Annotated in this window: 46 protein-coding genes (1 of these 46 running past the window's edge); 24 read left to right on the top strand and 22 right to left on the bottom strand. The window is 62.8% G+C overall.

The genetic code is table 11. The features are described from left to right. The 4 genes from VIM95_RS15115 to gluQRS all read right to left on the bottom strand — a co-directional run. On the bottom strand, positions 1–613 hold the 5' portion of the coding sequence (locus VIM95_RS15115) for a phosphoribosylanthranilate isomerase (RefSeq protein WP_331987252.1). 8 nt of this gene lie to the left of the window's left edge; the window shows 613 of its 621 coding nt (coding positions 1–613); it begins with the start codon at positions 611–613; its stop codon lies beyond the left edge, outside the window. A gap of 133 nt (positions 614–746) precedes the next feature. After that, positions 747–1529, bottom strand: a complete 783-nt coding sequence (truA, locus tag VIM95_RS15110) for a tRNA pseudouridine(38-40) synthase TruA (protein WP_331987249.1) — start codon at positions 1527–1529, stop codon at positions 747–749. Positions 1530–1599: 70 nt separating this feature from the next. Then, positions 1600–4395 carry a FimV/HubP family polar landmark protein gene (locus tag VIM95_RS15105; RefSeq protein WP_331987245.1) on the bottom strand — a complete coding sequence of 932 codons (2796 nt, stop codon included), beginning with the start codon at positions 4393–4395 and terminating at the stop codon, positions 1600–1602. A 176-nt stretch (positions 4396–4571) separates the two neighbouring features. After that, positions 4572–5498, bottom strand: coding sequence for a tRNA glutamyl-Q(34) synthetase GluQRS (gene gluQRS / locus VIM95_RS15100; RefSeq protein WP_331987241.1), 927 nt, complete (start codon positions 5496–5498; stop codon positions 4572–4574). A 164-nt stretch (positions 5499–5662) separates the two neighbouring features. Here gluQRS and fdxA point away from each other — a divergent pair, with 164 nt between their 5' ends. Both fdxA and VIM95_RS15090 read left to right on the top strand, forming a co-directional pair. Continuing rightward, positions 5663–5989: a ferredoxin FdxA gene (gene fdxA, locus VIM95_RS15095; protein WP_331987239.1), complete on the top strand. Its 327-nt coding sequence runs from the start codon at positions 5663–5665 to the stop codon at positions 5987–5989. Between the two features lie 152 nt (positions 5990–6141). Continuing rightward, on the top strand, positions 6142–8970 hold the full coding sequence (locus VIM95_RS15090; protein ID WP_331987236.1) for a pitrilysin family protein: 2829 nt from the start codon (positions 6142–6144) through the stop codon (positions 8968–8970). Positions 8971–9083: 113 nt separating this feature from the next. Here the strand turns inward: VIM95_RS15090 and prpR are convergent, their stop codons facing one another. After that, entirely contained in the window at positions 9084–11027 is a 1944-nt protein-coding gene (prpR, locus tag VIM95_RS15085) for a propionate catabolism operon regulatory protein PrpR (protein WP_331987233.1), read from the bottom strand. Between the two features lie 188 nt (positions 11028–11215). Between prpR and prpB the strand changes: the two genes are divergently transcribed. From prpB to VIM95_RS15055, 7 genes are all read left to right on the top strand, one after another. Next, entirely contained in the window at positions 11216–12103 is an 888-nt protein-coding gene (gene prpB, locus VIM95_RS15080) for a methylisocitrate lyase (RefSeq protein WP_331987230.1), read from the top strand. A 2-nt stretch (positions 12104–12105) separates the two neighbouring features. Further along, positions 12106–12669: a GNAT family N-acetyltransferase gene (locus VIM95_RS15075; RefSeq protein WP_331987227.1), complete on the top strand. Its 564-nt coding sequence runs from the start codon at positions 12106–12108 to the stop codon at positions 12667–12669. A gap of 56 nt (positions 12670–12725) precedes the next feature. Beyond that, positions 12726–13880, top strand: a complete 1155-nt coding sequence (gene prpC / locus VIM95_RS15070) for a bifunctional 2-methylcitrate synthase/citrate synthase (RefSeq protein ID WP_331987224.1) — start codon at positions 12726–12728, stop codon at positions 13878–13880. Between the two features lie 64 nt (positions 13881–13944). Continuing rightward, positions 13945–15396 carry a bifunctional 2-methylcitrate dehydratase/aconitate hydratase gene (locus VIM95_RS15065; RefSeq protein WP_331987220.1) on the top strand — a complete coding sequence of 484 codons (1452 nt, stop codon included), beginning with the start codon at positions 13945–13947 and terminating at the stop codon, positions 15394–15396. Between the two features lie 175 nt (positions 15397–15571). Next, positions 15572–16126, top strand: coding sequence for a cysteine hydrolase family protein (locus VIM95_RS15060; RefSeq protein WP_331987218.1), 555 nt, complete (start codon positions 15572–15574; stop codon positions 16124–16126). 3 nt (positions 16127–16129) lie between these two features. Then, positions 16130–16378 (top strand): DUF1272 domain-containing protein, encoded by a 249-nt coding sequence (locus VIM95_RS23415; RefSeq protein WP_414648533.1) that lies wholly within the window; start codon positions 16130–16132, stop codon positions 16376–16378. Next, the gene (locus tag VIM95_RS15055) at positions 16341–17342 is read left to right on the top strand and encodes a GlxA family transcriptional regulator (protein WP_331987215.1); all 1002 of its coding nucleotides are present in this window, start codon (positions 16341–16343) and stop codon (positions 17340–17342) included. The genes VIM95_RS23415 and VIM95_RS15055 overlap by 38 nt, the downstream gene beginning before the upstream one ends. Positions 17343–17347: 5 nt before the next feature. On the opposite strand, the gene VIM95_RS15050 is transcribed toward VIM95_RS15055, so the two are convergent. Both VIM95_RS15050 and VIM95_RS15045 read right to left on the bottom strand, forming a co-directional pair. Then, positions 17348–18529, bottom strand: a complete 1182-nt coding sequence (locus tag VIM95_RS15050) for a glycosyltransferase (protein ID WP_331987212.1) — start codon at positions 18527–18529, stop codon at positions 17348–17350. A gap of 75 nt (positions 18530–18604) precedes the next feature. Then, on the bottom strand, positions 18605–22606 hold the full coding sequence (locus tag VIM95_RS15045) for a PAS domain S-box protein (RefSeq protein ID WP_331987208.1): 4002 nt from the start codon (positions 22604–22606) through the stop codon (positions 18605–18607). Between the two features lie 167 nt (positions 22607–22773). Between VIM95_RS15045 and VIM95_RS15040 the strand changes: the two genes are divergently transcribed. The 8 genes from VIM95_RS15040 to VIM95_RS15005 all read left to right on the top strand — a co-directional run bounded on the left by VIM95_RS15040 (position 22774) and on the right by VIM95_RS15005 (position 34213). After that, positions 22774–23601, top strand: a complete 828-nt coding sequence (locus VIM95_RS15040; protein WP_331987205.1) for a TetR/AcrR family transcriptional regulator — start codon at positions 22774–22776, stop codon at positions 23599–23601. 4 nt (positions 23602–23605) lie between these two features. Then, positions 23606–24763, top strand: a complete 1158-nt coding sequence (locus tag VIM95_RS15035) for an efflux RND transporter periplasmic adaptor subunit (protein ID WP_331987202.1) — start codon at positions 23606–23608, stop codon at positions 24761–24763. Between the two features lie 127 nt (positions 24764–24890). Next, complete coding sequence (locus VIM95_RS15030) at positions 24891–28196, top strand: efflux RND transporter permease subunit (RefSeq protein WP_331987199.1); 3306 nt, start codon at positions 24891–24893, stop codon at positions 28194–28196. A 138-nt stretch (positions 28197–28334) separates the two neighbouring features. After that, positions 28335–29006 (top strand): YIP1 family protein, encoded by a 672-nt coding sequence (locus VIM95_RS15025; protein ID WP_331987196.1) that lies wholly within the window; start codon positions 28335–28337, stop codon positions 29004–29006. Between the two features lie 59 nt (positions 29007–29065). Next, the gene (locus tag VIM95_RS15020; protein ID WP_331987193.1) at positions 29066–30274 is read left to right on the top strand and encodes an efflux RND transporter periplasmic adaptor subunit; all 1209 of its coding nucleotides are present in this window, start codon (positions 29066–29068) and stop codon (positions 30272–30274) included. Next, positions 30271–30966, top strand: a complete 696-nt coding sequence (locus tag VIM95_RS15015) for an ABC transporter ATP-binding protein (RefSeq protein ID WP_331987190.1) — start codon at positions 30271–30273, stop codon at positions 30964–30966. The genes VIM95_RS15020 and VIM95_RS15015 overlap by 4 nt, the downstream gene beginning before the upstream one ends. Beyond that, positions 30954–32177, top strand: a complete 1224-nt coding sequence (locus VIM95_RS15010; RefSeq protein WP_331987186.1) for an ABC transporter permease — start codon at positions 30954–30956, stop codon at positions 32175–32177. Before VIM95_RS15015 ends, VIM95_RS15010 begins: the two co-directional genes overlap by 13 nt. A 92-nt stretch (positions 32178–32269) precedes the next feature. Continuing rightward, positions 32270–34213, top strand: coding sequence for a S9 family peptidase (locus tag VIM95_RS15005; RefSeq protein WP_331987183.1), 1944 nt, complete (start codon positions 32270–32272; stop codon positions 34211–34213). A 63-nt stretch (positions 34214–34276) separates the two neighbouring features. On the opposite strand, the gene VIM95_RS15000 is transcribed toward VIM95_RS15005, so the two are convergent. Then, on the bottom strand, positions 34277–35437 hold the full coding sequence (locus tag VIM95_RS15000; RefSeq protein WP_331987180.1) for an MFS transporter: 1161 nt from the start codon (positions 35435–35437) through the stop codon (positions 34277–34279). Then, the gene (locus VIM95_RS14995; RefSeq protein ID WP_331987176.1) at positions 35424–37352 is read right to left on the bottom strand and encodes an ATP-binding cassette domain-containing protein; all 1929 of its coding nucleotides are present in this window, start codon (positions 37350–37352) and stop codon (positions 35424–35426) included. Before VIM95_RS14995 ends, VIM95_RS15000 begins: the two co-directional genes overlap by 14 nt. A gap of 84 nt (positions 37353–37436) precedes the next feature. Here VIM95_RS14995 and VIM95_RS14990 point away from each other — a divergent pair, with 84 nt between their 5' ends. Further along, the gene (locus tag VIM95_RS14990; RefSeq protein ID WP_331987174.1) at positions 37437–38114 is read left to right on the top strand and encodes a hypothetical protein; all 678 of its coding nucleotides are present in this window, start codon (positions 37437–37439) and stop codon (positions 38112–38114) included. 18 nt (positions 38115–38132) lie between these two features. Then, entirely contained in the window at positions 38133–38873 is a 741-nt protein-coding gene (locus VIM95_RS14985; RefSeq protein WP_331987170.1) for a hypothetical protein, read from the top strand. 77 nt (positions 38874–38950) lie between these two features. Here VIM95_RS14985 and VIM95_RS14980 read toward each other — a convergent pair whose 3' ends face one another. The 4 genes from VIM95_RS14980 to VIM95_RS14965 are packed head-to-tail and all read right to left on the bottom strand — an operon-like array spanning position 38951 to position 41737. After that, positions 38951–39448 carry a disulfide bond formation protein B gene (locus VIM95_RS14980; protein ID WP_331987168.1) on the bottom strand — a complete coding sequence of 166 codons (498 nt, stop codon included), beginning with the start codon at positions 39446–39448 and terminating at the stop codon, positions 38951–38953. 27 nt (positions 39449–39475) lie between these two features. Further along, on the bottom strand, positions 39476–39997 hold the full coding sequence (locus tag VIM95_RS14975; protein ID WP_331987164.1) for a FlgO family outer membrane protein: 522 nt from the start codon (positions 39995–39997) through the stop codon (positions 39476–39478). Then, complete coding sequence (locus VIM95_RS14970) at positions 39997–40557, bottom strand: hypothetical protein (protein WP_331987161.1); 561 nt, start codon at positions 40555–40557, stop codon at positions 39997–39999. The genes VIM95_RS14975 and VIM95_RS14970 overlap by 1 nt, the downstream gene beginning before the upstream one ends. 4 nt (positions 40558–40561) lie before the next feature. Beyond that, entirely contained in the window at positions 40562–41737 is a 1176-nt protein-coding gene (locus VIM95_RS14965; RefSeq protein WP_331987157.1) for a patatin-like phospholipase family protein, read from the bottom strand. Between the two features lie 199 nt (positions 41738–41936). On the opposite strand from VIM95_RS14965, the gene guaB reads away from it, so the two are divergent. Then, complete coding sequence (gene guaB / locus VIM95_RS14960; RefSeq protein WP_331987153.1) at positions 41937–43400, top strand: IMP dehydrogenase; 1464 nt, start codon at positions 41937–41939, stop codon at positions 43398–43400. 111 nt (positions 43401–43511) lie between these two features. Continuing rightward, entirely contained in the window at positions 43512–45497 is a 1986-nt protein-coding gene (locus tag VIM95_RS14955; RefSeq protein WP_331987150.1) for a tetratricopeptide repeat protein, read from the top strand. On the opposite strand, the gene VIM95_RS14950 is transcribed toward VIM95_RS14955, so the two are convergent. Together VIM95_RS14950 and VIM95_RS14945 are read right to left on the bottom strand one after the other, a co-directional pair. Next, positions 45494–45829, bottom strand: coding sequence for a hypothetical protein (locus VIM95_RS14950; RefSeq protein ID WP_331987147.1), 336 nt, complete (start codon positions 45827–45829; stop codon positions 45494–45496). The genes VIM95_RS14955 and VIM95_RS14950 overlap by 4 nt on opposite strands. 30 nt (positions 45830–45859) lie before the next feature. Next, positions 45860–46366 carry a thioredoxin family protein gene (locus VIM95_RS14945; protein WP_331987143.1) on the bottom strand — a complete coding sequence of 169 codons (507 nt, stop codon included), beginning with the start codon at positions 46364–46366 and terminating at the stop codon, positions 45860–45862. A 174-nt stretch (positions 46367–46540) separates the two neighbouring features. On the opposite strand from VIM95_RS14945, the gene hpnC reads away from it, so the two are divergent. Further along, on the top strand, positions 46541–47380 hold the full coding sequence (hpnC, locus tag VIM95_RS14940; protein WP_331987141.1) for a squalene synthase HpnC: 840 nt from the start codon (positions 46541–46543) through the stop codon (positions 47378–47380). Here the strand turns inward: hpnC and VIM95_RS14935 are convergent, their stop codons facing one another. From VIM95_RS14935 to VIM95_RS14925, 3 genes are all read right to left on the bottom strand, one after another. Continuing rightward, positions 47381–48235 carry a DMT family transporter gene (locus tag VIM95_RS14935; RefSeq protein WP_331987139.1) on the bottom strand — a complete coding sequence of 285 codons (855 nt, stop codon included), beginning with the start codon at positions 48233–48235 and terminating at the stop codon, positions 47381–47383. A 63-nt stretch (positions 48236–48298) separates the two neighbouring features. Next, a complete protein-coding gene (locus tag VIM95_RS14930; protein ID WP_331987137.1) occupies positions 48299–49381 on the bottom strand; it encodes a hypothetical protein in 1083 nt (360 codons plus the stop codon). Positions 49382–49768: 387 nt separating this feature from the next. After that, positions 49769–51619 carry an ATP-binding protein gene (locus VIM95_RS14925; protein ID WP_331987135.1) on the bottom strand — a complete coding sequence of 617 codons (1851 nt, stop codon included), beginning with the start codon at positions 51617–51619 and terminating at the stop codon, positions 49769–49771. A 134-nt stretch (positions 51620–51753) separates the two neighbouring features. Between VIM95_RS14925 and VIM95_RS14920 the strand changes: the two genes are divergently transcribed. Beyond that, the gene (locus VIM95_RS14920) at positions 51754–53010 is read left to right on the top strand and encodes a D-amino acid dehydrogenase (protein ID WP_331987133.1); all 1257 of its coding nucleotides are present in this window, start codon (positions 51754–51756) and stop codon (positions 53008–53010) included. A 185-nt stretch (positions 53011–53195) separates the two neighbouring features. On the opposite strand, the gene VIM95_RS14915 is transcribed toward VIM95_RS14920, so the two are convergent. Then, a complete protein-coding gene (locus VIM95_RS14915; protein ID WP_331987131.1) occupies positions 53196–55016 on the bottom strand; it encodes a M61 family metallopeptidase in 1821 nt (606 codons plus the stop codon). A gap of 87 nt (positions 55017–55103) precedes the next feature. Continuing rightward, on the bottom strand, positions 55104–55583 hold the full coding sequence (locus VIM95_RS14910; protein WP_331987129.1) for an Lrp/AsnC family transcriptional regulator: 480 nt from the start codon (positions 55581–55583) through the stop codon (positions 55104–55106). Positions 55584–55889: 306 nt separating this feature from the next. On the opposite strand from VIM95_RS14910, the gene VIM95_RS14905 reads away from it, so the two are divergent. After that, entirely contained in the window at positions 55890–56501 is a 612-nt protein-coding gene (locus VIM95_RS14905; protein WP_331987127.1) for a LysE family translocator, read from the top strand. On the opposite strand, the gene VIM95_RS14900 is transcribed toward VIM95_RS14905, so the two are convergent. Next, positions 56498–57025 (bottom strand): GNAT family N-acetyltransferase, encoded by a 528-nt coding sequence (locus VIM95_RS14900; RefSeq protein ID WP_331987125.1) that lies wholly within the window; start codon positions 57023–57025, stop codon positions 56498–56500. The two genes, VIM95_RS14905 and VIM95_RS14900, sit on opposite strands and share 4 nt — an antisense overlap. Positions 57026–57033: 8 nt before the next feature. Then, on the bottom strand, positions 57034–57671 hold a 638-nt coding region (locus VIM95_RS14895; protein ID WP_331987123.1), incomplete at its 5' end, for a hypothetical protein.

Below are 57671 nucleotides of genomic sequence, written 5' to 3'. Positions count from 1 at the left end.
CACTGCGTGCTGCGGCAATGAATTGGGCGATCCGGCTCGGGTCCTTGATCCCTCGGCTGGATTCTACGCCGCTGGATACATCCACCGCCCAGGGCTTTACCGAGCTGATGGCGGAACCGACATTCTCCGGCGTCAGGCCGCCCGAGAGTATCAGGGGCAGCGGCAATGTCGCCGGCAGCAGACCCCAGTCAAAGCGCTCGCCGGTGCCGCCAGGGGCCGCTGGCGAGTAGGCATCGCACAACAAACCACGTGCGTCGGCATAGCGGTCCGCCAATTCTACCAAATCGAGCCCCGGTTTCATCCTGACGGCCTTGATATAGGGACGGCCAAAGGCCCGGCAGTACTCCGGCGGTTCGTCGCCATGAAATTGCAGCAGATCCAGCGGCAGGGTGCGCAGCACCCCCTCGACCCAGGCAGGCTCCGCGTCGACGAACAGGCCGACGGTGCTGACAAACGGCGGTAGCGCTGCCACGATCTCGTGCGCAGTGTTAATCGAAACATGACGCGGGCTGGCTTCATAGAAGACCAGGCCGATGGCGTCGGCACCAAGTGCTGCGGTGGCCTTGGCGGTCGCGACGTCGCGCAGTCCGCAGATCTTGATGCGTGGGGTCATGGGTACGATGCGAGTATCCGGTAACGTGGCAGGTAGTGCTTGGAGGGAGCAGTGGGCGGCAATAGGATGCAACAACGCCGATCCAGCCGGCATTGGCAGTCAAATCCGGCCTAAGGGCTCGCCTTTGCGCAATTCAGACCAGATAGTGGCGGAACGAGGGCTCGCTGGCAATGCCAAATACCCCCGGGTAGCTCACGCCGGCGAAGTAGAGACCATCCGGCATGAAAGTTGGCGGGGCAATGGTACGGTCTCGTGCCGCCAGCAATTCCGCCATCCAGTCAGGCTCTGCGCCACCTTTGCCGATATGGACCAGGGCGCCCATCAGGTTGCGCACCATGTGGTGCAGAAAGCCGCCAGCTGATGCATCGACGCAAATCAGGCCGCCTTCGCGATGAATGTCGAGTCGGGTCAGCGTTTTGATCGGACTCTTGGCTTGGCACTCCGAGGAGCGGAAGCTGGAAAAGTCATGTTCGCCGAGGAGGTGCCCGGCCGCGGCCTGCATGCGTGCCAGATCGAGTGGAGCGTGATGCCACCCTACTCTGCCGGCCAGCAAGGCTGGCCTCACGGGGTGGTTAAGCAGCAGATAGCGGTAGTGCCGGGCGGTGGCGACAAAGCGGGCGTGAAAATCATCGCTGACTTGCTGTGCCCACAATACGGCTACACCTTGCGGTAGAAAACTGTTTACGCCTCGCACCCAGGCGGTGATGGGGCGGTCTGCTACGGTGTCGAAGTGGGCAATCTGCAAGCTGGCGTGAACGCCGGCGTCGGTGCGTCCCGCGGCATGCAGCCGTACCGGGTGCCCCGCCATGCGGCTGATGGCCTGTTCCAGTGCATCCTGTACGCTCTGCCCGTTCGGTTGGGCTTGCCAGCCACAGAAGGCACGGCCGTCGTATTCAAGTCCAACCGCAATCCGCATCAAGGGTCCTCAGTCAAAAAAACATGGGCCGCTTAACGCGGCCCATGTCATTTTACCGTCAGATTCGTACTTACAGCTGGGCAAGCAGCGATTCTGCGGTGGACTTCTGATCCGGACTGCCTTCGGTCAGTGCCTCTTGCAGGATCTCCCGAGCACCTTCCTTGTCACCCATGTCGATATAGGCGCGAGCCAAGTCGATCTTGGTGGTGACTGGGTCGTCCAGCTCGGCGCCGAAGTCGACCACGTCGGCGCCACTGGCCGCTTCCGGCGCAATGTCGAGGTCCAGGCTGACGCCGTCGAGGTTCAGCGGTGCTTCAGCGGCTGCAGCCGGAGCTGGCGTGTCGTCGAAGTTGAAGTCCAGCCCGCTGGCGAGGTCAGGCGTGTCCAGTTCGGCCAAGGTGGCGTCCGAAGCCGGCAGGCTCAGGTCGGGCACCTTGAAGTCGTCGCTATCGAGGTCCAGCGGGGAGACTGCGGCGGATGCCGGAGCGGGTTCGCTCGGCAGGTCCAGCGGGATGTCCAGCGAGAGAATGCCGTCATCCTGCGCTGCCGGAGTTTCCGCCTTGGGCTCGTCGGCTGCCGGCAGGTCCAGGTTGAAGTCACCCAGGTCGAAATCCATCTCCTGTGCAGCGGCAGGCGCCTCTGTCGGGGTGTCGTCTGCCAGCGTGGCGATCTCGGCCGGGACTTCGTGCGCCGCTTCCGGCGCAGTATCAAAGCCCAGGTCAAAGTCGAGATCGCTGGCTGGTGCGGCGGGAGCCGGTTCGGCGCTGTCCAGTTGGAAATCCAGGTCAGCAGCGGCGGCTTGCTCTTCCGGTGCCAGCAAGGGGCTGTCGAAGCGGGCGGTGTCGCCCAGTTCGCCCAGCGTGCCGGCGGCCATCACCATGGTCTTGTCGAGCGAGCCGGTGTCGACCGGAGCCTGTTGCTGATACAGCGTATTCTGCGGATCGAGCGCACGGCCCATTTCTGCAGCTTGCGTCCACAATGGGCCTTGGCCCTGGGTGCCAGAGTACAGCTCCTGAGCGGTTTGCTCGAAAGCCGAAGCATTCTTGCGACCGCTGTAGATTTCCAGCAGTTTCAGGCGGACTTCCTGGCGAGCTCCATCGCGGGTCAGCGCATCCTTGAGGATTTCCTCGGCCTGTGTATCACGACCGTAGGCCATGTAGACCTCGGCTTCGGCGATCGGGTCGACCTCATCGGTATCGATGGTGCCAAGTCCGGCGCGGCTGAAGTCGGTCAGGAAGGAGTTTTCGGTCACGCCCGTGCTGATCACGGCACCGCCGGTATTGCCGACCATGGTGTTGGACTTGAGGTCCGAACCCGTGATCACGCTGTCTTCGAAGTTGCCCTTCTTGCGACGGCGGCTCAGGAAGAAGGCACCACCACCCAGCAGTACCATGGCTGCACCACCGCCCAGTACCAGCGGGTTCTCGAGCAAGGACGGCTCGGGTTCCGGCTCCGGCATGATGACGGGGGGCTTCTTCTTGGGCTTAGGCTTGGGCTGCTCGGCAGCTGCCTCGGGAGCCTTGGTCTCGGCGGGCGCTGTGGCAGCCGGTGCTTCAACCTTGGTCTCGGGCTTGGCTTCGGGCTTGCTTTCCGGCTTGGCTTCGGCGACAGGGGCCGGTTTCACTTCCGGCTTGGTCTCGTGCTTTGCTTCCGGCTTGGCTTCTGCCTTGGGCGGCTCTGCTGCCTTGGCGGGAGCCTTGGCAGCTGCGTCGGCCTGTTTTTGCAGTTCCGCGCCTTGCTTGTTCTTCAAGGCAAGCAGGTCTTCGAGCTTCTTGTTGGTCTTTTCCAGATCCGCGACGCGCTGGTTGGATTCGGCCAATGCCTTCTTGCGGGCGGCGGCTTCCTCTTCGAGCGATTGCACGCGCTCCTTGAGTTTGCCGTCGTCGCCCTTGGAAAGCTTGAGGGTGTCCTTGCTGGTGGGCTCTGGTGTCTTGACCTTGTCTTCGACCTTGGCCGTGATCTTACCGCTGCCGGACTTGGTCTCGCCCGACGAGGCGGGGGCGCTGTCGGCAACCTTGCTGCGGTAGTTGCGCCAGTCTTCCGCCTGGACCTTGATTTCCTGAGCTGCGGCAGCGCGATCGACGCTGGTCAGGGTGTCCTTGTTCGGAATGGTCAGCACCTGACCCTGCTTCAGCCGGTTCATATTGCCAGCGAAGGCGCCTTGGTTGGCACGGTAAAGGCCAACCAGCATCTGATCGAGACTGACACCTTCGACCATGTTCAGATGTGCCACGCCTGCCAGGGTGTCACCGGACTTGACGGTATAGGTCTGGTCGCCGCTGGCGGGCTTGGCCTCAGGCTTTTTTGCCGGGCTGGCCTCCGGGGCCTTGACCGGCTCGGGCTTGGCCTGGGCAACCGGTTTGCTGGCCGGCGCCGTGGCGGGCTGCGTTGCTGCGGCAGTAGCAGGTTGCGCGGGGCTGGGGCGGCTTGCGACCGGCGCTGCAGTGTTGCTGCCGGGGTTGTAGCCAACCGGGTCGAGCAGCGCAGTGTATTCACGCAGTACGCGGCCACCGTCCCATTTCAGCTCGACCAGGAAGTCGAGGAAGGGCTCGTTGACTGCCTGCGAAGAATTCACGGCAATAAAGTATTGGCCGTTGGCACGCTTGTCGAGGTTGAAGCGCAGGCCCAGCGATACCGGCGGGTAATCGATCTGTGCTTCGCGGAATGCAGCGGCTGGTGCCAGCGCGGCCTTCAGTGACTCGACTTCCGCCGCCTGAACGGCAACCAGGTCGATCTCCGCGCGAAGGGGTTGCCCCAGGCCGGAGAGGATATTTAAACGGCCCAAGCCAGCCGAATGGGCGACAAGCGGCATCGCGGCCATGGCCACAGCCATCACGGTGGCTTTGAGTTTTGAATTGATTCGCACGGCTCCCACCTTTTTGCGGAGTCAAATTTCCGACAAATAAATTAACATCATGGGGTTAGGCACGCAAGCTAACGTGTCATCTGAGTTTAGATGGCAATATCGCCGAATAAAAAGGGGAAAATTTTGCCGCTTTAATTTCAATGGGATACATGACATTGGCGTGAAGCTGGCTTCGGTCAGCCTTGGGCCGTTGGTACAACAACCGGCGCTGTCGGTACCCGCTGAAGCTGCCAATTCGGCAGTGCCCAGTCCCATAAATCGGCAATCGAGGCCTTCAATAATCCCTTCGGCGGCATTTGCCCGAGCATGTCGAGTACCTGCCAGAGTTCACTCGTAGCTGTCTCCGTGATTAGTGCCGGCGCCCGAGTCTGCTTACTCAGCTTTTCTCCGGCCGTATTCACCAAAACCGGCAGGTGCGCGTATTTAGGCTGAGGATAAGCGAGACAGGATTGCAAATAGATTTGCCGCGGGGTCGAATCAAGCAGATCTGCGCCGCGGACTATATGGCTAATGCCCTGCTCGGCATCATCGACCACGACCGCCAGTTGATAGGCAAAGAAACCATCTGCCCGCAGCAACACAAAGTCGCCTAATTGCTGCTCCAGGTCTTGCTGCTGCGGTCCCTGGATTGCGTCGTCAAAGTGTATATATGCACCGGGCGTCACTCTGAGCCGCCAGGCGCGGGCTTCCCGACCTGCCGGCAGACCGGTCCTGCAGGTGCCGGGATAGACAGGTCCGTCGATGCCGCGCACGCTGGAGTCGGCAATCTCCTTGCGGGTACAGGCGCAACCGTAGGCCTGCCCTGCCCGCTTCAGCTTCTCCAGTGCAGTCCGGTAACGATCCAGGCGACGACTCTGGTATTCGACCGGGCCGTCCCATTCAAAACCAAAGGCTTCGAGCGTGCGCAATATACCGTCGGCTGCGCCAGCCATTTCCCGCGGTGGATCCAGGTCCTCGATGCGCAGCAGCCATTCTCCGCCGTGGCTGCGCGCTTCCAGATAGCTGCCGACGGCGGCTAGCAGCGAGCCCAGATGCAATGGGCCGGTAGGGCTTGGGGCGAAGCGGCCGCGGTAGCGGACAGTGGATTCGACAGGTTGCGTCATGGCAAGAGGAAGCGGCGAGATGGCGAGGAGCGGCGGGTCCCGGTACGGCAGGCTCAGAACCGGGCTGTATTATGAAATAACCAAGCCTATGCAAGGGGAGGCGGACGCTTCTGCTACAATTGCAGCCGGATTTCCGTGCTGCATATGAAGAAGGATTCAGCGTTATGACTTACGTGGTGACCGATGCCTGCGTGAAGTGCAAATATACCGACTGCGTGGACGTCTGTCCGGTCGATTGCTTCCACGAAGGCCCCAATTTCCTGGTGATCGATCCGGATGAGTGTATCGACTGCACGCTGTGTGTGGCCGAGTGCCCGGTCGAGGCCATCTATGCCGAGGACGATGTACCTGCGGACCAGCAGGCTTATATCCAGCTCAATGCCGAGCTTTCCAAGGGCTGGCCGGTCATCGTCGAGAAGAAGGACCCGCTGCCGGACCACGATCAGTGGGCCAGCGTCAAGGGCAAGCTGCAGCACCTGGACAAGGGCTGAGCGTCTTTCGCCCGTTTGTGGTGGAATTTGCCAGGACGGCGCCTGTCGAGAGCATCGACAGGCGCCGTTTGTATTTACGGAGTCAGCCCCTATACAGAACCGCCTCACGCGGCTTTAGAATCGTTGCAGCCTTCCTGGAGGAATACCGCGTCATGCAATCCCCCCGCTTCACCGTCTGCGCATTGGCCGTCTCACTGGCACTGTCCTGGGTTGGCCAGGCTGCTACGACCGGCAAATCGGCCAGTCGCCCCGTCAAAGCCGTGCCGGTTGCGATCACCGCCCCGGTGATCAGTCTGCAGGCTGGCCCCAGTGCGGCCGGCATCAGCGAGTTCCGCCTGCCCAATGGTCTGCGTATCCTGCTGGCGCCGGACCAGACCGAACCGGCGACCAGTGTGCTGGTGGCCTATGGCGTGGGCAGTCGGGACGAATCTCCCGGGGAATACGGTATGGCACACGTGCTTGAACACATGATGTTCAAGGGCAGCAAGCGCTTCGGTGATGAGCGGGCGGAATACCAGCGCCGTGGCATAGGCTGGAACGCCTATACCACGGTCGACAATACGGTCTATAGCAACGGTTTTGTCAGCAACGACGAGACCCTGGCCTGGTTGCTGGCACATGAAGCGGACCGTATGACCGGGGCATTGCTGCAGCCCGAGGCGCTGGCGACCGAGATGACCGTGGTCCGCAACGAATGGGAACGCGGCGAGAACAACAATAGCCAGGTGCTCAACCAGCGCATGCTGGCGGCGGCCTATATTGCCCATCCTTATCACCACAGCACCATTGGTTATCGTAGTGACATCGAGCATGTGGATATAGACCGGCTGCGCCAGTTCTATCAACGCTTCTATCGGCCGGACAATGCCACCCTCACCATCGCCGGCAAGTTTGATGTTGACGCGGCCAAGCAGGCGATCGTGCGCGAATTCGGTACTCTGCAGAACCCTCCCCTGCCGCTGGTCCGTGCGGTGCGCGTGGAGCCGGTGCAGGATGGCCAGCGTATCGTAGAGTTGCGCCGGCCCGGTGATGCCGAGCACGTGCGGGTGGCTTACCGGATCCCGGGTTGCGACCACCCCGATACACTGGCGCTACGCAATCTGGCAGCACTTTTGAGCAATACCCGCAACGGTCGCCTGCAGAGTGCCCTGGTGGAGACCAAGCAGGCGGTAAGCCAGTCTGCTTCGGTGCAATGCATGGAGCAAGATGGTCTCTTCGTGGCGGCGGCGACGGTGCCCAAGGGCGGTGACATGGCCAAGCTGGAGCGTGCCCTGATCGACCAGCTGGAGGGTTTGGACAAGGCGCCCTTTCAGGCCAGTGCCTTCGAGATGGTGCAACTGGGCACAGCCAATGCGGTCAAGCAGATGCGCAACAAGATCGGCACCCTTGCCAATCTGGCAACCCAACTGGCCAACCATACCGATTGGCGCTACGCGCTCTACAACCTTGATCGGGCGGAGACGATCAGCCTGGCCGAGGTCAACCAGGTCGGTCCGCGCTACTTCAAGGCGTCAGCGCGTATCGTCGGTCGCTTCCTGCCGACTGCCGAGGCTGATCGAGCCGAAATTCCGGTGGTGCCCGATACGGCGGCCTTGGTGCGTGACTACCAGCGCACCGCCATGGAGAGCGGCGAGGTGATCGAGCCGACCGCCGCTGCGGTCGAGGCGCGTACGGTGCGTGGCCAACTGGCCAATGGGCTGAAGTATGCCCTGCTGGCCAAGAAGACCAAGGGCAACGAGATACAAGGCCTGTTCCGGGTGCGCTTTGGCAGCCCCGAAGAGCGACGGCTGAACCGCATGCCGGGCGACTTTGCCGGCGACCTCCTCAACAAGGGGACCGAAAAGCTCGACAAGCTGGCGCTGGAGAATGCCTTCAACCGCTTGGATGCCGCCGCGAACTTTAACTCCAGCTCTGGCGGGGTACAGATCAACTTCAAGGCCCGGCACGACCAGATTGCCGATGCCGTGGCACTGTTCAGCGAAGTGGTGCGGCACCCGCGTTTCGACGGCGTGGAGTTCGATCTGCTCAAGCGCCGCTGGCTGGACTCGCTTGGCCGCGACAAGGCGCCAGAGCCGGAGCTGTTCGCCAATTCGCGGCTGACCCAGCATTTCGATATGGGGCTGCCTGCAGACAGCGTCTTGCGCAGCCTGACACGGCGTGAGCGCTTTGCCTTGGTTTCCGCCACCACGTTGGACATGGCGCGACGTTTCCACGGTGAGTACTACGGCGGCAGCGAGGGCGAGATCGTGCTGGTGGGCGACTTCGATGTGGCGGCGGTACAAAAGGCGCTGGAGCAGGGCTTTGGCAATTGGCCAGCCAAGAAGCCCTACGTCAAGGCGCAAGACCCCTACCGTGAGATTGCGCCGGTGCGTTTCGTCACCGAGACGCCGGATACCAAGAATGCCATCTATCAGGCGCAGGCCTATCTGCCGCTCGCCTACAGCTTCCATGACGACATGGTGCTGACCATGGCCAACCAGCTGCTGGGCCGTGGCCCGCAGTCCAGGCTCTGGCAACGGGTACGAGAGAAGGATGGTCTGACCTATGGCATAGGCAGCTCGCTGTCCTTTGATCGTGATGACGAATACGCCACCTGGTCGATCTCTGCCACTTTTGCCCCAGAGAATCGGGCCAAGATCGAAGCCGCCATCCTCGAAGAAATCAACCGGGCCCGCCGCGATGGCTTTACTGCCGAGGAGTTCGCGCGGGAGAAGGAAGGCGTATTACGTGGCTATCGCCAGACCCTGGCCTTCGATACCGCCCGCATGCGGCTACTGGCCGACTCGCTACGCTATGGGGAGCCCCTGAGCCTGACCGAAGCGCATATCCGCGACCTGGAGCAGTTGACCTTGGAGGAAGTGAACGCCGCCTTCAAGCGACACTTCGATCCGGCCAAGCTCAGCTACTCGCTCGCCGGCGACTTTGCCAAGGCGGAAGGCAAGCCTGCGGGTGACGATCCGCGCAAGATCGAGTTGTACTGAGTGCCGCCGCGCTGACGCGCAATGATTGATGGATGAAGAGGGGCCAGGCGCCCGGGGTTCCGGGCGCTTCTCATTTGGAGATATTTGGATGCCCTCTGCTGGCGCACAGGCATTCAATCCGCCTTCAGCAGGCGCCAGAGCGTGGTTCTGCTGATTCCCAATTGCCGTGCGGCTGCCTGGCGGTCACCGCCGCAGGCGGCCAGCGCGGCAGCGGCCTCTGCGCTGCGTGAGGCAGCCGGCAACGGTATTGCCGCTGGCTGGTCGCCGATGTCGGAGAGTTCCGGCGCCATGGTGGCCAGCGCATTTCTGTCGAGCGGCGTGCCACTGGCAGCCAGGGTGGCGCAGCGCTCGACCAGGTTTTGCAGCTCCCGCACATTGCCCGGCCAGTGATAGTGCCGGCTATATGCCAGCAGCGCGGCTACCAGGGCCGCTGGCGTGAGGCTCGCCGGCATGCGCCGCAGGGCATCCGTCGCAAGCGATTCCGCGATCAGCCGGATATCGTCGCCACGATCTGCCAACCGCGGCAGCTCAAGGGTCAGGATGGCCAGCCGGTAGTAAAGGTCCATGCGGAAGGTTCGCGCGGCCACCCCTTGGCGTAGTGCTGCGTGGGTGGCGGCGACAATACGTACATCCACCGGGATCGGCTCGGAACCCGCTAGCCGGATCACTTCACGCTCCTGCAGCACGCGTAGCAAGCGGGTCTGCAGCGGCAGGGGCATGTCGCCGATCTCATCCAGGAACAAGGTGCCTCGGTCTGCCAGCTCGATCAGCCCAGGCTTGCCACCTCGGCGGGAGCCGGTAAAGGCGCCCTCTTCGTAGCCAAACAGTTCCGATTCCAGCAGCTGCTCGGGAAAGGCGGCGCAGTTCAGGGCGACGAAAGGCCCGTCCGCCCTGCGCGACGCCAGATGTATGCCCTGTGCGAACAGCTCCTTGCCGGTGCCGGATTCTCCCAGTATCAGTACCGAAGCTTCGCTGCCTGCATAGCGCAGGGCGAGTTGTCGCGCCGTCGAGATGGCGGGAGAAACGCCGAGCACGTCCTCCAGCCGATAGCGTGCCCGGAATTGGCTGCGCTGGCTGGCAGCCCTCAGCTTACGGTCGGCCCGCTCGATCGCGGCTGATTCCTGCAAGGTCAACACCGCGCCGACCTGCTCACCACCTTCCAGCAGGGGTAGCTGCTGCGTGACCAGGGTGCGCCCGCCCACCACCACGACCTCATCGCGGCGGGCTTCGCCACTCTTGAGGACGATGTCCAGGCTCAGTGCGGGGGCCAGCTCGGCCCAGCGCCGTCCTTGCGCCCAGCTCTGCGCCACACCGATCAGCCGTGCCAGTGCCGGATTGATGCTCTCTACCCGGCCATCCCGCCCCACAGCCACCACGCCCTCGCTGAGACTTTCAACCAGTACATCCAGGCGCTCCCGCTTGGCCTCCTCCAACCGCGCGATGCGGACCAGTTCCAGTGCGCCGTCCAAAGCGTGGGATACCGCTTCGGGCGAATACAGCAATACCGCGGCGAGCCCGGCATCGCGTGCCCATTGCACCACCTGGCTGGAGCCGATCACCACGGTACCGGTCTGGCCCGTGAGACCGCTTAGAAAGGCCTGTGCTTCGTGATCCCCTTGATAGAGCTGGTGGCGGACTTCGACTTTCAACAGGGGCGCGAGGTGGGCAAAGGTATCACTCAGTTCCGTTCGGCTGAGCAGCGTGACCCGGCTACCCAGGGCCTGCGCATCGGCCAGCGCATGCAGGATGTCGTAGCCGCTGACTGCAATGCCGGCGACCGGCAGTGGCAGGTTATCGCGCAGCAAGGCCGCGCCACGGCCGGCTGCGACCACGGCGTCGATCTCGCCGCGCTTGACCATGGCCTGCAGCCCTTCCAGGGCCTGCTCTGCCGTCTTCTCAATCAGGCCGATCGCGCACTGGTCCGCATAGCGCGGCAGCAGTGCACGTATACGCTCGGCCAGGGCGCGGGTGGCAACAACGGCGATCTGTGGCAAAGGGGTGCGGGGCATGGCGTAGGGCTTGGTGGGTATCAGCGCGCGATCGCGGGTGCGTTGCATTGTTTCATCATTGGAACGAAGTTGAAACAAAATGAAACGCTGGTGGGGCCGGCTCGTAAGGGCGATATTCGGGCCAATCTCTTTGCAGCTTATTGATCTGGCGGGGAAAACAGTGCTGCCCCCGGCTTGGATTGGTCGGGTGGCAAGGGTTTTGCAATGGCAGAGCCCATCTTTCCCGGAGATCGCCCATGAAGACCCCATCCGTAGGTCAACGCTTCCGTCAGCTGGCTGTTACCGAAAAGCCTTTGCAGATCGTCGGCGCGATCAATGCCTATGCCGCCCTGCTGGCGGAGCATGCCGGCCACAAGGCCCTGTACGTGTCTGGTGGTGGGGTGGCGGCCAGCTCCTGTGGTCTACCCGATCTGGGTATCACCACCCTGGAGGACGTGCTGATCGACGTGCGTCGCATTACCGACCGTACCGATCTGCCAGTGCTGGTGGATATCGACACCGGTTGGGGTGGGACCTTCAACATCGCCCGCACCGTGCGCGAGATGATCCGCGCCGGCGCGGCGGCCGTGCATATCGAGGACCAGGTGCTGGCCAAGCGCTGCGGTCACCGGCCCGGTAAGGCCATCGTCTCGGCCGATGAGATGGTCGACCGTGTCAAAGCTGCCGTAGATGCCCGTACCGATAGCGACTTCGTGATCATGGCCCGCACCGACGCACTGGCGGTGGAAGGCCTGCAAGCCGCCATCGACCGTGCTAGCCGCTGCGTCGAAGCGGGGGCCGACATGATCTTCCCTGAGGCCATGGAAAGCCTGGAGATGTACAAGGCCTTTGTCGACGCGGTGAAGGTGCCGGTGCTGGCCAATATCACTGAATTCGGCAAGACCCCGCTGTTCACCCGCGATGAGCTGGCGAGCGTGGGTGTAAGCATGATGCTCTATCCGCTTTCTGCCTTCCGTGCCATGAGCAAAGCGGCACTGAACGTCTATGGCCATATCGCGGCCGAGGGCAGCCAGAAGAGTGTGCTCGATACCATGCAGACCCGTATGGAACTGTACGACCACCTGGGCTACCACGCCTACGAGCAGAAGCTTGACGCCCTGTTCGCCGCCGAAGGCAAGGTCTGACCATGACCTTTGCACTGCGTGGCGAGCGTGTGTTGTTGCGCGATTGGCGGGATGAGGATATCCCCGCCTGGGCGGCCATGAACGCGGATCCGGAGGTACGTCGTTACTTTCCTGGCGTACTGACGGCCGAGCAGGCGAGTGGCGAGGCCGAGCGCATCCGTGCCCACGGTGCGCGCGAAGGTTTCACCTTCTGGGCGCTGGAAATCCCCGGCGTGACGGACTTTGCCGGCTTTGTCGGCCTTTTGCGTACCAGCTTTGAAGCCCATTTCACGCCTTGTGTGGAAATAGGCTGGCGTTTGGCTACCCCTTGCTGGGGTAAGGGTTATGCGACCGAGGCTGCCCGCCTGGCCCTGGATCATGGCTTCAAGACGCTGGGGCTGGAAGAGATCGTTGCCCTGACTACCCTGACCAACCTCCCTTCGCAAGCGGTCATGCAGCGTTTGGGCATGAGCCGGCGTGAAGAAGACGATTTCGATCACCCACGGCTCGCCGTGGATCATCCGCTGCGCCGCCACCTGCTGTACCGCCTGCCTCGAGCCGATTGGCTGGCCGGGCAGAAGGCCTGAACCGACAACGCTGTTGCGGTCCCGCTGCCGCTTCATTCCAACAAGGAGACAAAGACATGACCGAAGCCCAATCCGTGTTGCCCAAGCCGAAGAAATCGGTGGCGCTCTCCGGCGTTGCCGCCGGCAATACCGCCCTGTGCACCGTGGGTCGTACTGGCAACGATCTGCACTACCGTGGCTACGATATCCTCGATGTGGCCAAGGCTTGTGAATTCGAAGAGATCGCCTTCCTCTTGGTGCACGGCAAGCTGCCCAACCGGGCAGAGCTGCAGGGCTACAAGCAAAAACTCAAGGCACTGCGCGGCTTGCCGCAGTCGGTCAAGGCTGTACTGGAAAATCTGCCGGCCAGCGCCCACCCCATGGACGTGATGCGCAGTGCTGTATCGGCGCTGGGTTGCACCCTGCCGGAAAAGGACGACCACAATGTCGCAGGAGCACGTGATATTGCGGACCGCCTGATGGCCAGCCTCGGTTCCATGCTGCTCTACTGGTACCACTACAGCCACAACGGCAAGCGCATCGAGGTCGAGACCGACGACGACAGCATCGGCGGTCACTTCCTGCACCTCTTGCATGGCGAAAAGCCGTCCGCGAGCTGGGTACGTGCCATGCATACCTCGCTGGTGCTGTATGCCGAGCATGAGTTCAACGCCTCGACCTTTACCGCCCGCGTGATCGCCGGCACGGGTTCCGACATGCATTCGGCCATCACCGGTGCCATTGGCGCACTGCGCGGTCCCAAGCATGGTGGCGCCAACGAGGTCGCCTTCGAGATCCAGAAGCGCTACGACTCGCCGGACGAAGCCGAGGCCGATATCCGCGCCCGGGTAGAACGCAAGGAAGTGGTGATCGGCTTTGGCCACCCGGTGTACACCATCAGTGACCCACGCAATGTGGTGATCAAGGATGTAGCCCGCTCCCTGTCGCTGGAGGCCGGCAACACCAAGATGTTCGATATCGCCGAGCGGCTGGAGAGCGTGATGTGGGAGATCAAGAAGATGTTCCCCAACCTCGACTGGTTCTCGGCCGTCAGCTACCACATGATGGGTGTGCCCACCGCGATGTTCACGCCGCTGTTCGTCATTGCCCGCACCAGCGGCTGGGCGGCACACGTGATCGAGCAACGGATCGACGGCAAGATCATTCGCCCCAGCGCCAACTATACCGGTCCTGAGGACCTGGCCTTCGTGCCCTTGGCCGAGCGCCCCTGACCCCGCGGGCGGGCCCTGCCCGCCCCGTTCTGACCTTCCCTTACAGCAAAACTAAGGACACACCATGTCTGCACATATCTCCAACGTCCGCCCGGCCCCGGATCAGGTGCTGGTCGACATCGCCGACTACGTCTGGAACTATGAGATCAAGTCCGACGAGGCCTACAACACCGCCCGCCTGTGCCTGATGGATACCCTCGGTTGTGGCTTCGAAGCGCTGGAATACCCGGCCTGTACCAAGCTGCTCGGGCCGGTCGTCCCTGGCACCGTGGTGCCCAATGGCGCCAAGGTACCCGGCACCTCCTTCCAGCTCGACCCCATCCAGGCGGCCTTCAACCTGGGCGCCATGATCCGCTGGCTGGACTTCAACGATACCTGGCTGGCTGCCGAGTGGGGGCACCCTTCGGACAACCTGGGCGGCATCCTGATGGCAGCCGACTGGCTCAGCCGTACCCGGGTGGCTGCCGGCAAAGCGCCACTGCTGATGCGCGATGTGCTGACCGCCATGATCAAGGCCCACGAGATCCAGGGCGTGCTGGCGCTGGAAAACAGCTTCAACCGAGTTGGCCTTGACCACGTCGTGCTGGTCAAGGTGGCCTCGACCGCCGTGGTGACCAAGCTGCTGGGCGGCACCCGCGATGAAGTGATCGACGCGGTCTCGCAAGCCTGGGTTGATGGCCAGGCCCTGCGTACCTACCGTCATGCTCCCAATACCGGCAGCCGCAAGAGCTGGGCGGCAGGCGACGCCACCAGCCGCGCCGTGCGCCTGGCTCTGATCACCCTAAAGGGCGAGATGGGTTACCCAGGCGTGCTGAGCGCCAAGGGCTGGGGCTTCTACGACGTACTGTTCAAGGGCAATGAGTTCAAGTTCCAACGCCCCTACGGCAGCTATGTGATGGAACAGGTGCTGTTCAAGATCAGCTTCCCGGCCGAATTCCACAGCCAGACCGCCGTGGAATGTGCCATGACTCTGCACGGCAAGCTGGCTGCAGCCGGCAAGTCGGCGGCGGACATCAAGAAGATCACCATCCGCACCCACGAAGCCTGCATCCGCATCATCGACAAGAAGGGCCCGCTCAACAACCCGGCCGACCGCGACCACTGCGTGCAGTATATGGTGGCCGTACCGCTGATCTTCGGTCGCCTGACCGCGGCCGACTATGAGGACGGCATCGCTGCCGATCCGCGTATCGACGCCCTGCGCGACAAGATCATCTGCGTTGAGGACCCCGCCTTCACCAAGGACTACCACGATCCCGAGAAGCGCTCGATCGCCAATGGTCTGACCGTAGAGCTGAACGACGGTACCGTGCTGGACGAAGTTGTCTGCGAATACCCGATCGGCCACCGTCGTCGCCGTGGCGATGGCATTCCTTTGCTGGAGGCCAAGTTCAAGACCAATCTGGCCCGCCAGTTCCCGGTCAAGCAAGCCGCCGCCATCTATGCACTGTGCGACAACCAGAAGCAGCTGGAAGCCACCCCGGTCAACGAGTTCGTGGACCTGATGGTGATCTGACCCGGCCTAGTCGGTCTGCTACGGCAAGCTGCGGTCTGAACGGGAAGCCTCTGGCTTCCCGTTTTCCATGGTGTGTTTGTCCGAATCTGTCCTGTACGTGTCGTTGCCGGGTGCTGTGCATAAGCGCTGCCAAGACTACAGTGCGTGCTCCTCACAAGTACTAGGGAGTCGTAAAATGTCTGCAGCTTTGCTGGTGATCGATGTACAGGAGTCCTTTCGTCATGCGCCCTACTGGCAGGATATGGAATTGCCCGCCTACCTTGACCGCCAGAACAGGCTGATCGCCGCAGCCCGGCAAGCCGGGGTACCCGTAGTGCGCGTATTCCATGTCGATCTGGTCGGGTTTCCGCATTTCAGCCGGGAGTCGGGTTATATCGTGCCCTTGGCGGGGAGCGATGATTATGCCGACCACACGGTGGAGAAGCATGTACACAGTGCCATGGTTGATACCGGCCTGCCGGACTGGCTGGCAGAGCGTGGCGTACAGCGGCTGATCGTGTCCGGCATCCGTACCGAGCAGTGCTGCGAGACGACTACCCGCCATGCTGCCGATCTTGGATTTGCGGTGGATTACATCAGTGATGCCACCCTGACCTTCCCCATGCAGCACGCCAACGGCCGGTGCTATACGACCGATGAGCTGCGCGAACGAACCGAGCTGGTGCTGGCTGGACGATTTGCCCGTATACGCAGTACGGCTGAGATGGTGGCTGAATTGAGCGAGGAGTGAGCGATGCTGAGCATGCGCCCTGGTTGTGAGTGCTGTGACCGAGACCTGAAAGCCGATGAGGCTAGAGCCTATATCTGCAGCTTCGAGTGCACCTTCTGCAGCCGATGTGCGCAAGGGCATCTGGGCCTGCGCTGCCCCAACTGCGGCGGTGAGCTGCTGCCAAGACCTGCGCGGCCAAGCGCATTGCTGAGCAAACACCCGGCCAGTACTGAGCGTGTTTACCACCCAGAGCGTCATCGCCATGCCGAGTGAGCCTGCCTGCGCCGGCCCGGTGGTGCCGGTCTACTTCATCCTGCTCCCGGGGCATTTGCTGCTGGATTTTGCTGGCCCGGCCGAGGCACTGCGCATCGCCAACCAGAATGGTGCGCGCTTTACGTTGCACTACTGCGGGCCGGACCCGCAAGCAGGCAATTCGCTCGGGCTTAGCCTGGGTGGGTTGGTACCCTTGCCGGAGCCCGTACCCGACGGTGCCTGGTTGATCATTCCAGGGCTCAGCAGTGCGCTGGCGAATGAAAACAGCCCGGCTTCGAAGGTGGCTGTCGCCTGGTTGGCTCGCGTGTATCGGGCCGAGCTGCAACTCATCACCATCTGTTCGGCTGCCTTGCTGGCTGCGGCCGCTGGCCTGCTGCCCGGGCGGCGTTGCACCACCCACCATAGCCTGATCGGCCGCTTGCGGGCCTTGGCGCCGACGGCACGGATAGAAGACGACCGTATCTTCAGCATCGACGGCAATATCGCCAGCTCGGCCGGCATTACCACCGGCATAGACCTGACCTTGGAGCTGATCTCGCGTACCGCCGGCCCGCGCGTAGCGCTGGAGGTGGCACGCGAGATGGTGGTCTGGCTGCGGCGCGATGGTGGCAGCTCGCAGCACTCACCCTACCTTGATCATCGTAATCACCTGCACCCGGCAGTACATCGGGCCCAGGACGCCATAGCCGCGGCACCGGAGCGACGTTGGCGCATGGAAGAGTTGGCCGAGGTGGCCTGCGTCAGCCCGCGGCACCTGGCGCGGCTGTTCAAGCAACACGCTGGTCTGGCGCCCAATGACTACTGCCAGCAGATGCAACTGGCTTATGCCGAACCTCTGCTCGCGCGGACCGATTGGTCGTTGGAACGCGTGGCCGAGGCGGCCGGTTTTGGTTCGGCGCGCGACTTGCGGCGGGTATGGCTGCGCCAGCGTGGGCTGGCGCTGCGGCGCGCCGAGCTTGGCTAACGCTGTCAGGCTGCCAGGGGAGCCGTGGCCAGACCCGGCTCTCTGGCCAGGATACGGCGATAGAAAGCCGCCAACCGCTCGGCAGTGGCGGGGGCGCTCCAGCTGGTGGCGTAGACGGCGGCCTGCTCTGCCAGTTCGGCACGCAGGGTGGGTTGGTCCAGGAGCTGGGCAAGCTTGGCGGCAAAGTCCTCGACCGTGTTCTCGGCACACAGGCAGCCCAGACCCGGTTGCAGGATATCGCGGGCCCCCATGGCCGGGATGGCTACCACCGGCAGACCCATGGCCATGGCTTCCAGCAGCACCAGGCCCTGCGTCTCGGTGGTCGAGGCAAAGGCAAAGACGTCGGCCGCCCGGTAGCAGTTGGGTAGCTCGCGTGCGCGGTCCATATAGCCCAGAAAGAGCACATGTCCGGTGATGCCCAGCTTGGCCACCTTGGCCTTGAGGTGACCGAGTGCCGGCCCTTCCCCTGCGATCACCAGCAAGAAGCGTGGCCGTTGCCGTGCCAGTCGTGCAGTCACCTCGAGCAGCATGTCGATATTCTTTTCATGTGCTACCCGCCCCACGAAAAGCGCGACCTCGCGGTCGGCCGCGATGCCGTGCCGAGCGCGGAAGTCGGCGCCGTCGCCAACCGAGAATTGAGCTAGTGGTATGCCGGTGGGAATGATCTCGATCGGTGCCGTTACGCCGTAGCTATGCAAGGCGTCACGCATGGCCAAGGAGGGGGCGATCACGCCATCGGTGGCATTGCACTGCCCACGCGAGAAGCGGCGGGCCACCAACCGGGTCAGGCTGGCAGGCAGCAGCTTGGCATAGTGGTGCAGGTATTCTTCAAAGAAGGTGTGGTAGGTGGTGACCACCGGCAGCTGCATCTTGCTGGCGAGCTCCAGGCCCGCGTAGTGGGCAATGAAGGGCGTCTGGATATGCACCAGATCGTAGCCTCGCGAGGTCAGCTCTGGCAGCTGCAGGCGAATGGCGTGCCGTTGCATCAGGCGGTCCTCGGGGTCGAAGGCGAGGTAGCGCGAGGGGATGCGGTGTATGCCTTCTTCGGCCGACGTATCAGGGTAGGCTGGCGCGATCAGGTCGATCTGTACGCCTTGTGCCGGCATCTCCCGGCGAAAAGTCTGGATCGAGGTCGATACCCCGTTGACGCGGGGAAAGTACACATCCGATACCATCAGTACGCGCATGCCCGACCCCTGCTTTGGATAAATGGCTGGAGCCTAGTCGCCGGGCATGACGAAATGATGACCGCCCTGGCGTGCTCAACTGGTCATGCTGAGCGGGACTTCGCCGACCATGGCGCGATTCCGACCCTGCTCCTTGGCCTGATAGAGCGCCTGGTCCGCGGCGCTGATCAGCACATCGGCAGCCATGCCCGGTTGTGGCGTAAAGGCGGCGATGCCGATGCTCACGGTCACATGCTTGCTGGTGGTGGAGTACGCGTGCGGGATATGGACGCTCGCCAGGGCCTGGCGGATATGCTCGGCCACTTCGGCGCCACCCTCGGCCCCGGTCTCGGGCAGGACTATGGCGAATTCCTCGCCACCGTAGCGGGCAACGAAGTCGCTGGCACGGGAAACGGCACCCTGCAGCACGAGGGCGACCTGGCGCAGGCACTCGTCGCCCATTTGGTGTCCGTAGCCATCGTTGTAGCGTTTGAAATGGTCCACGTCGATCATCAGCAGGGTCAATGGATGACTGGCCCGTGCCGCCCTGCCCCACTCGCTCGTCAGCCGTTGATCGAAGGCACGCCGGTTGGCTACCCCGGTCAGACCATCCTGCTGCGCCATCCGGCCCAGTTCGCTGTTGGCGGTCATCAGTTGCTCGTTGGCGGCATTGAGAGCGTCCCGGGTGGCCTGCAGCTCCTCGATATTTTCCAGCAGCTGCTCCTCGAAGGCCTTGCGCTCGGAAATGTCGCGCATGACCCAGGTAAACAGCCGTTTGGCGCCCAGGTGGATCTCGGTCACGGTCAGTTCCAGCGGAAAGGTCGAGCCATCCTGCCGCTGCCCGAGCATCTCGACCCGTTGACCGATGATGCGACCACTGTGCTCGCCGGTATCCATATATTGCCGCAAGGCAGCCTGGTGCTGCGCCGTCTCGGTATCGGGGAACAGCATCAGCACGGGTTTGCCCATGACCTTGTGCAGGCCGTAGCCGAATATCTCCGCCACGGCCGGGTTCAGCGCCTGGACTTCGCCACAGTCATTGACCACGACGATGGCGGCCTGGACGCTCTCAAGAATGGAATTGAGCAGGGCATCCTCCTCCACCATCTTGGCCTCCATCGCCCGTATTTCGCTCAAGTCATGCAGCACCGAGGCAACAAAGGTGGGGGGCTTGCCGTGCATGCGTGGCGCCACGATGAGCTGGTGCATGTCGGTTACCTGGCCGTCACGGGTCTGCCACTGGGTCTCCCCTTGCCAGGTACCTTGGGCGATCGCCTGCGGAATGCCGGTATTGACCACCAGCTGGTAGGCCCAGTCGGCATAACCATCGCAGGACTTGAGTCCGTCGAGTGGATCGTCCGGCCCCAAGCCCCAGCGCTGACGACCCGCGGCATTGAGGTAGATGATGTTGCCATCCAGGGTGACCATGCGGACGATGTCCGGCAGCATCTCGACCACGGCTTCCAGGCGGTCCCGCTCTTCCTCGATCCGTTTCTGCTCACTGATGTCGTAGCCCATGGCCATGGCGCCGATCACCCTGCCCTCCGCATCCTGCCGCGGGGACAGGCTCATGCGCACGGTCAGGGCGTGGCCGTCCTGGTGACGGTAGATCCACTCGTGCACGCTCGGGCCTCCGCCGTGCATGGCCATGAAGATTTCCGACCCGGGCTCCAGGGGCTGGCCGCGGGCCTCGCCCAGCTCGTGGACATAGCGGGCCAGATCGGCACTGTCGTGGAACAGGGCGGGGGTATGGATGCCGATTACATCTTGCGCCCGGTAGCCCAGCATGGCTTCGGCGGCCTTGTTGAACAGCGTGACGATGCTGTCGCTGTCGATCACGATGATGGCGTAGGGAGCAGAGTCCAGGATATTGCGCTGCAGTGCTTCGGTCGCGGCCAGTGTCATCTCCGCCTGTTTGCGGTCGGTGATGTTGCGGCTGGTCATGGTCACGCCCCAGCCCATGGGGACGATGCGGTTCTCGTACCAACCCTCGCGGATGCGGGTATCGCCGAAATAGACCTCCTCGACAAAGGGCTCACCCGACTCGATCGCCTTGATATAGCGATCGAAGTAACCCAGCTCCTGCGCCGCCGGGTTGACCTGGGATTGCAGCCGCCCCACGAAATGGTCGCGCTCGGCGTTGACCATATTGAGCGCCATCTGGTTGGCTTCGAGCACACTGAAATCGATGATCTGGCCGTTCTGGTCCTTGACCGCCTCCAATACGAATACGGCATCCAGGCTGCCGCTGAACACGGCCCGGAAGAGCTCCTCGCTGCGCGCCACCCTGGCCTGGATGCGCGCCATCTCGGTGACTTCGTGTGCGAACAGGATGGCACCGACCAGATCGCCGGCATCGTCGCGCATGGGGGCAAAGTCGGCATCGAACAGGCGGTGCGTCGGGCCGAGCGCCAAGCGTAATTGTCTGGGCTTGCCCTGCAGGGTTTGCCGGAAGGGATTGATCAAGCTGGCCTGGTCCTTGGGGGCTCTTTGCAGCCATGTCTCCAGCGCGTCCCCCGGTGCGGGTGCATCGCGGTACATGGTCCCGAAGACCTGGCCCAAGGCCGGGTTGAGCAGGGTCACCCGAAGCTGCTTATCAACCGCCAGGATGGGGTCGGCACTGCCACCCAGCACCCCCTGCACCAGCTGCAGCGCGCCAGCAAGCTTGGCCTCGTGGTCCTTGCTGGTCTGGATGTCGGCAAAACTCAGTAGGTAGCGAACCGATTTGAGCAGGCTGCTGCTGCCCGAGGAGATCAGGCAGGCAACCCAACGGCGGCTGCCGTCAGGACGGCGTAGCTGCAACTGCAAGGTTGGGTATTCGCCGCTGGCCGCGAAGGACCGTAGCGCAAGCTGCATATGCGCCTGGTCTTGCGGTTCGAGCAGGGACAACCAGCCCTGGCCGCGCGCGAGCGCTGAGGGCATGCCGGTCATGGCTTGCCAGTTGGCGCTGAAAAACTGCCCCTCCCCATCCTGGTCCAGTGCCGCAACCCCCAGGGGGGCCTGTTCGAGCAAGGTAAAGAACAGCTGTTCGCGTGCCAGCCTTGCCTCGCCCTTGACCGCCTGGTTGGCGAACAGGAGTGCGGCGACCAAGGCCAGCGCCAACATGCCGCCGCAGAACAGTAGCCCGGTATGTGCGGCGGCAAGTTCGGCAACCTGCAGCTCAGTCGGGGTGATCTGGCTGAGCAGCCACCAGTTCTGCGGTCCCGGTCCGGTGGTGAAGGTCGGTTGCCCATTTAGCGATTGTGGCAACCGCAGGCTGGCGGGTTGTTGGTGGCGGAATACCCATAGTCCATCCGCCTCGCGGTAATGGCCTTGTTCCATAGATTGCATCTGCCGCCAGAGCGCCGGGTGCTCGTTTCCCCAGCTGCCACGAGGTGCTTGAGCTTGTGGCGGGGCATTCGGCGATGGTTGGGCCGAGAGCCAGCGCCCCTGCTGGCTTACTACCCCCAGGCGTAGCGCATCGCCGACATTGTGATTGAGCCGGGCCAGCAATTGCTCGGTTGGCAGGTCAAGTACGACAACACCGCGTTTGCTGCCATCGCGGTCGTAGAACGGGGTAAGCAACCGCAGCACCGAGGGATCGGTACCCTGCTTGCCGGGTAAGGGCCCGAGTTCGCCTGCGGCCAGAAAGATACGGCCGCGCGGGAGGCTCAGGCTGTCGCGGAAGTAGTCCTGCTCGTGCAGGTCCTCCAGCAGCTCGGGCGGGATCACGAAGGGATCGCCACGACGGCGTTCGACCTGTAGCCGCTCGTGCCCTTGCAGGTCGATCAGCCGGGCTTGGGCGTAGTAGGGCTTGTAGCTGAGCAGCGAGAGGAAGTGTTGGGCGTGGGCCTGCCAGCGTGAGACGGGCTCTGCGGCCAGGGCCTGCAGTTCACTGTCGTTTGCCAGCAACATCAGATCGATGCCGCAATCGGCAAGGACTGCGCCCATTTCCCGTTCACTGGCAGCCAGTTGCTGTGCCGCCTGTTCGGTCAGCCCCATGATGATCTGGCGACGTTCGGTCTGCCATAGCCAAAGGCTGCCCAGCAGCGCCAGCAAGGCCAGCGGAAGGAATGTGCGCAGCAGCCGGCGTAGCCAGACGGCGCGCGCAGAGAGCACCGGTTGATTCAATCTCCGCCCCGCTCGATTCATTTATTGGATTTTGCGCTGTCTCCAGAACTATAGGCGGTGGCCCAGAGCGAGGCAGCACAAACGTGTGGCGCTTTACATAGTCGAAACCAGGGACATAAAATACCGACGAGTATGCTTATTTGGAGTACGCGGCCTTGAATCGTTCCGCCAACCACACTGCCGAACTTGATATCCACGAAGCCCGCCAGCGCGCGATCCAGGCCTTGCGCCTGCTCAGCAGCGGCAAGGCTGCCGCGGACGTGAACTATGGCGAGATCGCTGCCGAGACTGGCCTGCCCTGGCAGACCGTCAAGCGGCTACTTGGCCCGCGTGAGGATTTCGCCAGCCTGCTGGATGGAGATGCCCCGCAACCGCTGGACACCCGTGACCGCATTCTGGAGTCGGCTGCGCGGGTCTTCGCCCAGAAGAGCTACCAGGGCGCCTCGCTCGACGAGGTGGCGGCCGACGCCGGGCTGACCAAGGGCGCAGTCTACTGGCACTTCAAGAGCAAGAACGATCTCTTCTTTGCCTTGCTCGATAGCCGCTTCCAACAAGAATACGACCAGCACCTGCCGGAGGCATTGGCCCGGGAGTCTGCCCATGTGGACCCGAAAGATAGCATGAAGGAGCTGCTGGCCGGTGTGCTCGAGCGGGTCAAGCATGATCCGGACTGGCCTCGCCTGTTCCTCGAGTTCATGGGCCAAGCCCGCGACCCGGAAGTGCGCAACCGGCTCTCCAGTGCTTATCAGGATTCCTGGCGCATGTCCGCCGGTCTGATCACCCACCAACACCAGCTGCGTGGCCAACAGCCACCGGCCGACCCGGAGCTGCTTGCCGTCTTCTGGAGTGCCCTGATGGACGGCTTGATCCTTTCCTGGCTCATCAACCCCGAACGTATCCAGCTCGATAGCCTGATGCCGCGCATCGTCGACATGCTGTGGCAAGGACTGGCTCCCCAATCCCCCGAATCAACGAAGGAGTAAAGCCATGCAAGCCCTCCGCTCCCGTTTCAATCGCCGTACCGTGGTTGTCAGCGTCTGCGCTGCGCTGGCCCTGGGCGGTATCGTCGCCAGCCAATCCGGCCAGGCCGCCAATGAAAAGGAAAAAGCCGGCGACAAGGACAAGAAGCCCGCCGTCGTCCTGGAGCTGGCCGCGTCCGACATCGCAACCGTGACCGATGGCAGCCTGATCCAACCACTGGCCCTGTCGGGCACCCTGAGCGCCGTGCGGCAGACCGCCATCAATGCCGAAGTCGAGGGCGTGGTGTCGGAAGTGCTGGTGCGACCCGGTGAGGTGGTCAAGGCCGGCCAGACGCTGGGCCGCTTCGAGACCAGCGACCTTGGCCATCTGCTGGCCACCCGCCAAGCCAACCTGGAGCGTTCCCGCGCCGAGATGCAATTGGCGGAGAAGAACCGCGACCGCAGTGCGAACCTGTTGAAGCAAGGCTTTATCTCGCCCAACAGCAATGACGCCACCGAGAACAGCCTGGCCGTTGCCGCCGCACAATACCGTGCCGACCAAGCCCAGCTCGCCATGGCGCAGAAGGCCATGCACAACAGCATCATCCGTGCGACCTTCAGCGGCATCGTCTCTGAGCGCAAGGTCGAACCGGGTAGTCGGGTAGCCATGAACCAGCGCCTCTTCAGCGTGGTGGACCTGAGCGAGCTGGAGTTCGAGGCTGCCGTGCCGGTCAATGGCCTCGCTGCTGTGAAAGTCGGGCAGGAAGTGACCCTGACTATCGAAGGCTTCACTGGCCGCGAAATGAAGGGCCGGGTCGAGCGTATTGCCCCGGTGGCCGACAGCGCATCGCGCATGGTGCCGGTCTATGTACGCCTGAAGAACCCGGACGGTGCGCTCAAGGGCGGCATGTTCGCCCAAGGGCAATTGGCGATCGCACGGGCCGACCATGCCGCCACCCTGCCCTTCGGCGCGATCCGCGACCTAGGTACGGCAGCGCCCTATGTGCTGGCTGTGGAAAACGGCAAGGCGGTGCGGCGGCCAGTCAAGCTCGGTCTGTTGAACGAGCTGAGCAAGCATGCGGTGATCGAGAGCGGTGCGCAGCCAGGTACCAAGGTGGTGATCGCCAAGATCGAGAACATCAAGCCTGGTCAGTCGGTCAAGCTGCCGGAAGCGAACAAGTCCTGATCCTGGTGGCCAGCCGTTGATGCGCCTCACCGCGTGTTGACGGCCGGTTTGCCGGCAGGCTTTAGAAAACAGACAGCTGGCGCTAAATGCCGCCTGTCTCTGCATAACTTCGTCTGAGGGAATGACCATGTGGTTCACCCGAATCAGCATCAAGAACCCCATCTTCGCCACCATGCTTATGGTGGCGCTGGTGGTGCTCGGCCTGGCTGCCTATTGGCGTCTGCCGGTCGAGGAAATGCCGGACGTGAAATTCCCCTTCGTGGTGGTGGTCACGGCCTATCCCGGCGCCTCGCCGGAGATCGTTGAGAACGAGATCTCCCGCCCCATCGAGGAAAAGATCACCGGTCTTTCCGGGCTCAAGCATGTCTCGTCCGACTCCTACAACGGCCAATCGGTCGTGGTGGCAGAGTTCGAGCTGAGCATGGACACCGAAAAGGCCTTGCGCGATGTGCGCGTCAAGGTCGACGAGGCCAAGGTCGAGTTCCGCAAGGAAATCAAGGAACCGCAGATCATCCAGGCGCGTAACGACGACCGGCCGACCATCTCTGTGGCGCTGACCAGCGACAAGCTGTCGGCCCGCCAGCTGACCGTGATCGCCGACCAGACCGTACGGCGCCAGTTCCAGACTCTCAAGGGCGTGGCCAGCGCCACCATCGTCGGTGGCGTGGAGCGGCAGGTACGCGTGCAGCTCGACCCCGCCCGGATGCGTGCCTTTGGCGTGGGTGCGGATCAGGTCATCTCTGCGCTGCGTAGCGAAAACCAGGAAGTGCCGGTAGGGAATATCGAGTTCGACAAGACCGAGCGCATCGTGCAGGTCAAGGGCCGTATCAAGGACGTAGAGGACTTCCGCCATATCATCGTTACCCGCAGCAACGGCCAGGTGATCAGCCTGGGTCAGGTGGCCCAGGTGTTCGATGGCGAGGATGAGCAGCAGTCTTTGTCGCGCGTGAACGGCAAGCGGGCGATTTCGCTGGATATCCGCAAGGTCGATGGCTCCAACACCATCGAGGTGACCGACGCGGTCAAGGAGATGGTCAAGAAGCTCGACAAGGAGATGTCGGAAGACGGTCTCAATCTGGCCGTGGTCAACGATTCCTCCAAGGGCATACGCAACTCGCTGTCCGATGTACGCGCCACCCTATTGGAAGGCGCCGCACTGACCATCCTGATCGTCTGGCTGTTCCTGGGCTCTTGGCGTTCCACGGTGATCACCGGCCTCACCCTGCCAGTGGCGCTGATCGGTACCTTCTTTGTGCTGCAGGCCTTCGGCTTCACCCTCAACGTGATGACCCTGATGGCCCTGTCGCTCTGTATCGGCCTCTTGGTGGACGATGCCATCGTGGTGCGCGAGAACATTGTGCGCCATGTGGAAATGGGCAAGGGTCATTACCAGGCGGCCATGGATGGAACGCAAGAGATCGGTCTTGCCGTGCTGGCTACTACGCTGACCATTGTGGCAGTGTTCATGCCAGTGGGCTTTATGGGCGGCATTATCGGCAAGTTCTTCTACCAGTTCGGTATCGCGGTCTGTGCCTCGGTGCTGATCTCGATGTTCGTGTCCTTCACCCTGGACCCGATGCTGAGCTCGGTCTGGCATGACCCGCATATCCACGGTGCCCGCCACGGCGGCATCTTCGGCCGCATCCTGGACGCCTTCGAGCGCTGGCTGGATCGCGTCTCGGCCTTCTATGGCCGGGTGATCGCCTGGGTGCTGGAAGAGAAGCGCCTCAATATGAACAAGTGGGTGGTGTTCGCCTTGGCGGTGGTGTTCCTCCCCATCACCATCCTGGCCGTATTCACCCGTCCGCGTGCCCGTGCCTGGATCATGTCCGGCTTCAAGGGCAACCCGACCTGGTCGCATCGCTTCCTGGTGGTGCTCGCCGGCATCCTGTCCTTCGTGTTGGCGCTGGCTATCCCGGCCATGGGCGGGGTGGGCACCGAGTTCATTCCCAAGGCTGACGTGGGTCGCATCTATATCGACTTCCGTACCCCCATAGGCACGGCCATCGAATACACCGAGGTAAAGGTCAAGCAGGTTGAGGCGGCGCTGCATGAGTTCAAGGAGATCGACGAGGTCTACTCGACAGTGGATGCGGACTCCAAGCACATCACCAATGTCACCATCAAGCTGGTCGACAAGAAGAAGCGCAGCCGTGGCCAGGAAGAGCTGGTCAAGTTGATCCGTGCCCGTATCGAGAAGATTGCCGGTATCGAGGTACGCAACGTGCGCGGCCAGGGTGGCGGCGGTGGAGATGGCGGTGCGATCGCAATCCAGGTGCAGGGCAAGGATCTGGATGAACTCAAGCGTATTGCCGAGACCATTGCCGAGCGTCTCAAGCGCATCCCGCACGTGACCGAGGTGCAGACCTCGCTGCGCGCTGCCAAGCCCTCAGTGGATATCGAAGTCAACCGAGAGATGGCCGGCAAGGTCGGTCTCTCCGTGGGGCAGATCGGTCAGGCACTGCGTCCGCTGATCGCCGGTGACGAAATCACTACCTGGAAGGCCCCGGATGGCGAGAACTACGACGTGATCCTGCGTCTGCCCAAGTCCAACCGGCGTATCGCCGAGGACCTGGCTGACCTGCCCATCGCCAGCCACGACATCGACCCGCGTACCGGCCAATACGCCATGGTGCCGCTGGGCCAGGTGGCTACGGTGAAGGACAGCGGTACCTCCACCCTGATCAAGCGTCGCGATTCCTACCGCAACGTGACCATCAATGCGGATGTGGATGGCGTGCCGGTGGGGTCGGTGCAGCCCGAGATCAAGAAGATGCTGGAGGGCATCCAGATGCCGCCGGGCTACCGCCAGGTGCAGGAAGGTGACAATGAGTTCATGACCGAGTCGGCGGGCTTTGCTGGCATTGCGATGCTGATCGGCATGGTCTTCATCTATCTGGTGCTGGCTTCGCAGTTCGGCAGTGTGCTGCAGCCCTTCGCCATCATGACCTCCTTGCCACTGAGTCTCCTGGGTGTGTTCCTGGCGCTGATGGCCTGGCGCAGCACACTCAACCTCTTCTCCATCATCGGCATCATCATGTTGATGGGCTTGGTGACCAAGAACGCGATTCTGCTGATCGACTTTGTGAACCGACTGCGGGCCGAGGGCATGAACCGCTTTGATGCCATGGTCGAGGCTGGTCGGGTGCGCTTGCGCCCCATCCTGATGACCACCTTCGCCATGATAGGCGGCATGCTGCCGCTGGCCCTGGCGCTGGGTGAAGGGGCGGAGTCACGGGCACCCATGGCGCACGCCATCATCGGCGGGGTGATCACCTCCACCCTCCTGACCCTGGTGGTGGTGCCGGTGGTGTTCACCTACCTCGACGACCTGACCGCCTGGCTGCTGCACTTCTTCAAGCCCAAGGGCGAGGCCGTGCATGGCCTGCCCGCCGGGTTGGAGAGTGCGCCGGAACCCGGTACCGGCCGCTGAACGTCGCTGTTCGGCAACGAAAAGCCGTAGTTCGTCGCATGACCTTATACGGCCGGCCTGGTGCTCGTTACCATGCCGGCCGTTCTGTTTGTTTTTTGGAACGCTAAGAAAACCAACACAAAGGGAATAGAGGCCGCCATGCAATTGTTGACCGTGTATACCGAGCCGAACCGCTTGTTCGGAGAGCTCAAGCTCAAATCGAACTTCATCCTGCCGCTGGTGCTGACCATTGTGGCGCTGATGGCCGTATGGCTCACCTACTACCAGCGCGTGGACGCCAGCTGGTTGATCGATCACTTCGCCAGCACCGCTGGTACCCCCGCCAAGCAGGAAGCAATACGCAAGAGCATGAATGTCGGCGTATTGAAGTGGGGTTCGCTGATTGGTGGTCCGCTGTTCCTGGTGGTGATCTACCTGATCAGCGCGCTCTACTACAAGCTGGCCGGCAAGATTTGCGGCGTTGAGGCCCGTTATGGCCAATGGCTGAGCTTCACCGCCTGGGCTGCCATGCCGGCGCTGCTTTCGCTGCTGGTTGCCCTGATTCAAGCCATCATCATGTCGCCGCAGACAGCACCTGGCGATATCAGCCTTACCCATCTTGACCCGCTGCTGAGCAGCTTGCCGCTGGACCATCCCTGGAAGGGCTGGTTGAGTTCCTTTGACCTGCTCAATCTCTGGAGCATCGGTCTTGCTGCCATCGGCTGGCGTAACTGGAGTGGCAAGGGCTGGGGCCAGGCCATCACCGTGGCCGCCCTGCCCAGCGTGGTGATCTATGGCATCTGGGCCGCGGTCATCGCTGCCACGCACTAATTGCTTGTTGCCGCCACGCCTTGCGTGGCGGCCTATCTCATTCTTACATCGGAACTTCCATGCACTTGCCGTTCAAGAAGAAGTGGCTGGGTCTAATCGCCATCATCCTGGTCATCATCGTGCCTCTGACGCTCAAGGCCCGCAGTGCCGGCCAGGGCAAACCGGTCGATATGGCGCCCTTGGCCAGCCAGGAGATCCGCCCGACCATTTTGGCCTCCGGCACCCTCGCCTTCCGTACCGAGGTCGCGCTGACTGCCGAGGTGACGGCCAAGGTCAAGGAGATCCTGGTGGCCGAGGGCGATGATGTGCAGAAGGGCCAGGTATTGCTGCGCCTGGACCCGGAGAGCTACCGCAATGCCATCGAGCGCGAGGAGGCTGGACAGCGCCAGAACCGCATCGGCATCGATCGCCAGAAGGTAGCACTGGAGCTGCGTCGCAAGCAGTTCGACCGGACCGATAAGCTCTACAAGGCCGGCATGATCGACCACTCCAAGTACGATGAAGACCGCAACCAGCTGGAGCTGGCCGAGGTCGAGCTGAAGTCCAGCGAAGAGGCCCTGCGGCGTGCCAGTGCCATCTTGGCCGAGGCGCGCGACCAGCTCAGCAAGACCGAGGTAAAGGCGCCGGTGACAGGCCGGGTTGTGGCCCTGCCGATCAAGGTGGGCGAAACCGCCATTCCCTCCACCATGAGTCTCGCCGGCGCGCAGCTGATGACCATTGCCGACACCTCGGCCATCAAGGCTGAGCTCAAGGTCGACGAAGGCGACATTGCCCGTATCGGCATGGGCCAAGTGGTGGATATCTACGCCGCGGCCTACCAGGACAAGCCACTCAAGGGCACGGTCGAAAAGGTAGCCTTGGCGCCCACGGTCGAGAACCAGGCGCGCGCCTACAAGGTGACAGTTGCCCTGGCTGACATCGGCGAACAAAAACTACGTTCTGGCATGAGCTGCCGGGCCGAGATCTATCTCAGCGACGGTAAGAAGCGGCTGGCCGCACCGGTCGAGGCCATCCTGAGCGAAGACAAGGACGGCAAGCAGACCAAGCGCTATCTGATCCTGGCGCGTGAGGGCAAGGCTGAAAAAGTGGAGGTCGAACTGGGCCTGTCCGATGACAAATGGCAAGAGATCGTCAAGGGCGCCAAGGCGGGCGACAGCATCGTCACCGGTCCGAGCCGCTCCCTGCGTGAGATCAAGGCTGGCGACAAGCTGAGCCAGCGCCCGGCAGAAGACAAGGACAAGAAACCGGCCAAGGGTGACAAGGAATGATCACACTCTCCGGCATCGTCAAACGCTACCGGATGGGTGACGAGGAGTTCAATGCCCTGGCGGGTGTGGACCTGCATGTCGAGCGCAATGAATACGTGGCGCTGACCGGGCCGTCCGGCTCGGGCAAGTCCTCGCTGATGAATATCCTGGGCTGTCTCGATACCCCTACCGAGGGGCACTACCATCTGAACGGACAGGATGTGGCCACGCTGGGAGATGACGCCCTCGCCGGCATCCGCAACAAGGAGATCGGTTTCGTCTTCCAGAGTTTCCATCTCCTGCCTCGCCTCAATGTGCTGAACAATGTGGCGCAGCCGTTGGTTTACCGTGGCCTCTCCCCTGCCGAGCGTGAACGCCTGGCGACCGACGCACTGCAGCGCGTGGGTCTGGGGCAAAAGCTCAAGCATCTGCCCAACCAGCTTTCCGGCGGCCAGCGGCAACGGGTGGCAGTGGCGCGTGCCCTGGTCGGCCGGCCGTCCATCCTGCTGGCGGATGAGCCGACCGGTAACCTCGACTCCCGCACTTCGGAAGAGATCATGGCACTGTTTGACGCCCTGCATTCCGATGGCCAGACCGTGATCCTCGTCACCCATGAGGCCGATATCGCAGCCCATGCGGCACGAGTGATCCGGCTGGTGGATGGCAAGATCGATTCCGACCTCAGACAGGAGCGCAAAGCATGTATCTCCTGATCGAATCGCTGCGGGCGGCCTGGCTCAATCTGATCGCCCACCGTCTGCGCAGCTTCCTGACCACCCTGGGCATCATGATCGGTACCGCTTCGGTGGTGGCCGTGGTGGCGCTGATGCAGGGTTTTTCGGACTCCATCAAGGCGCAGTTTGCCGACCTGGGCGGTACCGCCCTGACGCTCAAGGCCAGCAACAACTTTGACAACTTCAATAGCGGCAATATCAATCGCTTGCAGCTGACCGACCTCGACCTCTTGCGCTATCGGGTGGAGGGCATCAGCCATGTGGCGCCGGTCATGCAGGTCGCCTATGGCGGGGCCGTGCGCTACAAGGGCAAGAGCAGCTCGCCCCAGGTGTTCGCCACTTCAGCCGACTACACCTTCGTCGAGCACCGCTTCCCCGAGGTAGGCCGCTTTATCGTCGAAGGCGACGATCAAGGCCGCCGCCGGGTAGCGGTGATCGGCCCCAAGCTGCGCGATGACCTCAAGCTGCCGCAAAATCCGGTCGGCGAGTTCATCCAGGTCGGGACCGAGTGGTTCAAGATCATCGGCATGATGGAAAAGCGTGGTGAGATCTTTGGGCTCTCGCAAGATAACTACCTGATCATGCCCTTTGACGTAGGCCGGGCGGTGCAAGGGCAGAACCGGCGCCTGATGTATGAGGCGCACTTCACCGTATCGGCCATGGACGAGGTGGACCAGGTCAAGGAGCGGGTAAACCGGGCCATACGTTCCGCGCACAAGATACGGGCGGGCAAGGACGACGACTTCGAGGTCGAGTCGGCCGATCAGCTGGCCAAGCAGTTCGGCCAGATTACCGGCATGGCGACCTTGGTGCTCGGTGGCATTGTGGGCATCTCGCTCCTGGTGGGTGGCATAGGCATCATGACCGTGATGCTGGTCAGCGTGACCGAGCGCACCCGCGAGATCGGCATCCTCAAGGCCCTGGGCGCCACCCGGCAGGACATCCTGGTGCAGTTCCTGCTGGAGGCCGGCATGCTCTCCCTCCTGGGGGGCTTGATCGGCATCGCCATCGGCGTGCTGCTGGGCCATGGTATTGCCGCCCTGATCCCGAACTTCCCGCCGGCTTCGGTCCCCTTCTGGGTGGCCTTGGGTGCTGCTTTCTTCTGCGCCTTGGTCGGCGTGGTGTTTGGCATCATGCCGGCATCCAAGGCCGCCAATCTCGATCCCATCGAGGCCTTGCGTTACGAATAGCGACTCGACAGCCACCGCCCTGCCTGCGCAGGCGGTGGCTGGCTCGCCAAGATCATAGGTCTTGTTGCCTCAACCCGAAACGGAGAACAACCGTGAACAAGCCCATACTGCTGGCAGCCCTGATTGCCGGCGGCCTTACCGCGCACGCGGCCGATGCACCTGCCTACAAAGGCTTGGGGGCTGACAGCGTCAGCGCCGAAATCCTGGAGAAATTCCGCGCCAAGCCACTCGATGCCGAGCTGAGCCGCAAGGTGCAGAGTATTCTTGACCTGCGTGCGCCGGGTGGTGGGGTGCTGAGCCCGGATGGCAAGTCGCTCTACTTTGGTTGGCGGGTGACCGGTGTTGCGCAGGTGTGGCGCGTGGATGGACCGCAAGCCTTCCCTGTGCAGATGACCGGTGGCGAAGATGCTACCGGCGTGGCCGAGATCACACCGGATGGCAAGTGGCTGGTACTGAGCCGCGACCGCAAGGGCGAGGAGAACCCCGGCCTCTACCTACAGCCTGCCCGTGGTGGCGAGCTCTTGACCATCCAGCATATTGCGGGCGTGCAGACCATTGCCGAGTTCGTCACCGACGATAGCCGCTATGTCTACTTCCGTAGCAACGATGAAGCGCGTGACAGCTACACCTTCTACCGCTACGAGATCGCCAGCGGCAAGAAGGAAAAACTGTTCGCCGGCAAAGGCAGCTGGAATATTGTCGACCACCGCGCCGACGGGACCCTGCTGCTGCAGAAGGAAAACAGCAACTCCGCTACTGAGATCTGGGAGTGGAACCCCAAGGACGGCAAGCTCAAGCCCATCCTGGGCCAGGACGAGCGCGAAGACTATCGCGCAAGCTATGGCGCGCATGCGGGGGAACTGCTGATCCTGACCAACAAGTTCGATGAATTCCGGCGCATCTACCGGCTGGTGGGTGGCAGGTTCGAGCCCGTCTCGCCGGCGCAGCGCTGGGATGTGGCTGGCTACAAGCTTGATGAGCGCAAGCAGCGTCTCTATTACACCGTCAATGAAGGCGGCTACAGCAAGAGCTATGCGTTGGACGCCAAGTCCTACAAGCCACTGAAGCTGCCCGCCTTCAAGGGCATGGACCACGTGGTGGTCGGCTCGGTCAGCCGGGATGGCGGCAAGGTCATCCTGGGGGTGGAAAACGGCACCATGCCGCGTACCAGCTTTGTCTTCGACTGGAGGCTCGGCAAGTTGACCCAATGGGTACTGCCATCCACGCCGGAGGCAGATACCGGCAAGTTCAGCGTCGCCAGCCTGGAGACCTATCCGGCCCGAGACGGCACCCCCATCCCGATGTTCGTACGTCGTCCCACCAAGTGCGAGCCTGGTCCCTGCCCGGTTATCGTGAACTTCCACGGTGGGCCCGAGGCCCAGACCATCGCGGGTTTCTCCGCTGTGGCACAGCTTTACGTGGATGCCGGCTTTATCTTTGTGCAACCCAATGTGCGTGGTTCGGATGGCTATGGCAAGGCCTGGCTGCACAGCGATGACGGCCCCAAGCGGCTGGAGGTGGTGACCGATATCGAAGACGCCGCACTCTATATTCGCAAGCACTGGGGCAAGAATGGCGTGGCGCCCAAGATCGGCGTCTCTGGCGGCAGCTATGGCGGCTACTCGGTGCTGGTGGCCATGACCATGTTTGCCGGCGCTTACGACGCGGGCGTGTCCAATGTAGGCATCTCCAACCTGCTGACTTTCCTGGAAAACACCGCGCCGTATCGTCGTGCCAACCGGGCAGCCGAGTATGGCGACCCGGTCAAGGACCGAGAAGCGCTGATCAAGCTCTCGGCAACCAGCTATATCGACCGGCTGCAATCGCCGTTGTTGATCATCCAGGGTGCCAGCGACCCGCGTGTGCCGGTGGGTGAAGCCATCCAGATGTACGACGCCGCTCAGCGCAAGGGCATTCCCTCCGAGCTGATCATCTTTGCCGATGAAGGCCACGGTGCACAAAAGCGTGAGAACCAGGTGGCAACCTATGGCCACACGCTGCGCTTCTTCGAGCGTTACCTGAAGGGCACCAAGTAAGACCTCACTCGTAAGTATAAAAAAGGGAGGCTTAGGCCTCCCTTTTTCCTGGTGTTATCTAGCTCAGGCTTCACGCAACAGCCTTGAGCGTGAGGCTGCGACTGCCACCCCCAGACAAGTGGCCGCGAGCAGGCCCAGCCCGGCCTGCAGGCCAAAGCCATGCACCATATAGCCCATGACCGGCGGCCCCATCAGTGCACCGGTGTAGCCCAGCGTGGCGACGCCGGCTAGTGCAGCAGCCCCTTCCCTGCCTGCTGCGCTGAAGATGACCGGGAAGACGGCCGCGACCCCGAGGCCGGCCAGGGCAAAGCCCAGCACGGCGACAGCGATGGCGGGGGCGAAGATCGCGACCAGCAGGCCGACCACCGCGAGCACGCTGCTACCCGCCACCAGACGGGCTGCGCCGTAGCGCTCCTTCAGCCCGTCACCCAGCCAGCGTGCGACCAGCATGGCACCGGCAAAGGCGGCATAGGCCAGTGGCGCCAGCGCTTCGCTGGCATGCAGATGGTCACTCATATAGAGCGAGATCCAGTTGGTCAGCGAGCCCTCGGCGATAGCACCCAGAAAGGCGATCATGCCCAGCCAGACCAACGCGCCGTGCGGCAGGGCAAAGTGCTTGCGTCCCAGCTCCGGGTCGGGTGCATCGCAAGGCAGTATCTTCCAGGCGACCAGCAGCACGCCGGTCAGTACCACGGCAACCAGCACGAAGTGCAGCCAGGGGGCAAGTTCCGCCCCCGCGGCGGCACTGCCCAGCAGCGCCCCACCGAAGGTGCCGACGCAGAACCAGGCATGCAGCATGGACATCAAGGATCGGCCCGCCTCCCGTTCCTGCTCGGCACCGAGTGCATTGATGGCAACGTCGAAGCTGCTGGTGCCCGCGCCCAGGCAGAACAAGCCGAACATCAGAAGCGGCCAGTTGGGCAAAAGAGCCAGCACCGGCAGGACCAGCAGCAGCCAGATGCCGGACAGCAAGGCTGCCTGCCGCGCGCCGTAATGGCCGACCAGCCAGGCGGCGATGGGGAAGGAGCACACAGCGCCTATCCCGCTGCCCAGCAGTACGGTGCCCAGGGTGGCCGGGTCGAGCTGCAATGCATCGCGCAATGCTGGCAGGCGGGATGCCCAAGTGGCGTAGACCACCCCCAGCAGGAAGAACAAGGCAGGTATGGCTGCCCGTAGCAACCGCCCCGAACTCACCACCGGGGTGCCGATTTTATTCGACGACATCCGACAGCGCTTCCAGTTGATCCTGCAATTCCAGCCAGCGGGCCTCTACTTCAGCCAGCTCAAGGTCGATATCGGCCTGCTTGCGGATCGCCTGTTTGAGCCGCTCCTTGGCCGAATCGGCATAGATGGCTTCATCCGCCAGCTCGGCGGTCAGGATGCTCTTTTGTTCGGTCAGCGCCGACAACCGGGCTTCGACCTTGGCCAGCTCCTTCTCCAGCGGCTTGCGCAGACCCGCCAGTTTTTGGCGGGCTTCAGCTTCCTGGCGCTTCTGTTCCTTGCGGTCACCGGCTACAGCCGGTGCTGCGGCAACAACGGCTGCGACCGGGGCGCTGCTGGCGGAGGGCGCTACGGCAGCGGTCTGATCGCGGTAGCGCTTGTAGTCGTCCAGATCGCCGTCGAACAGGTTGACCTTGCCATCCTCGACCAGCCAGAAGCGGTCGGTGGTGGCACGCAGGAGGTGCCGGTCGTGCGAGACCACCACCATGGCACCCACATAGTCCTGCAGCGCCAGGGTCAAGGCATGGCGCATCTCCAGATCCAGGTGGTTGGTCGGTTCGTCGAGCAGCAGCAGGTTGGGCCGCTGCCAGACGATCATGGCCAGTGCCAGGCGGGCCTTTTCACCACCTGAGAAAGGCGCGACCGGGCTGCGGGCCATCTCGCCACGGAAGTCAAAGCCGCCAAGGAAGTTGAGCAATTCCTGCTCGCGTACATTGGGGCTGAGCTTTTGCAGGTGCCAGAGGGGGCTCTCGTCCAGTCGTAGATGTTCCAGCTGATGCTGGGCGAAGTAGCCTATCTCCAGGCCCTTGCCCTCGACCCGCTCACCCGCCACCAGCGGCAGATCGCCCGCCAGCAGCTTGACCAGGGTGGATTTACCGGCGCCATTGCGACCCAGGAGGCCGATGCGTGCTCCGGCCTCGATACCCAGCTCCACGCCATCCAGCAGGCGGTTGCCGCCGTAGCCGGCGGCACCGTGTTCGATCCGCAGCAACTGGGTAGGACTGGAGACCGGCTCGCGGAAGCTGAAATCGAAGGGCGAGTCGACATGGGCGGCGGCGATGCGTTCCATGCGCTCCAGCGCCTTGATCCGCGACTGCGCCTGACGGGCCTTGGTGGCCTGGGCGCGGAAGCGATCGATGTATTTCTGCAGGTGGGCAACTTCGCGTTGCTGTTTGTCGTAGGCCTGCTGCTGTTGTGCCAGCTTTTCCGCCTTCTGGTTCTCGAAGTCGGCGTAGTTGCCGGTATAGACGGTGATCTGGCCGTTGGCGAGATGGGCGATGGCGTTTACCGTTGCATCCAGGAAGTCCCGGTCGTGCGAGATCAGGAGCAAAGTGCCTGGGTAGCTGGCCAGCCAGTTCTCCATCCAGAGCACGGCGTCCAGGTCCAGGTGGTTGGTCGGCTCGTCAAGCAGCAGCAGGTCGGAACGGCACATCAGCGCCTGAGCCAGGTTGAGGCGCATGCGCCAGCCACCCGAGAAGCTTGCCACCGGCCGGGCCATATCGGCCACCGAAAAGCCCAAACCGGACAGGAGCTTGCTGGCGCGCGCGTCGGCGCTGTAGCCATCGACCGCCTCAAGCTGCCCCAGCCATTCGGCATAGGTGGTGCCGTCGTGGTCGGCATTTTCAAGCTGTCGCTGGATATGCCGCAGCTCGGCATCGCCATCGAGTACGTAGTCGAGTGCGCTGCAGGTCAGCGCCGGGGTTTCCTGGCGGACCGAGGCCACCACCAGGTTGGCGGGATAATCGAGGTCACCGCCGTCAGGGTGCAGTTCACCCCGCAGCAGGCTGAAGAAACTGGATTTGCCGGCGCCATTGGGGCCGACGATGCCAACACGCTGGCCGCGATGCAGCACCAGCTCTACACGGTCCAGCAGCACCTTGGTGCCACGCCGCAGGGTAAGGGAGGAGAGACGTATCATCCCGCAATTTTACCAGAGGGCGGGACACGTTCCCGAGACATGGAAATCGTCTAGAATTGGCGGGTTCCTTTTTCCGACCCGTCCATGTCTCCCTTCGACGCACAGCACGCCGACACCGCGCTGACTGCCTACCTCAACCTGTTGAAGAACAAGGGTGCAGCCACGGCGATCGTCACGCGCCGCAAGCATATCCTCCGGCACCTGCTGTCCGGCCTGGAGAGCCTGTCCGGCAACCATATGGTGGACGATGACGCCGGCTATCGGCGGGCGGTGGACGGAACGGTCGACAAGTTTCCTGACGACCAGCAGCTTGAGATCATCACCTCGGCACGGGAGTTCCACCCGTTCTGGATAGGCGATCTGAAGACGATTGCGCGACTCAATGCGGCCGATGCGCTGTCGCTGGGGACGACCCAGGTCGATCTGCGCGGCAGTCTGGTGGACATGTTCCAGCGGCTTGACGCCGACCCCTGGTCGGGCGAGCGCCAACCGAGTCTCGATGAGTACCTGTCACGGCTGGCGGAATCTGGCGCGGAGGACGCGGTGATGGATATCCGCGAGCGGCTTTTGACCTTGCTGCTCTACATCATCCGCCATGCAGAACCTACGCCGCTGGCGTACCGGGCGGGGGTGGATGCGATGCTGACATTGTTTTCCAAGGAAGATACCCGTCGCTTGTTTATTGAAATGGCGCGCGAATTTTTCTATTTCTGGAATGGCTACAACCAAGGCGAGCCGACTTCGCTTGCCCACGCTGCCTAATCCAACTTCCAGAGCCCCATGAGCCGTCCTTCCCCAGAACAAGCACTCGAACGGTACCTCGATGATCTGAAGCGGCGCGGCCTGAGTAATAAACAGCTCACGCTGGCCCGGCATTTCCTCCGCCATCTGCTCTCTACCCTGCGTGATTTGCCGCAGGATGGTTCTGGCTACCGTAAGGCGGCCGAGATGACACTGCGCAACTTTCCCGAAGACGCCCAGTTCGTGGAAATGCTGCGCGACTTCTTTCCCCATTGGAATGGTGAGGCACCCGACACGGTCAGCGGCCCGGTGCCCCGGCCTGCCGCGCCGCCGCCAGCTTCTCCGCCTGTCAGTGGCGGCCAAGCTGCGGCGAGTACCGCCAGCGCCGGCACCCTGCTCGCCGCCGTGGGGCGCATGAACGCCGACCCTTGGTCACAGGCCAGCCTGGCCCAGCTGGAGCGGCACACCCATCAGCTCAAGAGCTTGGCGCGCTACCAGGAAGAGCTCAAGAAGGCGGGCGTCGAAGATCTCAACATCCAGGCCCGCAGCCTGCTGATCAAATTGCTGCTCTATACCACCCGGGAGGTGGTGCAGAACACCGACAACTACCGTAAGGGGGTTGATCAGGTGCTGCTGCTGTTCCCACAGCAGGAGCGTTGGCATGTATTCGTCAGCTTGGCCCGGGAATTCTTCTACTTTCTGGCCAATGACCCGGAAGCCAGCAGCAAGCTGCAAAAACAGATCAGTACCGCAGATCTGCAAGGCTTGATGACCACCTAGCGCACCGCAAAAATAAACAGGGCGCCACGGCGCCCTGTTTGCTTTCCCTTGGCCGTCAGACAGGCCAGACCTGCAGCTCAGCGCTTGCCTTTCAGGCCCAGTGCCAGTGCAGCGCCAGTCAGCAAGGCAAAGCCCAAGGTGGACCAGCCCGGCAGCGAGAGACCCAGCAGGGTCCAGTCTATGATCGCGCACTCGCCGCTGCCCCGGAGTACCTCGGCTACCACGCTACCGAAGGAGGAGGTCTCCAGCATCTGGAACAAGCCTGCGCCGCAACTTGGCAGGTGCTCTGGCGGCCAGTACTGCAGGATGGTGTGGCGCAGGGCGATGGCAAAGCCGCTCAGCCCCAGGAGCGCCGTCAGCAGCCCGTAGACGCGGTAGCGGCGCTGGCCGGGGCCATGCAGGGCGGCCAGCAGCGCCACTATCCCCACGCCGATCACGAACACCCGCTGGAACATGCAGAGCGGACAGGGGTTGAGGTATTTGTAGTACTGCAGGTAGAGGGCAAATGCCATCATGCCGGCACAAGCCAGGGCGATCGCGAAAAAGCCCGCGCGGCGGGTAAGAAGCCAGTTCATGGTTATAGCAAGCGTAGGAGATAGTGGTCAGGTCGGCTCAGACAGCAGCAGGGCCTGGGTGGTTTCATCAAGATCGAGCGCAATATTGTGGGCCGACAACACGCGGTTGTCGGTGGGGCGCACGATCTTGAGATTGAGGAAGATCTTGTCCGGTGTGACCGCGTAGGTGCCCACTACAACCGCCTGGACGTTGTGGGCAAGGCTGATGTCCTTTACCTCGCGCGACAGCAGGAGCTCGCCCTTGCCCTCGCGCACAAAGATGCTGCCACGCAGCTTGAGCTCGACCAGCGGGTAGCCTTGCTGGGTAAAGCGGGCGGCAACCTGCTCGGCCAATACCCGGCCCAGGGTGGAACTCTCGGTCAGGCGGTCGATATTGACGAAGGTGGCCACGATCAGTGGCGCGTCCTTGGCCACCACAGGCTGGCTCAGCGCCGCCAGCTGGTCGGCAGCGTCGTAGCTGGCCTTGATCAAGGGGTTCTTGGCGCCCGACTGGTAGTGGGCGCAACCGGCCAGGAGCAGCAGCGCCAATGCGTACAAACCGGCCCGCATCAGAGGCTCCCCGTCACAGTCATCTGCTTGGTCACGGAGGGCGGCGCGGGGGGCGGTGGCGGAGGTGGCAGCAGTGAGGCGTCGTAGAGCTTTACGTCAGCCTGGTTGACCGCATAGGCCTCGGTACCGCGGAACAGGTAGCGGGCACCGTTGCCCAGCGCGGTGGTGACCACAATCTGCAGGCCACTGGCGAGCTTGACCGACTGCACGTCGGCTTCCAGTACCAGGCTGGTCTCGCTACGGCGCTGCGCTACAGCGACGCCCTGCTCGCTCAGGTTGCTCTGCAAGTATTGACGCAACGCCAGGGCAAAGGGTGTGGGCTGTGCCGGCTCGGCCACGTAGACCAGGCGATCGCCCAGACTCAGCTGGCTGGCCCGCTGCGAAAGGCGATAGGCCACGTCGCGCGCCAAATCGCCCCAATCTGCCGGGGCGCGCAGCAGTTTAGCGCCAGCGGTCTGGCTGGTTTCCTTGGTGGCGATGGCTTCTTGCCGCATGCGCTGCAGATAGGCGCAGCCGGTGAGCGTAAGCAGCAAGGTCAGCAGTAGCAGGCGGCGAAACACGGCGTCAGTCCTCGTTGGTAGCCAGCGCGGCTGGATCATAGCCGAGAAAGCGCAGGATGTCCTCGCGCCGCCGCATGGCGTCGGAATAGCCGAGTTCGATCAAGTCGCGCGCATAGCGCTTGTGGAACAACAAATAGGAAGTCAGTACGGAGCCCTGCCGCCGCAACGCCCCTAGGCCACGTAGCACGAAGCGCATGGTCCAGGGAAAATGCGCCGTATGGCGCGAGGCTATCTGCTCCAGCGGTCTTGAGGGCGAGATTACCAGCATCTCCACCTCACGCAACTGAACGTCGCGGCGGGCCTTTACCTCCTCGGGGACAAAGGAGAGCGTGCGGTTGACGCGGTTGATACGTTCGAGGTCAACCTCCATGCCATCGATGAATACGCTGTTCATCAGGTGGCCTGCAACCTGCGCCAGGGTCGGGTAGTTGGGTGCATACAGCCGTTCGGTCGGCGCCTCCCGGGCCGGCGACACGCCGATGACCAGCACCTTTTCGGCGCCCAGGTGCAGGGCGGGGCTGATGGGGGCGACTTGCCGGACCGAGCCGTCACCGAACCATTCCCGGTTGATCTGCACCGCCGGGAAGACAAAGGGGATGGCGGCCGAGGCCAGCAGATGCTTGAGATCGATCTTGGCACGGGCCCCCAGCCGCTGTACGCGGTTCCAGCCTTTGATGTCATCCGAGGCTTGGAAAAAGGACACCGATTGCCCGGAGTTGTAACCGGAAGCCGTGATGCTGAGGGCGCGCAGATGGCCGCTGTCTATCGCCTGCTGGATGCCGGCGAAGTCGATCAGCCGTCCCAGGAGTGAGGACAGCGGCGCGTTGTCGAGAAAAGATCGGGGATTGAGCTTGCCCATGCCACCGGCAAACAGCGAGCCGACCCAGTGGAAGAAGTACTTCAGGATGGTGCTGACATCGGTGCGATAGACCTGGTCGACCGAGAGGTTTTTCCAGACGAACTCAAGCTTGCACACCGCCCTGCGGAAATTCATGCTGCCGGAAGCAAGCGAGGCGGCATTGATGCCGCCGGCCGAAGTGCCGGAGATGACCTGGAAAGGATTGGGGGCGTCGTGCGGCAGCATCTTGGCGATCGCGCGCAGCACGCCTACCTGATATGCGGCACGGGCGCCGCCCCCTGACATGATCAGGCCGATGAGCGGCGACTTGGGATCTGGCATGGACTCCTCATTTATTGTGGTTACAGCCTCGCATCTGCTCCTCAAGCATAGTGCATGCCGTGTTGAACGGGCATAAAGCTGAGGGAGGCGCTGCAAAAGTGTCGCAAGTCACGGCACCGATACCTTGCAGCGTTTCCCCCACTGTCGGAGCATTTGACGTTTTACGGTATAATCGATTTTTGCCGCCAAGGACTTTGCCATGCGTGTCATTCAAAAAGCGCTGACCTTCGACGACGTCCTGCTCGTCCCCGCCCATTCCCTCGTCATGCCGCGTAATGTCAGCCTGTCCACCCAGCTGACCCGCAACCTGCGCATCAACCTGCCCCTGCTGTCTGCCGCCATGGACACCGTGACCGAAGGCCGCCTGGCCATCGCCATGGCCCAGGAAGGTGGTATCGGCATCGTGCACAAGAACATGTCGCCCAAGCAGCAGGCTGCCGAGGTTTCCAAGGTCAAGCGTTACGAGTCCGGCGTAGTGAAGGACCCGGTCACCATCAAGCCCGACATGCTGGTGCGTGACGTGATCGCCCTTACCCGCCAGCACAAGATCTCCGGCCTGCCGGTGGTCGAGTCCAATGGCCAGGTCGTTGGCATCGTCACCAACCGCGACCTGCGTTTCGAGAGCCGTCTGGACGCCCCCGTTTCCAGCATCATGACTCCGCGTGAAAAGCTCGTGACCGTGCGCGAAGGCGCCAGTGTCGAGGAAGCCCGCGAACTGATGCACGCCCACCGCCTCGAGCGTGTGCTGGTGGTCAACGAGGCCTTCCAGCTCAAGGGCCTGATCACGGTCAAGGACATCATCAAGACGGTCGAGCATCCCAATGCCGCCAAGGACAGCCTGGGCCGCCTCCTGGTCGGCGCCGCGGTCGGTACCGGTGGCGACACCGAGGAGCGCGTGGCTGGCCTCGTCGAAGCCGGTGTGGACGTGCTGGTGGTCGATACCTCGCACGGTCATAGCCAAGGCGTGCTGGACCGTATCAGCTGGGTGAAGAAGAATTTCCCGCAGGTGCAATTGATCGGCGGCAATATCGCCACCGCCGCTGGCGCCCGCGCGCTGGTCGACGCTGGTGCCGATGGTGTCAAGGTCGGTATCGGCCCCGGTTCCATCTGTACCACCCGTATCGTGGCTGGTGTTGGCGTGCCGCAGATCTCGGCCGTGGCCAACGTGGCCGATGCATTGGCCGGTACCGGCGTACCGCTGATCGCTGACGGTGGTATCCGTTTCTCCGGCGATATTTCCAAGGCCCTGGCGGCCGGCGCCCACTGTGTGATGCTGGGTGGCCTGTTTGCCGGTACCGAGGAAGCCCCGGGTGAGGTCGAGCTGTTCCAAGGCCGCTCCTACAAGAGCTACCGCGGTATGGGCTCGCTCGGTGCCATGCAGCAAGGCTCCAGCGACCGCTACTTCCAGGACAGCACCAGCAAGCCGGACAAGTTCGTGCCGGAAGGCATCGAAGGCCGCGTGCCCTACAAGGGCCCGCTGACCGCGGTGATCCACCAGCTGATGGGCGGCCTGCGCTCCTCCATGGGTTATGTGGGCTGCAACACCATCGCCGAGATGCACGAGAAGGCCGAGTTCGTGGAAATCACCGCTGCCGGCATCCGCGAATCGCACGTGCATGATGTGCAGATCACCAAGGAAGCGCCGAACTACCACGTGGACTGATCCACGCTGGCAGGTACGCATAAGGCCCCCGTCCTGGTACGGGGGCTTTTTCTTGTCCACGGCGCCCGGCCGCTGCTAAGGTGGCCGGACGATCAATTCAGCCCGTTTGTCGTGTCTCCATCCGAACTCCTTGCCCTTGCCCAGCAGCGCCTGGCTGCCGCAGACCTGCCAGCGGCGGACAACTTTGCGCTGATGGTGTTGGAGAAGTACCCCGCCTACGCGCCGGCCTGGTTGCTCAGGGCCGAGGTTGCCGTGCGGGCTGGCCAGACGGGCCAACTCCCCGCCCTGTTGACCGAAGCGGAACGTTTGGGCGGCGCCGAGGACGGCACTTTCCATTTGCGCTGCGGCGGGCTATGGCGTGCCGTGGCGCAACTGCCGGCGGCTACTGTGGCCTTCCGTCGCGCGGTAGAGGCAGAACCCACACTCGCGACTGCATGGCAGGCACTCGGGGTTGCCCAGCAGGAGCTTGGCCGGCCGGCAGAGGCTGCAGCGGCCTACCAGCGGGCGCTGGCTCTGGACGATACCTTGGCGCACAGCCATAACAACTATGCCATCCTATTCCAGCAGGCTGGGCAGGTTGATCGCGCACTCGGCCACTACCGCCGTGCCATTGCCCTGCTGCCGGACTATGGCGTGGCCTGGAAGAACTACGCCAATCTGTTGCAGGCCAGCGGTAAGTTGCCTGATGCGCTCACGGCTTATGAGCGGGCCACGCAATGCCTGCCCGGCGACACGGAAGCCCAGGCCGGCGCCCTGCACCTGCGCATGCTGCTGCTGGATTGGCAAGGGTTGGCGGAACGTAGCGAAGCGCTGGATCGGCTGTTGACCGCCGAGCATTGGACCCGCTACTCCCCGTTTATCCAGCTTGGCCTTGCGGATGATCCCGCCCGGCAGCGGCAGGTTGCAGAGCGCTGGGCTGCTGCCTATGCGCCAACCTTGCCTGCTTTGGCACGCAGAGAGGCAGACCGAGCCCGGCTCAGGGTGGCTTACCTGGGCGGCGACTTCTTTGCCCATGCCACGAGTTGGCTGACCAGAGGGCTCTTCAAGCGCCATGACCGTGAGCGTTTTGAGGTCATTGCCTACGACTATGGCAAGGTGGATGAATCGGTGGTGCGCAGCGACATCATGGCCGGGGTGGAGCATTTCGAGGCTGTGGGCGCGTTGGATGATGCCACCCTGGCACGATATATCCGCGCAGCGGACATCGATATCCTGGTCGATATCAAGGGCTGGACCCGCAACAGCCGTACCCATTTGCTGGCGGAGCGGCTGGCGCCGCTGCAAGTGCACTACCTGGGCTTTCCAGGCACGCTGGGCGCCAGTTGGTGCGACTACCTGATCGCCGACGCGACCGTCGTACCGCCAGGCCAGGAGCAGTACTACCGCGAGGCCATCGTGCGCCTGCCGGACTGCTACCAGATCAACGACAACGAACGCCTGGTCGCCCCTCTTCCGGATCGGGTCGAGGCGGCTCTGCCGGAAGCAGGCATGGTGTATTGCTGCTTCAACCAGCACTACAAACTGACGCCGGCACTGTTCCAGGTCTGGTTGGAGATATTGCAGGCGGTGCCGGGTAGTGTGCTGTGGCTGCTGGCTGGCTCACCTGTGGGTATGGCCAGGCTGCAGGACCTTGCCGCGCAGGCCGGCGTCTCGCCCGGGCGGCTGATCTTTGCGCCAGCCCTGCCGCAGGCAGCACATCTGGCGCGCTTGGGTTTGGCTGACCTGGCACTCGATACCCTACCCTGCAATTCGCACACCACCGCCAGCGATGCCCTCTGGATGGGCGTGCCCATGCTCACTTGCCTGGGCCGCGGCTATGCGGCGCGCGTGGCGGCCAGTTGTCTGCGGGCGGCGCGGCTGCCCGAGCTGGTCGTGGACAGCCTGAGCGCCTATAAGGATTTGGCGATCCGACTGGGGCATGACCGAGCTCATCTGGCTGCACTGAAGCAGCGGCTGCTGGCTGAGCGGCTGCATAGTGCCCTGTTTGATACCGATACGAAGGTAACGCAGTTGGAGGCGGCCTATCTGGCCATGTGGCAGCACCACCTGCGTGGCGAGCAGCCCGCCGGCTTCGATTTGCCTACATTGGCTGACTAGCCTCGACGCTGTTGGGTAAAGCGGGTGCGGTCGTAAAAGCCTGCCGGACGCTTGCGCACCCAGGCAACAAAGCGGGCAATGCCTGGGTGAGTCAGCAAGCGGGCTATGGTGTGGTAGTAGTCGGCCAACTCACGCTCGCTCAGATTGGCGTGGATGGTCTGGTGGCATATCTTGTGCAGCCGTATCGTCTCGCGCCCACCATGGCTACGTGGCACCAGATGGTGCTCGTCCACCGTCGTGCCCTCAGGCAGCGGCCGGCCGCACAAGGCGCATAGGGTCGGCCCGGCTGGTACTGCAGGATCGGGAAGGCCACCGGCAGCGCGACACCTCATACTCGGCGGTCCTCAGGCAACTGGCGGAAATTAGCTGCCCTGCTTCTCGGCGCGCACCACCACGTCGCGGAAGAAGTCATAGATGCCCTCCTCGCTCATGGAGCGGGCGTCGGCCAGCTCACCGGCCTTGGTGGCATAGAGTACGCGCTGGTCAGGTGCCAACACGACGGCGGCCGGGATGCCCTTCTTGATTGGATTGCCATAGACCGTGTCTAGGTCGAGATTACGGTCAAAGCGACCCACATCGATCTTCACCACCTCAAAGGACTTGGCGATCAGCTTGGCGTTCTTGTCGGACTTGAGTGCCTTGTCCAGCGCGCGGCAGTCCTTGCACCAGTTTGCGCCAAAGACCAACAGCACCGGCTTGTTTGCCTTGCGACCGGTGATCAGGGCCTGCTTGACCGCCTGTTTGGCATCGGCGGCTTCGTCATACGGTTGCTCGGCGGCAGCGGCAGGCGCAGGGGTATTGACGGCGGGCTCGCTGGCGTGGCCAAGCTGGCTGGCAAGGAGGAACGTGATGAAGAGCGCTGCTTTCATGGTGGGCATTTTCCTGGCTAAGGTTCGGCTGGACCAAGGGCGATTTATATATTCCAGCGATCTTATGGTGCGGAAATATTCGACGTCATTGATATAAGAAGCAATATGCAAGAACTTGCCTGCGACGGCAAGCGCTACCGTCTTGAACGGACTGTATACGTATAATGCGCCCCCATGTCACAGACCTACTCCGTCGATCACTACGAGAACTTCCCGGTTGCTTCACTTCTGTTGCCCAAGGTCATGCGCCGGCCCATTGCCATCGTCTACCGCTTTGCCCGCAGTGCGGACGACTTTGCCGATGAAGGCGACTTGAGCAATGAAGCGCGGTTGGCTTTGCTTGAAGGCTATCGAGCCGAGCTGGGCCGGCTGGCTGCGGGGGCTGCACCTGAGACGGCCTTGTTCCGCGACCTGCGCGACGAAGTGGTGCAGCCCTTTCAGGTGCCGCTGCAGCTCTTTTACGATCTGCTCGATGCCTTTGCTCAGGATGTGGTGAAAACCCGTTTTGCCGACTTTGGCGAGCTGATGCACTACTGCCGCCGTTCGGCCAACCCGGTCGGGCGCATTGTGCTGCATATCGCCGGCCATGCCGGTACGCGGCAATTGGCTTGGTCCGATGGCATCTGCGCGGCCTTGCAACTGATCAATTTCTGGCAGGACGTGGCCATCGATTGGCAAAAAGGCCGTGTCTACCTGCCGCAGGATGAGCTGGCGCGCTTCGGCGTGAGCGAAGCGCAGATTGCCGAAGGCCGGGTGGATGAGCGCTGGCGTGCGCTGATGGCTTTCCAGGTGGACCGTACCCGCCGCATGCTACGCGCCGGGTCACCCCTGGGGACCTATCTCAAAGGCCGTTTGGGGCTGGAGATTCGCCTGACGGTGCTGGGTGGGGATGCCATCCTCAAGCAGCTGGATGCCAGCGGCTACGATATGCACCGCCAGCGTCCCAAGCTCCGTGCCGCCCACTGGCCCATGCTGCTGCTGCGCGCCCTGTTTCCCAGGGCGATCCGGTCCTGATCAACGCCCCTGGCGAGTGCTGATCACGCCGCTCAGTACGATCAATATCATGGCCAGCCAGGCGCCGGCCGGCGGCACATCGCCCCAGAGCAGCATGCCAAAGACGCTGGAACACAGCACCGTGGTGTAAGCCAGGCTGGCTACCACCAGGGTACGGCCGGTTCGATAGGCGCGGGTCATGGCGAGCTGCGCCGCGGTGGCACAGCCGCCCATGCCGACAATGATCCAGACGTTTTCGAGAGTCACCGGATTGAAGCGATCGAAGGCCATCCAGCAGGCACTGGCGAGGGTGGCAAACAAAGAAAAGTAGAACACGGTGCGCCAGTCTGGCTCACCGGCCTCGCCCAACATGCGCACGTTCAGATAGGCGATGCCGGCACCAAAGCCGGAAGCCAGGCCCACGACCCCCGCCAGCCATTGGTCGCGGTCCAGCGTAGGCTGCAGCAGCAACACCACACCGACAAAGCCCAGCAGGACGCCACCCAGCAAGCGCCTGGATGGCCGTTCATGTAGCCACAGCGTGGTAAAGAGCGCCAGGAACAAGGGCGAGGTGTAGTTGAGCGTGACGGCAGTTGCCAGCGGCAGATGGGCGATGCCATAGAAATACATCATCAGCGAGGCGGTGCCGGCAACAGCCCGGGTGATTTGCTTGCCGAGCACCGGGGTACGCAGCGAGCCGCCGCGCAGCAGTACCACGGCACCTACCACCAGAAAGCCCACCAGGCAGCGATAGAACACCAACTCGGCGGTACTGAAGTAGTGCGCGCCCAGCTTGACGAAGACGCCCATGCAGGCGAACAGGATAGAGGCGACCACCATCCAGAAGGGGCCGGATTGCTTGAGGGAGCGGAACATCGGAAACGGGCGCTATGACAGCCCGCGTGGCAGCCCGGCCACGCGGCGGATTGAAGGTAAAGCTCAGGGCTTGAGCAGCAAGGCCCCGGCCAGGAGCTTGAGCAGTTCGCCCTGGCGGTGGGTGCCGGTCTTCCAGAACATGGATTTTAGCTGGGTGCGCACCGTAGACACCTGCACCTGCAGCCGCTCTGCCGCCTCGGCTGGGGTGTCGCCTTCCAATAGCAGTGCTGCCAGGCGGCACTCTGCAGGCGAGAGGCCGTAGAGGGCAGCCAGCACCTCCAACGGCTGCGCCTCGCTGGCATTGGGGTCGTGTGCCATCAACAGCACCAGCGGACGGCGGGAATCGGCCACCAGCGGCGAATCGGCCGGCATGGGGGCGATCAGCACGGTGTAGCGGCCGCCTTCCGGTCTATCCACCGCCAACGCACCGCGCTGGGCCTGGCGAGAGCTGGCCTGCTGCAGCAGGGCCAGGAGGCGCATATGGACATTGGGGTCCTCGGCAACCAGACAACCATGGCGCAGATAAAGTCCTGGCAGGCCATCGGTCTCGGCTGCCTGGTTGGAGAACAGCACGCCCCCTTCCCCATCCACTACCCACAGCGGCGCAGCCAGCCGGTCCAGCGCCTGCCGTGCGACGGCTGCCTGCATGCGCAGGCGGGAGAATTCGGTCGAGAGCCGGCAGGCGAGCTCAAGATGCGGCGAAAGGCGCGTCAGCAACTCGGCTTCGGAATGGTTGAATGCATGGTCACTGGTACCACGCTGAAAGCTGATCAAGGCCTCGTGGCGACCGTCGTCGAAGGCGCGGGTGCCGATAATGCGGCGAAGGCCATTGGGTAACATGAACTGCTGGAAAAATTCATTGCGAGCCACGAAGGCATCGTCGAAGAACTGGTGCTCGGCCACCCACTTGCCGACCGGTGTGCGATCCACCACCGCGGTCCAGGGGTCGAGTTTGAGAAATTGCCGGGCGTAACTTGCGATCACGCTGTCGTCATGGCCGTAGCTGTGCCATTGCAGCGGCTTGCCGCTGACTTTGTCGCGCAGTTGGTAAGTCCCGGAGCTGGCCCCGATGGCGTCCCCTATACGTCGCAACAGTGCATCCCATTTGCCGGGTTCGAGCACCACCGCATGAATGGATGTGACCAACAAATCATATTGAGGCAATTTATTCTCTGCCATTCAGGCCCACACTCCCGGCGGACAGGCTTGTTCTGTTCTGGATCGCATTCTGTACAAGGCCCAACTGATAGACAAGATATATGAAAACTATTTGCTGCCTATCCTCCATTTGGGTGATGACGGCAGGCAACAAGGCATTTAAATTCCATTCATCCGCCCGAGGAGGAGGAAATCTCGGGGGGAGGAGGAATCCCTCCCGGCCAGCGCGAAGACGATGGCCAGCAATAAGGTTGGCCCACAGATCGACAAAGTCCAAGCAACTTTGCGACAACCGTGGGAAAGCCGACAAAAAAGCGGGCGACCTACGGGTCGCCCGCAACCATTTTAGCGTGCCGCAGGCGGTTGTTGCCTGCTTCAGGCGGCAGCGCGGTCGAGCTGGCGCGGCAGGGTGAAGTAGAAGGTGGCCCCTTGCCCTGGCGCCCCCTTGGCCCATACCCGGCCATTATGGCGATGGATGATGCGCTGGACGATGGCCAGGCCCACACCGTTGCCTTCGAACTCCTGCGGGCTGTGCAGCCGCTGGAAGGCGCCGAACAGCTTGTCGGCGTAGGCCATGTCAAAGCCGGCACCGTTGTCCGACACATAGAAGGCGTTCTGCCCGTCGATATGGGTGGCGCCGAACTTGATCTCTGCCTGCGGACTGCGCGCCGTGAACTTCCAGGCATTGGCCAGCAAGTTCTGCAGGGCGACTCGCACCAGCTTGGGGTCGGCGTCGGTGATCAGGTTGGGCATGATGCTGATGGACACCTCCCGCTCAGGCTCGTTCTGCCGTAGCTCCTGTACCACCTCGGTGGCGAGTTCGGAGAGGTTGACGGGCTGGGTATTGACCTCGCTGCGGGTGAGCTTGGAGAGGTTGAGCAGGTCGTCAATCAGGTTGGACATGTTCTGTGTGGCGCGCCGTATCCGCCCCAGGTACTGCCGGCCAGCGTCGTCGAGCTTGTCGGCATAGTCCTCCAGCAGCACCTGCGAGAAACCGTCCACACTGCGCAGCGGCGCGCGCAGGTCGTGCGATACCGAATAGGAGAAGGCTTCCAGCTCCTTGTTGGCGGCAGCTAGCGCCTTGGTGCGTTGTTCGACCAGTTCTTCCAGATGGTTGCGGTAGTGGTTGAGTTCGATCTCGGTCGACTTGCGGGCGGAGATATCGATCAGATAGCCCTGCAGATGCCGCTCGCCCGCTTCATCCGGCAGGATGGTGGCTACCAGCATGACCCAGACGGTCTTGCCATTGGTGCCCAGCATGCGGCACTCGAATTCGATGGTGTTTTCCTTGTCCTGCGTTTCGGTAAAGAGCTTGTAGGCAAGGTGGCGGTCATCCTGGTGCAGATAGCTGGTCAGAAAGCCTTCGCTGTACCAGATATGCAGCGGGTAGCCGAGCAACGTTTCGGCTTGCGGGCCAACATAGGTGAAGCGCCACTCGGCTGGGTTGGCTTCCCATGGCACTACATTGGTCGATTCCACCAGACGGCGGTAGCGGTCCTCGCTGGCGCGCAGGGCGTGCTCGATCTGCTTGCGCTGCTGGATATCGGCTTCCAACTCCTTGTTCTTGCTCTCCAGCTCGGCAAACAGGCTGTGCAAGGATTGACGGGTGATCTCCAGGCTCTGGCCCAGCTTGCCGATCTCGTCATGCCGGCGCCATTCGAACGGCGTGGAAAGATCGCGACGGGCCAGCCGGATGGACTCGGTCATCAGCCGCTGCAGCGGATTGAGTACACGGATCTGCAAGAGGTAAAGGATCAGCCCCAGGCTCGCGGCCAACTGGATGGCGGCGGTGACGAAGTAATAGCGCTGATACTGGTGGATGGAAGCCAGCGCAGTGCCGTCATCCATTTCCACCGTGACCTTGCCGATCACGTTGCCCTGTTTGGTCACGCTCTGCGAGAGCGTCTTGAGCTTGCCCTGGCGGCGCTCCGGGCTGTTCTTTTCCAGGAAGGTGCCCAGCGTGGCGTCCTGCACGATCACCCGGACGATACGTTCGTCGCTCATGACCGAGGCCAGCAGCGGCTCGCCCGTGTCGGGCGAGAGGTTCCACAAAGGCTCCTGCATGCCAAGCACCAGGATCTCGGTGATGCGGCTATGATCCTCCGCAAGGCGTTTTATCAGCGAGTCCTCCTGTCTTTGCAGGGTCAGATAGCTGATGAACAGTCCGGGTACCAGCAGGCCTGCCAGAATCGCGAGTACAAGCGCGCGACGCAGCGTGAGGCTCATTGAATGACTCCCTGGCTTTTGATAGATAATTATTGTGTGAACTACACAGGTATTATTAGGCTCGCCAGAGGGGTGATGCAAACACCGCTTGCCTTCTGGTGTGCCATGCCGTGGTGGTGTTTGAGGAGATCGTGTTGAAAGTCGTCATCCTGGGGGCCGGGATTACCGGTGTGAGTTCGGCGTGGTTTCTACGCGAAGCGGGGTTCGACGTGACGGTCATCGACCGTCAGCCCGAAGCCGCACTGGAAACCAGTTTCGCCAATGGCGGGCAGATTTCTGTCTCGCAATCAGAGCCCTGGGCCAACCCCGATGCACCCATGAAGGTGCTGAAGTGGTTGTGGCATGACGATTCCCCCCTGCTCTTCCGCCCCCGCTTTGATGCCAAGCAATGGGCCTGGGGCATGCGCTTCCTGCGCGAATGCCTGCCTGGCCGCAGCGAACAGAACATCGTTCAGTTGGTGAACCTGGGGCTCTACAGCCGCAGCACACTCAAGGCGCTACGCGAGAGTACCGGCATCCAGTACGATCACCTGAGCCGCGGCATTCTGCAGATTTTCTTCGACCAGCAGAGTTTTGATGCCGCCACCGAAGCCTCGGCACTGATGCGCCGCTACAACTGCGTGCGAGAGGCGATTCCGCGTGAACGTGCGGTTGAATTGGAGCCGGCCCTGGCGGTCTTGGGCAGCCGTTTGACCGGGGCGATCTGGGCCGAGGATGACGAATCGGGCGATGCCCGCCTTTTTACCCAGCAGCTCGCTACCCTGGCGGCAGAGCGCGGGGTGGAGTTCCGCTACAACACCTGCATCCGTGCCTTGGAAGCCGAGGGCGGCAAGATCACCGGTGTGCGAGCCTGCAGCAGCGATGGCAGACCCACTACCATACAGGGTGACGCCTACCTGATCTGCCTGGGCAGCTACAGCCCGCAATTGCTGGCGCCGCTTGGCGTCTACCTGCCGGTCTACCCCACCAAGGGCTACTCGGCCACCATGCTGACCGAGGGCTTTGAGGGGGCGCCTACTGTCAGTATCACCGACGACGCCATGAAGATGGTCTATACCCGGCTTGGCAACCGTATCCGCATAGCCGGTACCGCCGAACTTGATGGTTACAACACCGAACTCAACGAAGTGCGCTGCGAGGCGCTGATCCGGCGTTATTTCTCGCTCTTCCCCAATTCGGCCGACCCCAATTCGGTGCAGTACTGGACTGGCCTCAGACCCTCCACGCCGTCCAATGTGCCTATCATTGGCCGTTCCCGACTCAGCAACCTCTACTTCAACACCGGCCACGGTACCTTGGGCTGGACCGAGGGGCCGGGTTCGGGCCGGGCGATCGCCGAGATCATTGCCGGCCGCAAGCCGGAGCTGGAGTTTGGTTTTGTGGGCACCTGAGCGAATGATCGTACGTACTGCAACAGGGAAATGAAACGGGGCGCCTAGGCGCCCCGTCCTGTTTTTCCGTTGAGACTCGCTAACAAAACCCCGCGCAGCGGCTCTGGCTAGGCGTGCAAGTTAGACAGTACAAGTCGTACGGCAAGCTTGCACAACAACGCCAGAAGGTTTTTGTTAGGGGGCGTTTAGTGGCCCAGCCAGGCTTTGCGGCGGGCCAGCTTGGTCTTGTCACCATCGCCGGCCTTCAGGCCCACGGTATTGGCCGGAGCCGCCTCCAGGCGCAGCTTGAACTTCATCAGTTCGTCACGGCGGAAGGCCAGCACTTCGACCTTGTCGCCCGGCTTGGCGCTGGCCAGGGTGGCATCGAGGTTGGCCTGGGTCGCCTTGAGGCCGTCCACGGCTACCAGCACGTCGTTGGCAGAGAGGCCAGCCTGCATGGCCGGGCCCTGGCTCAGCACCTGGCTGAGCTTGACCAGGCCCTGATCGGTGCCGGTACGCGCACCCAGCCAAACGCCGGCCGGCTTGCTCTTCTCCAGCCAGCCGCCCTTGTCGGCGGCGCCAACCTGGGCGCGGGCCTGCCATTGCACGCCGACTTCGGCCAGTGCGGCTTCCAGCGGCAGGTCCTCGGTGCTGCGTAGGAAGTGGTCGAAGACCGGGCCCAGCTTGAGGCCGGTCACTTCCTCCGCCACTGCTTCCCAGCCGGCTTCCGGCACGCCTATCGGCTTGCCTTCGTAGAACTCACGGCCGTAGCGTTGCCACAGGGCAAGCATCACATCGTCCAGGCTCTGCTTGCCAGCGGTCTCCTTGCGGATATGCAGGTCCAGGCACAGGCCGGCCAAGGCGCCCTTGGTGTAGTAGCTGACCATGCTGTTGGGTGCGTTCTCGTCCGGGCGGTAGTACTTGATCCAGGTGTCGAAGCTCGAGTCGGCCAGATTCTGCACCAGGCGACCGGGCGTACGCAGCACGCCGGTGATGGTGTGCGAGAGCAGCTCCAGATAGCTGTCCACCTCGATCAGGCCGGTCCGGACCAGGGTCAGGTCGTCGTAGTAGCTGGTCAGACCTTCGAAAGCCCAAAGGAGGCGCGAATAGGCCTCTCCGTCGGAGGGGTAAGGTGCGTAGGCGGCAGGCTTGATGCGCTTGACGTTCCAGGTATGGAAATACTCATGGCTGATCAGCCCCAGATACTGGCGGTAACCGCTCTTCATGCCGGTCTCGCCCGGTTGCGGCAGGCTGTCGCGGCTGGCCATCAGGGCGGTAGAGGCGCGGTGTTCAAGGCCACCGTAGCCGTCGCCGCTGACAAAGGTCATGAACACATAGCGGTCGAACGGCGCCGGCTCGCCAAAAAGCTTGATCTGGTATTCGCAGATGGCCTTCACGTCACGAGCCAGACGCTTGGAGTCGAGTTTGGGCAGCCGGCCGGAGAGGACGAAATCGTGCGGTACGCCGCAGGCCTTGAACTGGATCAGGGTGAAGTCACCCAGCTCGACCGGATGATCGATCAGTTCGTCGTAATTGGCGGCCTGGTAGGTACCAAAGGCATAGGGCTTGGCCTTGAGCGGTTTGAGGCTGGTAGCCACCCGCCAATCGCGGTACTCCTTGCCGTTGGGTGCAACCAGTTCCACGCCCACCGGCGCATCGAGCTGTCCCTCAACGCCCAGGCAGAGGCTCGTGCCGTTGAAGAAGGCGCGGGTCTGGTCCAGGTAGGCAGTACGTACAGAGAGATCAAAGCCATAGACGGTGTAGCGAACGGTCAGCGCGCCCTTGACCTTGCCGACGCGCCAGCTGCGCTTGTCCTGCTTCTCGATCGCCACGGCGCCCTGCTCGTCGGCAGCGCTGATGGCAACGATGTTCTTGGCGAACTCGCGGATCAGGTAGGAGCCGGGTATCCATACCGGCAGGCTTAGCACCTGGCCTTCGGCGGCGGGGTGGTCAACGACCAGGGTGACTTCGAACAGATGCGCTTCTGGCGCAGCGGGTACGATCTGGTAGCGGATAGCAGGCTTCATGGCGGCCGGTCTTTGTGGAGCAGGAAAGCCGCGCAGTTTACGCCCATGTCAGCCAAAGCAAAATGCACCCCGCCGGTCGCTCCCGGCTCAGACCTGGACCGAGGGCACGCTTTTCATGCAGCGCAGTGCAAACATCGAGCGGCTGTGGCGTATGCCGGAGATGCGGTACAGCTTTTCACGCAGGAAGCGCTCGTAGCCAGCAGTGCCATCGACCGCGACCTTGACCAGATAGTCGTATTCGCCCGAGACCAGATAGGCCTCCAGCACCTCGGGCAGGGCCGCGAGTTCCTCACCAAAGCGGGCCAAGGTGTCCTCCTCATGACTATCCAGGGTGACTTCGAGCAACACGGTATCGGCGAGACCCATCTTCTTCTGGTCCAGCAGCGCCGCGTAGCCGCGGATATAACCCTCGGCCTCAAGTTGGCGGGTACGGTTCCAGCAGGCGGTGGCCGAGAGGCCGACCGATTCCGCGAGGTCCGCGTTGCTGAGCCGGGCATTGCCTTGCAGTGCGCGGAGGATCTTGCGGTCGTGGTTGTCCAGGGTATGGTTTCGCGTATTTGTCGTCATGCGGAATATTCTTCCTAATAAATTCTACTTCTTGGAAGGGTATTCCCAGCAAGGTCCATCCGGCAAGGTTAATGCAAAGCCAATTCCGCCGAGCCCTGGGTATATTTTCTCCACGCTTTCATGTCCGGGCGATGCTCCCTTTCCACGAGGTTGGGCAGACAGCCCCAGGCCGCGATCCGGCCGGGGACGGACGAGCCGGCCGTACCGACGGCCTGCGCAGGTGATGGGACCGGCACGACGGGTGTCAGGGCCTGACCTGCCGGACATGGCAGCGCCGATCCACCCGCCCGCCTATCCCGAGTCACCATGTCACCCGCGCTTTACCTGTCTTTTCTCGTTACGACCCTGGTCCTGATCTTTACGCCCGGGCCGGTCAATGTGCTGGCCATGAACCAGGCGCTGGCTGGCGGCTGGCGCAGCGCCCTGCCCTGCGTCTGGGGCGCCAGTCTGGCGGTGTTGCTGCAGCTCGTGCTCACGGCGCTATGCCTCAGCTCCGTCCTGATGATCAGCCCGGTGGCGCTGGATGTGTTGCGCTGGCTGGGGGCTGGCTATCTTGCCTGCCTGGGCTGGCGACAATGGCAGATGCCGAAGCCGGATTCCTCCCAGCCTTTACCCGGCCCGCAGCGGCGCTTCTGGCGAGGTTTTGCCATCTCCGGACTGAACCCCAAGACCCTGCTGTTCTTTCCGGCGCTTTTCCCGCAGTTTCTGCGTGCTGGGGCGGCTTGGTCCGAAGCCATGCAGTACCTGGCATTGGCGGCAAGCTTCCTGCTGCTGTTCTCGCTAGGCGTGGCCTTGACTGCCCTGTGCTCGGCACCGCTGCGTGGCCTCTTGGCACGTCGTTCTCGCTGGCAGCTCTACAACCGCCTGATGGCCAGCGTGCTGGTGCTGATGGGCGGCACGCTGGCCATACTGCGCTAGACCGTGATGAGTGGTTTGCTCAACACCACGCTGTGATAGCTGCGACCACTGAAGTGCAAGGATTCGACCAACTCGAAACCCTTGCGCAGGTAGAAGGCCAAGAGGTGCCGCGCCGGCTGTGGGGTATCGAGTGCCAAGGTGTGGCAGCCCTGGCTGCGGGCCCAGCGCTCGGCTATACGCAAGAGCGCATCACCCACGCCCTGCCCTTGCCAGGCCGGCTCGACCGCGAACTGATGCACGCTGGCCACGCCCGCCTGACGGTAGTGCAAGGCCTCGCTATCAACAATAGGTGCATAGACCGTCAGCGTACCGACCACCTGCTGGTTCGCCGTCGCCACGAAGGCCTGCCCGCGCTGCAGGCGTTTGGCGGTGGCGGCGACATCCTGATGCGCACTGGCGCAGGGAAGTCCCATGGCTGCCAGTGGGGCAAACGCGCGGTGCAGCACGCCGGTCAGTGCCGCTGGTGAATCATCGGGTTGCCAGGGGCGCAGATGTACCGGCGTGGACCATGATCGATTCGGCATGCGCACTCCTAGAAGCGCACCACGCGCTTACGCTCGACCCGAAAGCCTGGGCGCAGGTCGCAGTCGCTGTCCTGGAAGTAGCGCTGGCTGTTGGCCAGCCACTGACCTTGATCCTCCTGGCACAGCAACAGACCACTGCCCTCCTCGGTCATGAGTGCCGCCAGCAAGGCGCCGGGAGCTTCTGCGTCGAGCAGGTGCACGGTGCGCACGCCGTGCGCCAGTGCATCCAGCACGGCCCGCAGCGTTCCGGCCAGAGGACCGGCGGGTTGTTGCTGTAACCAGGCTTCCCAGGTCTGTCGGCTGGTGAGGCCATCCTGATGCGACAATGTCAGCAAGGTCGCGGGGTCCAGCAGCAGCACCAGGGTGGCGGCTTCCAGCTGCGGCGCAAGGTTGGCGCCGAGCCATTCGGCTGACAACAACTTGTCCTCGCCCTTGTCATCCGGTACCACCGGCATCAGCACCGGCAGTATGCCCTGTTGCAGCAAGAGGTCTGGCAGCTGCGGCATCAGCGTGACTGCTGGCGTTCCGGCGGTATGCGTCTCATAGCGCAGACTCTGACCATCCTGGCCGGAAAGACCGAGGGCCTTGATGCCCTGCCGGCTGATCTGCTGCACCAGGTCTCGATTGATCTCACACAGCGCGCCGC

This window comes from Chitinimonas sp. (genome assembly GCF_036568685.1).
GTDB lineage: Bacteria > Pseudomonadota > Gammaproteobacteria > Burkholderiales > Chitinimonadaceae > Chitinimonas.
This window is presented reverse-complemented; position numbering and strand designations above follow the sequence as displayed.

What these genes read in the sequence shown, in the direction of transcription:
- hpnC (WP_331987141.1), top strand. Translation starts at nt 46,541, where the DNA reads ATGTCACAGACCTACTCCGTCGATCACTACGAGAACTTCCCGGTTGCT.
- VIM95_RS14910 (WP_331987129.1), bottom strand. Translation starts at nt 55,583, where the DNA reads ATGACGACAAATACGCGAAACCATACCCTGGACAACCACGACCGCAAG.
- VIM95_RS14980 (WP_331987168.1), bottom strand. Translation starts at nt 39,448, where the DNA reads ATGAACTGGCTTCTTACCCGCCGCGCGGGCTTTTTCGCGATCGCCCTG.
- VIM95_RS15065 (WP_331987220.1), top strand. Translation starts at nt 13,945, where the DNA reads ATGTCTGCACATATCTCCAACGTCCGCCCGGCCCCGGATCAGGTGCTG.
- gluQRS (WP_331987241.1), bottom strand. Translation starts at nt 5,498, where the DNA reads ATGACGCAACCTGTCGAATCCACTGTCCGCTACCGCGGCCGCTTCGCC.
- VIM95_RS14900 (WP_331987125.1), bottom strand. Translation starts at nt 57,025, where the DNA reads ATGCCGAATCGATCATGGTCCACGCCGGTACATCTGCGCCCCTGGCAA.
- VIM95_RS15000 (WP_331987180.1), bottom strand. Translation starts at nt 35,437, where the DNA reads ATGTCGTCGAATAAAATCGGCACCCCGGTGGTGAGTTCGGGGCGGTTG.
- VIM95_RS14925 (WP_331987135.1), bottom strand. Translation starts at nt 51,619, where the DNA reads ATGAGCCTCACGCTGCGTCGCGCGCTTGTACTCGCGATTCTGGCAGGC.
- VIM95_RS14945 (WP_331987143.1), bottom strand. Translation starts at nt 46,366, where the DNA reads ATGAAAGCAGCGCTCTTCATCACGTTCCTCCTTGCCAGCCAGCTTGGC.
- VIM95_RS14995 (WP_331987176.1), bottom strand. Translation starts at nt 37,352, where the DNA reads ATGATACGTCTCTCCTCCCTTACCCTGCGGCGTGGCACCAAGGTGCTG.
- VIM95_RS14935 (WP_331987139.1), bottom strand. Translation starts at nt 48,235, where the DNA reads ATGTTCCGCTCCCTCAAGCAATCCGGCCCCTTCTGGATGGTGGTCGCC.
- VIM95_RS23415 (WP_414648533.1), top strand. Translation starts at nt 16,130, where the DNA reads ATGCTGAGCATGCGCCCTGGTTGTGAGTGCTGTGACCGAGACCTGAAA.
- VIM95_RS15025 (WP_331987196.1), top strand. Translation starts at nt 28,335, where the DNA reads ATGCAATTGTTGACCGTGTATACCGAGCCGAACCGCTTGTTCGGAGAG.
- VIM95_RS14965 (WP_331987157.1), bottom strand. Translation starts at nt 41,737, where the DNA reads ATGCCAGATCCCAAGTCGCCGCTCATCGGCCTGATCATGTCAGGGGGC.
- VIM95_RS15035 (WP_331987202.1), top strand. Translation starts at nt 23,606, where the DNA reads ATGCAAGCCCTCCGCTCCCGTTTCAATCGCCGTACCGTGGTTGTCAGC.
- prpC (WP_331987224.1), top strand. Translation starts at nt 12,726, where the DNA reads ATGACCGAAGCCCAATCCGTGTTGCCCAAGCCGAAGAAATCGGTGGCG.
- prpR (WP_331987233.1), bottom strand. Translation starts at nt 11,027, where the DNA reads ATGCAACGCACCCGCGATCGCGCGCTGATACCCACCAAGCCCTACGCC.
- VIM95_RS15075 (WP_331987227.1), top strand. Translation starts at nt 12,106, where the DNA reads ATGACCTTTGCACTGCGTGGCGAGCGTGTGTTGTTGCGCGATTGGCGG.
- VIM95_RS14905 (WP_331987127.1), top strand. Translation starts at nt 55,890, where the DNA reads ATGTCACCCGCGCTTTACCTGTCTTTTCTCGTTACGACCCTGGTCCTG.
- VIM95_RS14990 (WP_331987174.1), top strand. Translation starts at nt 37,437, where the DNA reads ATGTCTCCCTTCGACGCACAGCACGCCGACACCGCGCTGACTGCCTAC.
- prpB (WP_331987230.1), top strand. Translation starts at nt 11,216, where the DNA reads ATGAAGACCCCATCCGTAGGTCAACGCTTCCGTCAGCTGGCTGTTACC.
- VIM95_RS15090 (WP_331987236.1), top strand. Translation starts at nt 6,142, where the DNA reads ATGCAATCCCCCCGCTTCACCGTCTGCGCATTGGCCGTCTCACTGGCA.
- VIM95_RS14985 (WP_331987170.1), top strand. Translation starts at nt 38,133, where the DNA reads ATGAGCCGTCCTTCCCCAGAACAAGCACTCGAACGGTACCTCGATGAT.
- guaB (WP_331987153.1), top strand. Translation starts at nt 41,937, where the DNA reads ATGCGTGTCATTCAAAAAGCGCTGACCTTCGACGACGTCCTGCTCGTC.
- truA (WP_331987249.1), bottom strand. Translation starts at nt 1,529, where the DNA reads ATGCGGATTGCGGTTGGACTTGAATACGACGGCCGTGCCTTCTGTGGC.
- fdxA (WP_331987239.1), top strand. Translation starts at nt 5,663, where the DNA reads ATGACTTACGTGGTGACCGATGCCTGCGTGAAGTGCAAATATACCGAC.
- VIM95_RS15060 (WP_331987218.1), top strand. Translation starts at nt 15,572, where the DNA reads ATGTCTGCAGCTTTGCTGGTGATCGATGTACAGGAGTCCTTTCGTCAT.
- VIM95_RS14915 (WP_331987131.1), bottom strand. Translation starts at nt 55,016, where the DNA reads ATGAAGCCTGCTATCCGCTACCAGATCGTACCCGCTGCGCCAGAAGCG.
- VIM95_RS15030 (WP_331987199.1), top strand. Translation starts at nt 24,891, where the DNA reads ATGTGGTTCACCCGAATCAGCATCAAGAACCCCATCTTCGCCACCATG.
- VIM95_RS15010 (WP_331987186.1), top strand. Translation starts at nt 30,954, where the DNA reads ATGTATCTCCTGATCGAATCGCTGCGGGCGGCCTGGCTCAATCTGATC.
- VIM95_RS15050 (WP_331987212.1), bottom strand. Translation starts at nt 18,529, where the DNA reads ATGCGCGTACTGATGGTATCGGATGTGTACTTTCCCCGCGTCAACGGG.
- VIM95_RS15015 (WP_331987190.1), top strand. Translation starts at nt 30,271, where the DNA reads ATGATCACACTCTCCGGCATCGTCAAACGCTACCGGATGGGTGACGAG.
- VIM95_RS14950 (WP_331987147.1), bottom strand. Translation starts at nt 45,829, where the DNA reads ATGAGGTGTCGCGCTGCCGGTGGCCTTCCCGATCCTGCAGTACCAGCC.
- VIM95_RS15020 (WP_331987193.1), top strand. Translation starts at nt 29,066, where the DNA reads ATGCACTTGCCGTTCAAGAAGAAGTGGCTGGGTCTAATCGCCATCATC.
- VIM95_RS14975 (WP_331987164.1), bottom strand. Translation starts at nt 39,997, where the DNA reads ATGCGGGCCGGTTTGTACGCATTGGCGCTGCTGCTCCTGGCCGGTTGC.